A 57,671-nucleotide genomic window follows, 5' to 3' on the forward strand; every position below is an offset into this window, starting at 1 on the left:
GAAGGCGATCGTTTTTTTGTTGGCGCTCGGCCCAAACCCGAACATCCTAATAACTGACTCACACACTATGCGCATTACGCCATTAGGGAAGCATACTCCGGAGGTGCTCAATAACGTCTTTATTCGTGTTACGTTCATGACCGCGCTTGCCTTCCCTCGCCTCCTCTTGTTGTCCCCTAAACTATCTCAATGTATTTACTACTAATTTTCACATGTTGCAACATCTAAGGATTATTTTTAAAGATACGGTAAGAAGGGGATAAAAATGAATAACCAGAGGCAGAAATTATGATAACAAGAGACTAAGCCTCGTCAGGAGATCATCTTCCAGCGTTTCATCCCGCCTGTTGGTAATGGATTTCGTTAAAGAGAAATTTATCTAGGCGAAGAAGAAGAAAATCTGTAGCTCCAGATGCTGGACACGATAAACGTATTGCAGAAAACGATAAGTTCGATGAGGTGCTGGACGTCTATGTCTATGTTTCACGCATTGAGTATGAAAAACGCACAAAAAACAGGTCTTCCATCTAAAGCAGCCTAAGCATTTTTACCCCTTAAATAATAAAACCTGTCTAGAACTGTAGAATTAATTCTGATAAAATCTTAACCAGCATTCTTATAACATAACGCTAAGCATTGGAGGCTAAACTGTATATATATACCATTATTATATTAACAGCTATGTTATATGCTGTTTTTATAATATATAGAAAAAACAAACAGAAAAGAGAAAGAAACAGACTCGTTGAGCCTTTGGTGTTGTTTTTTGAAGAAAGGCACAGAGAACTTGAGACTGGGAAACTTAACTTAACGGAAAAGGTTCAATTCAGTGTGATTAAAAACGTCATCAAGTGTTTAGATCAGAATGAAAAAGAAGAGTTCCGTAAGCATTTAAAGTCATATAGGGAAATTAAAGAACGTTTAATCGATAAAAAATATCACGAAAACGAAAAGACGTTATTACTTAAACGAGCAAAAAATCATATTGAAGACATACTAAAAGCTATACATATTCAACCATAAATACGTATGGCAGATAATAATAACAAATTCATGCTTACCGCAGCATGGGCGTGGGTATTTATGTGAAAATTCATTGAACACTCCAGCAATCTATTTTTCCTGCGGGTCTAAATATCACTCAATTTATATATTATTTCTTTTATTTATTAATTCATCCCTATCCCACCCCGCAGCACACTGGTACGCTGGCTCGTTCCAATTGCCATCAATAATTTCACTTATAACAAAACGGCCATCTTTTTCAAAAGCCGGATACCAACCGACATCTACTATATAACCAGATTTAAATGTGAGTAATAATAAATCCTCATCTAAAACCATTAATTGTTCATCTATTGTTTTATAAAAATCAATAGATGATAACTCATCAAATATATTGGCGATATCAAGTTCAAAATCTATTCCTAAAATAGTATAGATTTTCTTCATTTCAACAGTTTCCTCGCAACATCGCCATCGATAGGATGAAAATGTACCATACCTTGCGATTCTTTCGTCACAATACACTTTGTTTCTATAAACCATTACTTTGCTGCTTTTATGACTTCTATTGTTTTTTCATCCGCGTCCCTTCGTGTCGTTCGCTGAAATCTCTCAATGGGTTTACTACCGATTCCAACACGTAGCAACGGCTAAAGATCAATTTTTGAAGATACGAAGATGAAGGGGGGAAAATAAGCAATCAGGGAAAAAAGATGAAAAAACAGAGGGGCCAGAAACAAAAAAAGCCCCTTTCTACGGAGCTTTTATGCTGCAGTTTATGCAGAATAAAACCAACGAACCACCTTCAATTCATTGATTTTATTGAATGAGTGGCGGAGGAGTAGAGATTCGAACTCTAGAACGCTTTCGCGTCGCCGGTTTTCAAGACCGGTGCCTTCAACCACTCGGCCACTCCTCCGCAATGACGCGCACTATAAACAGAGAGCCGGGGCTTGTAAAGCATCATTGTGCTCAATTGCCTGAAAAATAGTCTTTTATGGCTCGAATGGGCGCAAAATCGCCATAATGCTCATAAATATATCAACTTACAGCGTAAAGAAGGGTAAAACGCCTTTAATAACGTTTGGTAACTATTTACTCTTGGGTGTTGAATAATGGCCCCCTGAAAGAGAGAGTCGCTAATATGGATCGTAGTATTGTTTCATCAACCCGCGAAAGCTCGTTGCTTAGCACCCATAAGGTATTGCGCAATACCTATTTCCTGCTATCGCTGACATTAGGCTTTTCCGCCGTCACGGCAACGGCCAGCATGGCGCTTAATCTGCCTGCGCCCGGCTTGATATTAATGCTGGTCGGTTTTTATGGTCTGATGTTTTTGACTCACAAGCTGGCAAATAGCCCGGCAGGCATTCTGGCCGCCTTTGCGCTGACGGGGTTCATGGGATACACGCTGGGCCCGCTATTGAGCATGCTGATATCAGCCGGTTCCGGCGACATTATTATGCTTGCGTTGGGTGGTACGGCGCTGGTGTTCTTCTGTTGTTCAGCTTATGTACTGACAACCCGTAAGGATATGTCTTTCCTGTCCGGCATGTTGATGGCCGGCTTTGTGGTACTGGTGGTCGCCGTGATCGCCAACCTGTTCCTGCATATTCCGGCGCTGCATTTAGCCATCAGCGCGCTGTTTATTCTATTTTCCGCCGGCGCGATCCTCTGGGAAACCAGCAACATCATTCATGGCGGTGAAACCAACTATATTCGGGCGACAGTCAGCCTCTACGTCTCGATTTATAACGTTTTCGTCAGCCTGTTAAGCATTCTGGGCATTATGCGTAACGATTAATCATCACCAATGACGGATGAAAGCCCCGCTCTGCGGGGCTTTTGTTTATTCTTAGCAAAAGAATTTTTTGTTAAACTGACGCGGTGTCACATTACGCCTGAGGAAATATGTTGGAGTTTGAAGGCCGAACCATTGAAACGGATGCTCAGGGATACCTGATGAACAGCGCTGATTGGAACGAAGCTCTAGCTTCGGTATTAGCAGAGCAGGAAGGTATTTCGCTTACTGACGCACATTGGGAGGTCGTCCGGTTTGTCCGGGCATTTTATCTGGAGTTCAATACATCGCCGGCCATTCGCATGTTGGTTAAAGCGATGGCGCAAAAATATGGTGAAGAAAAAGGCAATAGCCGCTATCTATATCGATTATTCCCCAAAGGCCCGGCGAAACAGGCAACCAAAATTGCAGGCTTGCCCAAACCAGTCAAATGCATATAGGCGTTGACGTTAATAGCGAATGTTAAAACCTTTATAATCAGCTTTGCCATGTGGCTCAGTGAGGACCTTTTCCACCCTGGCGCTGCGTGGCCCCCCTTGTTTCAGCCATTCGACCAGTTGTTCAACAGCCTGATGCTCGCCGCAGGCGATAACCTCAACGCTGCCATCGTCACTGTTGCGTACATATCCGTTAAGGCCTAGCTGCATAGCCCGGTGCTGCGTACTATAGCGAAAACCGACCCCCTGAACCATGCCATAAACGTAGGCGGCTATGGATACTGTTGACATCTCCCCTCTCCTATTTTCTTTTAATCATTGTTGGGCTTCGTCTATGTGAAGCAACCACCTATGAACCCGGCGGTATCAGCCCAAAAATGACTCATACTAATATCATAGTATTCAACCAAAGAATTCTGTGCAAAAAATAAGCTTGCGAACTGTTCGCACTACTTGAAAAAGCTGAAAGCGCCCCCCATTTAGAGAGTGTTGTAGATTTCTCAGGAGATTATATGATCATCTGTAAATTTGGAATCGGGCAGCAGATTCGTCATAAACTACTGGGGTATCCGGGTGTCGTTATTGATATCGACCCCGAATATTCATTAGAAGCACCTAAGTGGGAAGAATTAAACGCTCACGATACGCTGCGAACGGCTCCCTGGTATCATGTCGTAATGGAAGATGATGAAGGGCAGCCTATTCATACTTATCTGGCGGAAGCCCAATTAATAAAAGAAGAACCATACCAGGACGAACATCCTTCATTAGAAGAACTGGCAAAAGTTATTCAACGCCGGGCACCGCAGTTACTCCATTGATGCATGCCTTATGACCGATCAGTCAACATTTACCGGTTATGGCGTTAAACCGGTAAATGCGATCGGCGCTTTATTTTTCTAACCCCAGACGTGGGATTTCAATTTTAGGACAGCGATCCATAACAACCCGCAATCCCGCAGCGCGAGCCAAACTCGCAGCCTGTTCATTGACCACGCCGAGTTGTAGCCACAATACCTTAGCGCCAATGTCGATTGCCTCTTGAGCGATCCCATACGCGGCTTCCGGTTGACGGAATACATCGACCATATCCACGCGTTGCGGAATTTCAGCCAGACTGGCATAGACCTTTTGTCCCTGTAAAACCTGCCCGGCCAACTTGGGGCTAACGGGTATAACTTCATAGCCCTGTTCAAGCAGATAAGCCATTACGCCATAGCTTGGCCGCGTCGTTTTTTCGCTAGCCCCCACAAGTGCAATGGTTTTTACCGTTTTAAGTACGAATTCAATATCACTGTCTTTTATCATGCTCAGTACCTTTTACGTTATGCTTTACAAAGTATCGTACATTTTTCAACAAAGGGATGGATATCATATTGATTTAAAAAATTTTTATACCGTGTAATCAAGCATTAAAGGGGAAACCTTCCATTACATTCATCATATGAAATAACGCCGATTTACAAATTGAAATTTTTGACACATTCCGATAATTGCTCAACAATACTCGGATCAATTGACTTTTGGGGATGTTAATGAAATCAGGCTTTGCCATTGTGTGCCTTTTCATTGCGGGTATGAGCATGCCGGCCATCGCAACCACGCTGAAGTTGGATCAGAACATCGAGCTTATCGTGGTGGACGGGCAGAAGGTATCAGGTTCGCTTCTGAAGGGCGCGGACAGCCTTGAGCTTGACAACGGGCAACATCAAATTCTTTTTAAAGTAGTGAAAACCGCCGGCGCGGCAGCCAACCCTAAGATAACCTACACCTCCCCTGCATTGATTGCGATATTCGATGCCCAAAAACTGGCGTCGGTTTCGTTTAAATTGCCGCCACTGGAAACAAAACAGGAACGTAAAAAGTTCGACCAGCAGCCCAATTACCAGTTGATAGACGGAAATCATCAAATCATTCCCACCCGTATCGATATATTGAACGTTACCGATGATGAACTGGCGCATCATATCGAAAAAAAGATATCCGAGTATAACTCGGCAAATCATAATGCGTCCGTTGCTCGCTTTGCTGCGGCCAAACCTTCCGTGAAAACCGACCGGCCGGAAGAGTGGCCGGTGACGGACGCGCTTGACGACCCGACCCCCTCCAGCACGTTATTTTCAATCATGCAGTATTGGTTTCAAATGGCAGATAAAGAAACCCAACAGCTATTTCTTCACTGGATGCATGGGAAAGATACCCACTAAGTCGCTAACGTGGTGATTTTAAGCGCAATAACATCAGATTTTTGGTGAATGCTCTCATTTTCTCTTTTTATTACTTTTCACTGAAACAGGGGTTCAGTACTCTGTTTTTTTACCACACCGATAGCTATACCATACCGATGAAGGACGTAACCATGGAGTACACCACCCGCACTATCGCCGCACATAAACATATCGCCCTGGTCGCGCACGATCACTGCAAGCAATCGCTTTTGAATTGGGTCGGAACCAATAAAGAGGTACTTGCCGAACATAAGCTTTATGCCACAGGGACAACGGGTAATTTGATCCAGTTGAATACCGGCCTTCCTGTCAAAAGCATGCTGAGCGGGCCGATGGGCGGCGATCAACAGGTTGGTGCTTTGATCTCCGAAGGAAAAATAGATTTGATGATCTTCTTTTGGGATCCGCTTAACGCCGTACCGCACGATCCGGATGTTAAAGCGTTGCTACGGCTGGCCACCGTCTGGAATATCCCGGTGGCGACAAACCGCTCGACGGCGGATTTCCTGATTAATTCAGAGCTGTTTAAACATCCCGTCGAAATCGCTATCCCTGATTATCAGCGTTATCTCAAGGATCGTCTGAAGTAACCGCACTCGCATATTCTGTCATAAACAGGCGGACGCCGCATCGTCAGCCTGTTTACCACTTTTCTTATCAAGGTTTACGCTGCGATGGCACACCCAGCTTACGTAACTGTTCGATAAAGACCGAAGGATTTTTACTATCCTGCAATAACCACACCCGATGCTTGGCTCTGGTCAATGCGACATACAGTAAGCGGCGCTCCTCCGCATCAGGAAAATCTTCAGGCTCAGGTAAAAGCACCTGTTCAAGAACGGATTCACGCGCGGGCGCCGGGAACCCATCTTTCCCGTCATGCATGCCGACAATAATCACATATTCTGCCTGTTGACCTTTGCTGGCATGAACCGTCATAAAGTCGATATGCAGATTCGGCCATTTTGTCGCGGCCTTTTGCAACACCGCCGGGCGCAGATGATGATAGCGGGACAGAACCAGAATGCGTTCGTCTGGCTTAACGAAACCGCTTAATTTATCCAACAAAGGCTCCAGTTGCTCCTGAGGAAGGATCGTTATTGCTTTTTTATCCCCTTTATTCAGACTATTAAGCGGTTTTTTTAGTTGATGGGGATTCTGTTGAATGAACTGATTGGCAACTTCGCCGATGCGTTCATTAAACCGATAAGTCGTATCCAGCGCACACTGTTCGCTCACGCCAAAATTTTGTTCAAAAGCCGTTGTCAGCGATAACTCAGCCCCGCTGAAGCGATAAATGGCCTGCCAGTCATCACCTACCGCGAATAAGCATGTCCTGCTGTTTTGCCTGCGCAAAGCGGACAACAGAGCCGCGCGCTGGGGCGAAATGTCCTGAAACTCATCCACCAGGATGTGCTTCCACGGGCTGATAAAACGCCCCTTATCCAACAGATTCACCGCCTGATGGATCAGGCCGGAAAAATCTACGGCATTCTCATCTTTCAATGCTTTCTTCCAGGCTTTCAATAGCGGCGCCATCAGCCGGATTCGCTGCTGAAATAACGGACGAATATCTTCCGGCGCTTGTTCCACCATTTCATTCTGGCTGCCTCCATGCATGCGCATCAGACCGATCCAACGCTCCAGGCGTCCCGCCAAACGATCGGCCAAAGCCTGATCGCGCCAGAAATCGCCTTCGGGAAGAGTCCACCCTAGTTCGTCCGTCAGCCATTGACGCCAACCTTTAGCCTGCGTTTTCTTCTCCGAGCATTGCTGTCGCCAATTTACTATCAGTAACTCTCGGCGCTTTTTCCCATCGCTTTCCAACTGGCTGATCTGCGGCGCTTTGCGACTGCATTGCTCAATAATGTGCAACGCCAGAGCATGAAAGGTTTTCGCCTGAATATCTTTCGTGTGCAACCGGACTTGAATACGTTCATTCATTTCTTCCGCCGCCTTACGCCCAAACGCCAACAGCAGAATTTGCTCCGGAACCGCGTCTCCACGATGCATTAACCAAGCGGCGCGAGCCACCAATACCGACGTTTTACCGCTGCCAGCCCCGGCCAGCACCAATACCGCATCCTCGCCATTGATTACCGCTTTACATTGCGCGACATTCAACGGCGACGTTTCTACCGACTGAAAGAAATCCTGCTGCGCCACCAGCGTGCGCTCCATCCATTTCTGATTGCATTCCGTACGCCGTATGGCGCCGCGATCGAGCCACTGCTGACAAAGCTGATAGTTATCCCGGCAAATCTCAAATGCATCGAGCCGGGCGATAGGCAGCGGAAGGGACGCCAGCGTATCGCAAATATTCTCCTGCAATTGCGCCAACGCCTTGCGGTCAAACCAGTCATCCTGCTGTTCCAGCATGTGGATTTCGTCCGCTTGTTTTTGCAGCACATCAGCGCTCACCAGGCTCATTTCCTCGCTCCATGATTGCCAGGACTTGAGTAAGTAACGGTAAAACGCTTGTGTTTCCTGCCACTCGGTGCCGTGTAGCCGCACAACTTTATCAGCCGGGAGTTCAAACTCCAGCTCTCCCCATACCAGCCCCCTTTTACAATGAATATTCAAAAGCTGGTTGAACGGGATAATGTATTCATGTTTATCGCCACTCACTTCGACGCCCGCGTTAAGCAGCCTCACCCGGTTATATGGGTGCTGCGCCAAATGCTTACCTAAAGATGTTGATTTAAGCTCCATTATATTTGCGCCATGAATATTGTGAGATTTCGATCGCCTATCCTCGTAGTTTACCTGTTATCCGCATTTACGCTCTAGCCTTAAAAACAGGTTAGGATATCTCGATAGTTAATGTAATAATTCTTTTATCATCATAGAGTTTGCTTGTTCTGGAAACACTGGAGAATTTATGCGCGTCGTATTGAATATCCTTAATTTCGTGCTGGGAGGTTTTTTCACCACGTTATCCTGGCTCCTTGCTACGGTGGTAAGCGTACTGCTGATATTCACACTGCCGCTGACCCGCTCATGTTGGGAAATCACCAAATTGTCTTTTCTGCCTTATGGCAACGAAGCCATTCATGTTGATGAGCTACGCCCGGGTGGCAAAAATGCCATATTAAACGCCGGCGGCGCCGTGCTGAACATATTCTGGTTTATTTTCTTCGGCTGGTGGCTGTGCCTGTCGCACATTATCACCGGCATTGCGCAATGCATCACTATCATTGGTATTCCCGTAGGCATCGCCAATTTTAAAATCGCGGCCATTGCGCTGTGGCCGGTCGGTCGCCGCGTGGTATCGGTTGAGATGGCGCAGGCCGCCAGAGAAGAAAACGCCCGCCGACGCTTCCGTTAACAGAGCCAGAGGATATATCGTTGTTCGCGTTCACCCCCAGGATCCGCCGCTATATTTATAACAGCAGTTGGCTGTATAACATCCGCATATTTATCGCGCTTGCCGGTGCGGCAGCCGTTCCCTGGTGGCTGGGGCAGCCGACAGCGACAATTCCGCTTACGCTGGGCGTGGTCGCCGCCGCATTAACCGATCTTGACGATCGGCTAGCCGGACGATTGCGTAACCTGTTTATCACGCTGTTCTGTTTTCTCATTGCATCGGTTTCGATAGAACTGCTATTCCCCTATCCCTGGTTGTTTGGCATCGGGCTGGCGCTATCTACCTGGGGCTTCATCTTGCTCGGCGCGTTGGGACAACGCTATGCCACTATCGCCTTTGGCGCGCTGCTGATTGCGGTATACACCATGCTGGGGATCTCGCTTTATGATACCTGGTATCAACAACCCGTCATGTTGCTGATCGGCGCATTATGGTACAACCTGCTCACGCTCTTCGGGCATCTGATCTTTCCAATCCGACCGCTACAGGACAACCTGGCGCAATGTTATCAGCAGCTTGCCCGCTATCTTGACGCCAAAGCCAATCTATTCGATCCGGATCTCGAAGAGGAATCGGATCAGCCGTTGATTGAGGTCACCATGGTCAACAGCCAGGTGGTGGCCACCCTGAATCAGGCTAAATCGTCATTGCTGACCCGTCTGCGAGGCGATCGAGGTCAAAGAAGCACGCGCCGTACGCTGCATTACTACTTTGTTGCGCAGGACATTCATGAGCGAGCCAGTTCCTCCCATGTGAATTATTCGCAGCTACGTGAAAAATTCCGCTACAGCGATGTGCTGTTTCGTTTTCAACGGCTGCTTTCAATGCAGGCTCGCTCCTGCCAACAGCTAGCGCAATCCATTTTATTTCATCAGAAATATCAGCATGATAGCCGTATCGAGCATGCTTTCGTTCATCTTGAGTCGGCAATAACGCGCATTGCCGAAAGCAACAGCGCCGATTCTTCGCAAATCAAAGCATTGCAATACTTACTGAATAATCTGCGGGCGATCGATGCGCAATTATCAACCATTGAATCAGAGCAGACCATCGAGCAGGAAAACAATCCGGAAAATACCTTAGCCGATGACAAAATTACCGGCTGGAGCGATATTCGTTTGCGGATTAGTCGTCATCTGACGCCTCAATCGGCGCTGTTCCGCCATGCCGTCCGGATGTCGGTATTACTTTGCTGCGGTTACGCCTTCATTCAGCTTACAGGCATGCGGCATGGATATTGGATACTGCTAACCAGCCTGTTCGTCTGCCAACCCAACTATAACGCAACCCGACGTCGTCTGGCCCTGCGGGTCATAGGCACACTGACGGGGATTTTGCTGGGACTGCCCATTTTATATTTTGTGCCTTCCATTGAAGGACAATTGACGCTCATAGTGATTAGCGGCGTGTTGTTTTTCGCTTTTCGCCACGTGCAATATGCGCACGCCACCATGTTCATCACGCTGCTGGTGCTGTTGTGTTTCAATCTGCTGGGCGAGGGTTTTGAGGTCGCCGCGCCGCGCGTAATCGATACCTTACTCGGATGCGCCATCGCCTGGATAGCGGTCAGTTTTATCTGGCCGGACTGGCGTTTCCGCGGTCTACCGGCCGTTATCAATAAAACATTAAACGCCAATTGCCGCTACCTGAATGCAATTATGGATCAATACCATCAGGGCAAAGATAATAGCCTGACTTACCGTATCGCCCGACGCGATGCCCACAATTGCGATGCGGAATTAGCGTCGGTGGTTTCCAATATGTCGTCGGAACCGCACGCCATTCGAGATAAAATGGATAGCGCCTTCCGCCTGATGTGTCTCAATCACACCTTGCTCAGCTACATTTCCACACTGGGCGCTCATCGCGAAAAGATTTCATCGCCTGATATCCTGCAATTACTGGATGACGCGGTCCACTACGTTGAAGATGCGCTGCATCGCAATGAGGAAAAAGAAGAACTGAAAGTAAGTCAGGGATTGAACGCGATAACCAGCCGCATCCACTCCCTGTCAGCAGAGCCGGATAGCAAAGAACTATTGGTTCTTCAGCAGATCGGCTTGCTCATTGAACTATTGCCCGAACTTACTCAATTAAAAAACGACATGATTAAACTATAAAAAATAACCGGTCGGCGGAGAGGATTCGCATCAATGCTTGTGTCTTTTGAAAGAAGACACAACGTTGCTCTCATACCATTCCAACAGCTCATTACGAATACCATGCGGCAACGCCGCCTGATGCATGCCGCATATGGCGCCGGCCAGAGCCAGTAATATATTAACGCTCAGATTCGCACTGATCGTCCGTAATTTCAGATAACAGCCTTTGGCGCCATGCTGCTGTAATTCGTCAATATTCTTTATGCCTACCTTCCATAGTAAACGCTCCAGATCGTGATTGAGATTCGGTAAATCCTTTAAACGCACACACATGTTCTTCGCCGTTTTATCCTGCTGCGCCCCTGACAAAGACATACTGGCAAGGCGCAATAGTTGCGTATGGTTTCCCCATAGAGACGCATCGACAAGATAATAATTCAACGGAACCGGTACGCCCCGCTTGGTATAAATAAGATTGGGCATGTTGCGGCTACGAAAGTGAGGTTCATCTTTTTTGCTGGCGCGCAGATAGAGTTCGCCGCCCGATACCAGACCAAAAATAATTTTATTTGCCGCGATGCTGTAACCACCAAATTGGGAACGGGATGTTATATCCCCTAAAGATGCAAAACAAAGCTTAGACTGCAAAATCCTTTTTTCGCATAAATGTTTCATTACTGTGATCCTTAGTATTGAAATAATCTATCCCTGCTACTTGGAATATTCATAACAGGAGCAAGTAATTAATCACAGGGTAAAAGCGTCTTCAAACATAAAATGAGCTTGCTGCGCATTGTATGCCGAATATGCGAAGCGCTTTGAAAAAATCAGGTTGATTTTCATCCGCGCCAAGTATACTGTATATACATACAGCAAACTATGGGGAACCTCATTATGCGCACTCAACCACGCCGTTCTTACAACGCTCAACCGTCGCCGTTTTCCGGTAACCAATTAGCTACAACGTCTTCAGCGTCCTGTGGTGGAGTTATCAGCGAAATCGTTTATAACGCCGATCAACCCATAGTTGCGCATTTACTGCTTCCGCTTTTACAACAGCTGGGAGCACAATCACGCTGGTTGCTTTGGCTGTCCCCTCAGCAGAAACTCAGCCGTCCATGGCTACAGCAGTCCGGACTGCCGCTCGATAAAAGCGTTCAGTTGAATCACATCAATCCCCTATTCACGGTTGACGCCATGGAAAAAGCATTGCTGACAGGAAATTATAGTGCGGTATTATGCTGGTTACCGGAAGATTTGACTGAAGAAGAAAAGGTAAGATTACGCCGTGCGGCCCAATCGGGAAACACCTATGGCTTTATTATGAGACCAGAAAATACGAATCATGGCGCACATAGACTGTTTTCTAGCCTAAAAATTCACACAACATTGTATCATTAAGTAAATTCAGAATTTTCTCACCCGATTTGCGGAATAGCCAGAATATTTCCCGGTAGTGCTAGCTTTATCAAGCTCTTCGGATGTGTTTTTTTACAGTAGAAAACCCGTGATATCTGTCAAAACCATCTACTATTTGTTAGTAAGTATGTATGAATCGTTAATTTATCAATGATACGAATCACATCATACTTGTAACTTTCTCATCACGTTGTAGACTTTGACTCGCTGGAGTTGCTCTTTTATAACGCCAATATATTTGGCAGTGAGTAATAAATAAGGGCAAAGTCTCCTGTTAAAGGATTTTAACCAAAGGTCTATTAACCTTCCGCGTTAATTGCCGATTTGGATGATAATGAGGCGTAAAATGAAAAAAACAGCTATCGCAGTTGCAGTGGCACTGGCTGGCTTCGCTACCGTAGCCCAAGCCGCACCTAAAGATGACACCTGGTATGTCGGTGGCAAACTGGGTGTTTCCCAATTTCATGACACTGGTTTCTACGGAAACGGTTATGAAGGTATCAACAACAACCCAATCAAAAGCAAATTAGGCGCTGGTGCATTCCTGGGCTACCAAGCTAACCCTTATTTGGGTTTTGAACTGGGTTACGACTGGTTGGGCCGTATCAAATACGCCGGCTCAGCAACGTCAAACACTGACAGCGCCAGCTTCAAGGCTCAAGGCGTTCAACTGGCGGCTAAACTTAGCTACCCGGTACTGCCTGACCTGGACGTTTACACCCGTTTAGGCGGCATGATCTGGCGTGCGGATAGCAATGCTGGCGGTACTCGCAACCTGGACAACGATGACACCGGCGTTTCCCCGCTGGCTGCGGTCGGTGTTGAATACGCGTTCAACAAAAACTGGGCTACTCGCGTAGACTACCAGTGGGTTAGCAATATCGGTGACGCATCTACCGTTGGCGCACGTCCTGATAACATGCTGATGAGCGTTGGCTTGTCTTACCGCTTCGGTCAGGACGATTACGTTGCTCCGGCTCCGGCTCCGGCGCCAGCTCCGGCTCCAGTAGTTGAAACCAAACGTTTCACTCTGAAGTCTGACGTACTGTTCAACTTCAACAAATCCACTCTGAAAGCAGAAGGCCAGCAATCACTGGATCAACTGTACTCTCAGCTGAGCTCTCTCGACCCGAAAGACGGTTCAGTCGTGGTTCTGGGCTTCACCGACCGTTTAGGTTCCGAACAGTACAACCAGGCGCTGTCTGAAAAACGTGCTCAGACTGTTGTTGATTACCTGGTTTCCAAGGGTATCCCTTCAGACAAGATCTCTGCTCGCGGTCAAGGTAAATCCAACCCTGTTACCGGTTCTACCTGTGACAACGTAAGACCTCGCGCTGCATTGATCGACTGCCTGGCTCCCGATCGTCGCGTAGAGATCGAAGTTAGAGGCATCAAAGACGTGGTAACTCAGCCTCAGGCTTAAGTTTTATCCACAAAAAAACCTCGTTTCGGCGAGGTTTTTCTTTTTCTACTCATCGTGTTAACTGCAAATTCAGCCGATACCTTAACTGCTTCCCTTGTTCAAAATCGCCTTAAGATCCTGCTTAAGCAATGACATCTGGCTGGCGTATTTTTCTTTATATTCCGCATCTTCAATCAACTGCACAATGGTGTCCGACAACGTACTGCCGCGCCGCTGCGCTAATGCGGCCAGACGCTGCCAGACCAGAAACTCCAGATCGATAGATTTTTTACGGGTATGCTGATGCTCCGCGTTAAAATGGCGTTTACGCCGAGCCCGAATGGTTTGTTTCATGCGATTTTCCAGCGCGGGGTTCATGTATTGGTCAATCCATTCCAAGACCTTTACCGGCTGGTTTTCCATTTGCAGTAGCGCATTCACCGCTTCTTCCGCCTCGCTTAGCTCTAAGAAACGAGTGATAGCCTCGCCTTCACGGTGTTTTTTCACCAGATATTTCCATTTCCATCCGCACTCAAGATTTTCTAACTGTTGATATTTCATACTAATTTCTTCAGTGACCGTGTAACGTTGATATTAGCATAACAGTTTTTCCCTGATTTTCACCGTTCGCTGGTTATTTTTAAGACTATTTTTACACAAAACAAGCTAATTAGGAGAAGACCTTTTTTTATCATATGACTCTCCTCATGTGCAGCCAGCATTATTCTTGTATAATCACGCTTTTCCTTTAGACGACTACATTTGATACTTTGACCAGTAACCGACTTGCATGGCAGCACCTACTGCCCGACTATACGCCTTATCAAACCTTATTCGCCCAGGCCGCACAACTTACCCCCGCTGAATTCGCTGATATTCAGCCGCGTTTGGCCGACAGTTTGACGTTGTTTTGCCATCCGCGTTCACCCTCGCGTTTTATGCTGCTGAAGGCGTTGGAGGATAGCGAATACATGGCGCTGATAGAACGTGCCGTGAATGCCATAAGGCCTAAAACCGACGGCGTGTTCGGCAGTAAATATATTGTTGAAGGTTCCGCTGTGCGGGTTCAGCCAGCAACACAATCCACCGACAATTTCGCATCGCAGAGCGCCTGTGGCTATCAGGAGTGGATTGAACCTGAACAATTATTTGGCTGCGTGCGTTATTTTCAGCAGCAAGTGACCCTCACGCCTGGATTAATCCATAAAGTGAATGGCGGTACCTTGATTCTTACCGCCAGAGCATTACTGGCTCAACCATTACTGTGGTTACGTCTAAAGCAAATTATTACCGAAGGAGTATATCGTTGGATCTCTCCCGATGAGCGAACCCCGCTCCCCGTCGATATCCCGCCAATGCCGCTGGATGTGCGCTTAATCATACTGGGAGACCGGGAAAGTTTAGGGGATATTCATGATATCGAGCCTGAATTAAGCGATCGTTCGGTTTATGGCGAATTCGAAGCGCAGTTACAGCTTATTGAAGTCAAAGACATGGAGCGTTGGTGCACATACATCAACTCACTGTGCCTGGGAAATCATTTACCAAAGCTGTCCGCCGATGCTTGGCCTGAGTTTTTCAATCAGGCGGTACGTTACAGCGGAGATCAGGGCTTCCTGCCATTATGTCCGCTATGGCTGGGCCAACAGCTTAAATATGCCGCGCTATATGCACAAAGACAGGAAATCACCGCCCAGACGCTTATCGACGCCGCCGCAGCTCGTCTCTGGAGGGATGGCTATCTGCGCGAACGCATGCAGGATGAAATTGAACAGGGCCAGATACTGATCGAAACCGATGGTTATGTTATTGGACAGGTCAATGGGCTCTCAGTGCTAGATTATCCTGGCTACCCTATGATGTTTGGGGAACCAACGCGCATCAGCTGCGTCGTTCACCCTGGCGATGGCGAATTCACCGACGTCGAACGCAAAGCGGAACTTGGCGGAAATCTGCATGCCAAAGGTATGATGATCATGCAGGCATTTCTGATATCGGAGCTGGAGCTTGATCAACAGCTTCCGTTTTCCGCTTCTATCGTTTTTGAACAATCTTACGGTGAAGTGGACGGCGACAGCGCCTCACTGGCCGAGCTGTGCGCCTTAATCAGCGCCCTCGCCTTGCAGCCGATCAATCAGCAAATTGCCGTAACGGGTTCTGTCGATCAATTCGGCCACGTTCAGCCCATCGGTGGGGTAAATGAGAAGATTGAGGGCTTCTTTGAGGTATGCCGGCGCCGCGGTCTAACCGGTCAACAAGGGGTGGTTCTGCCGGCGGCAAATCTTCGCCACTTGTGTCTGCATGAAGACGTTATTGCTGCTGTCCGTAAGGAGCGGTTCCATCTGTTCCCGGTGGAAACAGCGCCGGAAGCAATATCATTACTGACAAATTTGGCATACGACGATGCTCATCAGCCTAATTTGTTGACGGCAATCCGTGAACGTATCGGACAATTAAATCCGCAGGAGCGGCGACGCTTTCCCTGGTTTTTCCGTTAGACAAACTGGTTTAACCAGATGTAACAGACTTGCTCAGCGTACATCTGTACGCTAACCTGCGTGCTTCACTAAAACAAGGCTTACAGAGAACATGGTAGATAAACGCGAATCCTATACAAAAGAAGACCTTCTTGCCTCCAGCCGTGGTGAACTATTTGGCCCTCAGGGACCACAGTTGCCGGCGCCCAATATGCTTATGATGGACCGGGTCGTAAAAATGACTGAAGACGGCGGCAGTCATGGAAAAGGCTATGTGGAAGCGGAACTGGATATCAACCCTGAGCTGTGGTTCTTTGGTTGTCATTTTATCGGCGATCCAGTGATGCCCGGCTGCCTTGGTCTGGATGCCATGTGGCAATTGGTCGGCTTCTATCTGGGCTGGCTGGGCGGTGAAGGAAAAGGCCGCGCGCTGGGCGTAGGCGAAGTTAAGTTCACCGGACAAGTATTGCCTACTGCGAAGAAGGTCACCTATCGCATTCACTTCAAACGAGTCATTAATCGTCGTTTGGTTATGGGGATCGCAGACGGTGAAGTATTGGTGGACGGGCACTTAATCTATACTGCCGATGAGCTGAAGGTCGGCTTATTTAAAGATACAAGCTCCTTCTAAACTTCACCGGTGGGCGAAAACCAGATGGCTTTCGCCCACGGTAACCACGATTCATCCTCCCTCCGGCACAAAGAACCGCGCTCCGCTTACTTTTGGTTATTCATCTCATTTGCGATCGACTGACGAACATCCTGGGGGATTTTTAGTGATGTCGCCAACGCGTCCAGATAACTTTTCTCCATGAAATGGTCGACATCAATTACCGCGCAACTGAGAAAATAAACCTCCAGCGCTTCCTCTTCATTCTTAACATCTCTGGCTAACAGTTCTGGATCTAATGGCTGCTCAATGGCGTCCTGTACCCAATGCTGAGCTTCATGACCCAATTGCAACTGTTGGATATTTTCATCAATCCTCTGCTTTTCTGAGGCATCAATATGGCCATCGCTTTTAGCTGCAAATACCAATGCCTGGATTAGACGCCGGGCGCGAACATTATCGGAAGATGACTGCACGCCAAACTGCGGATCGTCCTGGTGCGTATCCCGTACGCGTTTCTTGTACTGATTCCACAAAACAACGCCGGCAGCGGCGCTGCCGCCGATAATCAACGCGTTCTTGCCCAATGACCCCATGATTTTTCTAGCGGATTTATTCGACAACAATACGCCGGCAAGGCCGCCTAGCGCGGCTGGCTTTAACATATCGCCCAGATTACCGTTGCTGCCGCCTTGATGATTACCCTGCCTGGGGCTGCCAGAATTCAATAAACCCTGAATCTGTTGTATCCAATTATTCATTTATCACCTCAAGGAAATAGCGTTATAGGTATTTACGATCCATCCTTATAGTAGAACCTGAGAGGCGTTTTTTTGTCAGGTTATGTATATCAATGAAAAGTCTGGAAGCGTTTTTCATCCCGTTCTATGGGCTATGCCGCATTCTTTGACGTGACGATTTGCGCTTTATTTTTGAAACGGTATACTGAAATCAGTAAATTGAAATGCAGTTTTAAAAAATGTATTTGCTCGTCACAAAAAAGGAACGGACATGAAAATTGCTCTGATTAACGAAAACAGCCAGGCGGCTAAAAACGAACTGATAGCTGCAACCCTGACCAAAGTTGTTGAGCCGATGGGCCACACCGTTTTTAACTACGGCCAATATTCCGCTGACGATAGCGCACCGCTGACTTATGTACAGAATGGTATTCTGGCGGCCATTCTGCTGAACTCCGGCGCGGCTGATTACGTCGTTACCGGCTGTGGCACGGGCTCCGGCGCGATGCTGGCCTGTAACTCTTTCCCCGGCGTGATCTGCGGTCTGGTGGTTGATCCTTCCGATGGCTATCTGTTCGCACAGATCAACGACGGTAATGCGATCTCCCTGCCGTTCGCCAAAGGCTTTGGCTGGGGAGCTGAGCTGAATCTGCAATATATATTCGAAAAACTGCTCGAATGCGAAGGCGGTCAGGGTTACCCGCGCGAACGCGTTGTTTCCGAACAGCGTAACAAGAAGATTCTGGATGCGGTTAAAACGGTTGCCTACAAAGATCTGATCACCATCCTGAAGGGTATCGATCAGGAACTGCTGAAAGGCGCCATCAGCGGCCCTAAATTCCAGGAGTACTTCTTCGCCAACAGCAAAGATGAAGCGTTGAGCAGTTATATTAAAGGTTTGCTGGCCTAAAAAATGATATTAAAACATGCCGCAGGTCGTTTTACGATCTGCGGCTTTTTTATGCTCATCGCATGGGTTTCACACGGCAGACGGCGTAATTATCCCTTATCGCAGACCATGTTACCCCATTAGCGTTTAATGCTTGACCAGATGCGCCGAAACCATCAAATACTGCTTGACCGTCGTAAGGCGACTGCCTATAGTAGCGCCCCGTTGTCACTTACGCGGCAACCCCCGGTGAGGTGTCCGAGAGGCTGAAGGAGCACGCCTGGAAAGTGTGTATACGTGAAAACGTATCGAGGGTTCGAATCCCTCCCTCACCGCCATATAAAAGAAAACGCCCTTGACGCAAGTCAGGGGCGTTTTCTTTTATGCGTGATGGACGGTTGAGAAGCCTCGCCAGGGTTCGACAAAACGGCAGGATAGCCGTTTTGGACCGCCAACGGCGGCCCGCAAATCAATAAATGTTACGACTTATCGCCGGTTAAACGGCGCTGCAACTGGTCACGTAAATTCGGCGGTGTGCCTTTTATGGTCAAGGTATCGGTGGACGGATCCCAAAAAATACGCTCGCCCAGCAACAGCGCATCGAAATTCAAACTGATCCCCCGCCGCTGCCGGCGAATTTGGTCAATTGCCGTAACGTACTGCGATCGGCAGGAAAACTCTCTTCCAGCTCATATCCTTGTTCCGCTGAGAACTGCTGGAATGTTTTCTCACCCAGCGGCGGCAACTCTTGAGACAGCGCGGCCAATTCGATTTCCTCGCCCGATTGCAATTGCTCGTTGCAATAGCTGTAAACCTGTTGACGGTAACTCTGACGCTCACTTTTATCCAACTGCGCATCATCACAATACTCATCAACGGCTTTCAGCAGACCGCGGTTTTGCGCTTTGGTATCCAGCCCTTCAGAAGCCGCCAGGAAATCCATAAAGAAATCAGAAACCTTACGCCCTACCCGCCCTTTCAGAAAGGTCAGGTAGCGGGTTGATTCAGGATTAGTTTCCCATTCGGTCAAATCAATACGAGCGACGATATCCGCATGATTGATGTCCAGATAATGCGTGCTGCTGATATCGAGTTGCTCATTAACCCGCATACTGCTACAGCTATTGAGAACCGCAACCAGCAAATACTCAACGGCCAGATAACGGTACTGGCAAAATAAAACTATGCCGCCTTCGGCAAAGGGATATTTGGCCAATTCATCACGCAAACGTCCGGTGGCCGCGCGCGTGAACTCCAGAAAGCCCTCATCGCCTTTACGGCAGGCTCTGAGCGCATCCGCCAGTTCACTTTGCTCATTAAACAGACCATAAGCTTTACTCTTGGCGCTATAGATACGATGCAATTCGGCCATCATTTCTTCCACTGTCGCATTGGTCGACAGCAAAGAATCACGCAACACCATTTCCAGCGTTTGCTCGTCGCGTTTAATTAACTGATGCAGGGCAATCTGGTCGATATCCAGACTCATGATAAACTCTCCTTTTGGCAAGGAACGTATTCAAACACCGAACCGATATACCTGCAACCCAAAAGCCGCGCTTCACTGCGTGTAAACACACAACCAGTCTAAAATGATAAAAGTGCGGAAAAGGCCGAGCCTATACGGTAAGATATGTGACTTTAACAGCTTGAGATACGCTATTTTATGCCACAATCATCCCGTTACAGTGACGAACACGTTGAACTACTGCTGTCCGATCTGGTCAACGTCCTGGAAAAGCATCATGCGCCAACCGATCTTGCTTTAATGGTTCTGGGCAATATGGTGACTAACCTGATTAATACCAGCGTCGCCCCTGCTCAACGTCAGGTTCTGGCGCATTCTTTTGCCGAAGCATTGCAGGCTTCAATTAAAAAAGCAGATAAAGCTCACTAATTTTTGACCAACTTATGGTAACCAACAGTCAGCGCTACCGTGAAAAAGTTTCCCAGATGATTAGCTGGGGACACTGGTTCGCATTGTTTAACATTTTGCTCAGTTTGGGGCTGGGTAGCCGCTATCTGTTTGTCGTCGACTGGCCTTCCTCGCTGTTCGGCAGAATTTATGCGTTGGTCAGTTGGCTCGGGCATTTCAGCTTTATCGGATTTGCCGTTTATCTACTGATCATTTTCCCGCTGACCTTTATTGTCATGTCTCAGCGATTGCTGCGTTTTCTTTCCGCAGCGCTGGCGACCGCCGGGCTAACGTTGCTGCTGGTCGATATTGAAGTTTTCACGCGTTTTCACCTTCACCTCAACACCACCGTCTGGGAGTTAGTCGTCAACCCGGATCAAAGTGAACTTGCCCGCGATTGGCAGCTTATGTTTATCGGCATCCCGCTTATCTTTATGGTGGAAATGCTGTTCGGCACCTGGTGTTGGCAGAAGCTGCGAAGCCTTAACCGCCGCAGTTTCGGCAAACCTTTAGCCGGCGTTTTCATTTCGGCTTTTTTCGCCTCGCATCTGATGTACATCTGGGCCGACGCGAACTTCTACCGACCGATTACCATGCAGCGGGCCAATCTTCCCTTGTCTTACCCCATGACCGCGCGCCGCTTTCTGGAAAAACATGGTCTACTTGACGCGCAAGAATATCAGCGCCGCCTGGCGCAGCAGGGAAATCCTGAAGCGATGACGGTGGAATACCCGCTGAACGACATTACATTCCGCGACAGCGGCAGCGGGTATAATCTGCTGGTCATCGTAATTGATGACGTCCCGTTCGATAGCATCCCAACCGGTATGCCGAACCTGACGCGTTTTGCCGATCAAAATATCCGCTTTAGCGATCACTATGATTCAGGCACGCAGCCCAATTCCGGGTTGTTTAATCTTTTCTATGGGATCTCAACAACGTACATGGATGGTATTTTGAGCGCCCGTAAACCTTCCGCGCTGATAACGGCGCTAAGCCAGCAAGGCTATCAATTCGGGCTGTTCTCCACCAATGGTTTTGATGCTCCGCTTTATCGACAGGCGTTATTGTCTGACATTTCGCTCCCGGCGCCTCAGGAACAGAGCGACGAAGCGATTACCTCGCAATGGCGACAATGGGTGGATAACGATAGCAACACCGCGCCCTGGTTCTCTTATATTGAGCTGAACAGCGCGTTATCAAATGAGAAAAGCGGAAAACTCTCCACCCAGCGCGACAATCCGGATCTCCAGAATATCGATCGCCAGGTGAGCCGGATTATCAATACGCTGCAAGAGAAAAATATACTGGATAAAACCGTGGTCGTTGTTACGACCATGCAAAAAAGCCTGCCCACCAGCGATCAGGCGGAGGTATTCCGCCGTTCGCTATGGCAAACGCCGCTTATTATTCACTGGCCGGATACGCCGGCGCAGACGATTAATAAGATGACGGATAATAAAGACGTCATGACCACGCTGATGCAGCGTTTACTGCACGTTAATAATACGGCGGACGATTATTCTCAGGGCGAGGATCTGTTTTCCGCCCAGCGGCGTAACAACTGGTTGGCAAATGGCAATGGCGGCGATTTGATGATTACCACGCCAGAGAACATCATTATTTTGGAAAATAATGGAAATTATCGTGCCTACGATCGGAACGGTCGTCGATTAAGCAGTGAAAAACCTCAGCTTGCCCTGCTTTTACAAGTGCTAACGAATGAAAGACGCTTTATTGCCAACTAACTGCCTAAATCTAAAGCAGTCGTTCAGTTTAGCTATTGCAATCAGGACAATAAAAGGTAGTATAAGCGCCCATAGCATCGGCACGTAGCGCAGCCTGGTAGCGCACCGTCATGGGGTGTCGGGGGTCGGAGGTTCAAATCCTCTCGTGCCGACCAAATTCCCCAAGAAAACCAACCTTTTACGGTTGGTTTTTTTTCGTCTGGATTTCACCGGGGGAATTATGGGGGAATAACCCCGTCATAAAATCAGGGATGGGAAAATGAAAATAATCAATTATCACGGAACGACGAAACGACGATCTGCGTACTCGACGATGACGACATGCTAACGGCATGCCCTGCAGGGCCGTATATCGGCACACCGACAATTCCCGTTTTGTTCAACGGTAAATCGGGTGCGGCTAAAGGTTATGCAACCAGCGGAACGGCGCAAAGCTGGCGCGAAAACGTAGCGACACTGGCACAAGGTAATCCCTCCATGATGTTAGGGATCGCCTGCACCTTTGCCGCGCCGCTCATCGGGCTGGTGAGCGTAGACGGATTCGGCGTTCATCTGTTTGGCGGTTCATCTGCGGGCAAAACCACCACCGGCAATATCGCCTCTTCCGTCTATGGCGATCCTAACGCGCTTAAACTGACGTGGTATTCCACCGCGCTGGGGCTGGTGAACGAAGCCGCCGCCCACAATGACGGTTTTATGCCGTTGGATGAAATCGGGCAAGGCAGCAATCGCAAAGCTGTGGCCGATGCAGCCTACGCGCTATTTAACGGTGTTGGCAAAATTCAGGGAGCCAGAGAAGGCGGCAACCGAGAGCTAAAACGCTGGCGGGCAATGGCGTTCAGTACCGGCGAGATCGATCTGGAAAGCTATATCCGCGCTGACGGTGGGCGAGTGAATGCAGGTCAATTGGTTCGCTTGCTGAATGTCCCGATCACCAAGGCAACGGTATTTCATGGCTATCAGGATGGAAAAGCCCATGCCGACGCGATCCGGGATGCCAGCAACGCCCATTATGGTGCGGTTGGTCGAGCGTGGATCGCCCACCTTGCCAGCAAGAAAGAAAACGCGCTGGCAACCTACCGCGAAACAGAGCGGCGCTGGTTGACACTGTTACCCGCTGACGCCAGCGAACAAGTACGGCGTGTAGCATCACGTTTTGCGGTACTGGAAGCCGCTTTATTACTTTCTGCCTCTTTTACCGGCTGGACGGCACAGGAATGCCACGATGCGTTACAACACAGCTTCTATGCCTGGGTAAATGAATTTGGCATGGGCAACCGTGAAGCCAAAGTCTGGGTAGAACAGGCCGACGCCTTTTTGCACCAGTTTGGCTACAGCCGTTATTTACCGCACCCCAACCCTGATCCACGCGATTTACCCATCAAGGATCTGGCAGGCTATCGGGTGAAAAAACCAGGAGCCGATACGCTGGTGTTTCACACCTTCCCCGCCGTATTCAATAACGAGATTGCCGCTGGTGCCAATGCCGCTGCGTTTGCGCAGGTGTTAGCCGATGCTGGAATGCTGGATAAACCCGCCAAAGGCATCACACGTAAATCATTACGCATTGACGGCAAACAGCCGCGTTTTGTGGTGCTCATGACGCTCGACGATGAAAAAGAGTAGGTCGCGCGTAAGGTAAAATAAGGTCGGTTCAGTCGGTTCATTATTTTAATACATTGATTTATGGGTATTTTTATTTGAATAGTGAATCGACCATGAACCGACTTTAGCCATTTTGAACCGACCTAGCCAAGCGTCCTTTTTCTGGCTGGCTTGGTGAACCGACTTTCACACCGCGTGAACCTACCCATAGGTCGGTTCAATTTTGAAAATAATTACCCTATCTATCAATCAGTTGACTCCGCGAACCGACTGAACCTACCGAACCGACTCACTTTTGCTTATCTAAAAGAATTTTGCACACACAAAAATCATAACCGGGTAACGCACTGCGCAGTGAGAAAGTGCGCAAAACGAAACTGAACGGCTACGGTAAAATTCGCAATTGGTATGGCACAATGGCAATCTCTGCGAACCACGCTGTAAGCCGCACCACGCCTGATTTTATTCAATTTGAAATCAATTTCATGACGGGCGCGCATGTATCGAAATGTTATGGTTTTTTGCGCAGTCGGCGCAGCGGGAGAAGGTATGGGGAGTTTGCTTGAAATGGTAAATTGGGAATAGTGTTGATCGGTGGTCGAGTAAAACAATACAGAGACTGGCTCAGCTCGACAGTCTGCTATGTGCTGTGAGTTCAACTGGTCGATGCAACGCTATCTTAATCAAGGGGGACGTTGCCATGAAACGAAGAACTCGGATTAACTACACGCCAGAACAGAAAGCGATTATCTGGGACAGATATAAGCAAGGTGATTCCTTGCATGATATCGCCAGAATGTTCGACAGATACCATTCTTCTATCATGCCCACTATCTACCAGACTGGTGGATACCGTCCTCCTGTCCGAAAGCGGCACCGGTTAGCCCTTTCGCTTGATGAACGAGAGGAGATATCCAGAGGGCTGGTAGCAAAACGTAGCATCAGGGACATCGCTGACAAATTATCAAGAGCCCCCTCAACGATTAGCTGCGAGATCAAGAGGCATGGAGGTGCAAAACAATACCGTGCAGCAAAAGCGGATACTGCTGCGTGGGAAAGTGCTCTGAGACCAAAACATTGCAAGCTAATTGAAAGCCCCACATTGTGTAAAATCATTGCAGAGAAGATGCATCAGGACTGGTCGCCGGAACAAATCGCCGGTTGGCTGAAACGCTGTTATCCGGATAATCAGGAAATGCATGTGTCACACGAAACGATTTATAAAACGCTTTTTATACAAACCCGGGGAGCATTAAAAAAAGAACTGCAGCAATGCCTCAGAAGCGGAAGATCAGTGCGTAGATCCAGAACGTCATCGCTTAAAGGGAAAGGATTAGGGTCAATCCCGGATGCGATACCTATCAGCGAAAGGCCACCTGAAGCCGCAGACAGAGCCATACCGGGTCACTGGGAAGGTGACCTGATCCAGGGCTCGAAAAACTCCTATATCGTCACCCTCGTAGAACGCCATTCCCGCTTTGTTATGCTGGCCAAAATCAGGGACAACAAGACCATAACTGTTATATCTGCACTCATCAAACAAGCCCGAGAATTACCTGTTGAGCTTTATAAAACATTAACATGGGATCGTGGGGCTGAAATGACCAGCCACACCCGATTTACTGTAGCGACAGACATTCAGATTTATTTCTGTGATCCTCAATCTCCTTGGCAACGTGGCTCAAATGAAAATACGAACAGATTGCTCAGACAATATTTTCCAAAAGGAACTGACTTATCGGTTCACGGCCAGCAAAGACTTAACAGTGTTGCCAGACAGCTCAACGAAAGGCCGAGAAAAACGCTAGACTATGAATCACCCGCAGAGCGGTTCAATAAGTGTGTTGCATCCATCGGTTGAACTCACAGCCAACAGCGGACGTTGCTAACATGGAGCCATACAAATTTACGGACAATAAATCATAGGAATGCAAGCATGTGACATAAAGTCATGGTAAAGAGTCAATAACTCAACTTCCATACTAAGGAGCGATATTGAAGCTTTTTGATTATCTAAGGATGGTGTTTCCGGATCTGACCCCGGAAACCACCAAAGTCCACCTTGCGCAAATGAATGACTACAAAGAGGATCCGCTCGTTAAATTTAGAGAAGGGACTTTTGACGATTGGCAGTGCTGGCAGAAACGGCTGGAATTTAGTCGCAGGTATGTCGTTTCACTGCTCAGGCTCCCGGGGACAGAAACTTGGCTATTTACGGGCGTATTTCAGCAAAAGGGGCACACGGGAAAGCAAATCTATCCTAACCGTGAGGAGCTATATTATCAGTACGACCTTCAGAAAATCCTTGAGACTGAAGAATACGCGGGGCGGATGTAGATCAACTTTAAAAATACGGCCCGCAACTTTATTCGCCGTGGTGAAAATATTCAGAACGAATTGATTGTTAGCGCTATCTCTCCGGTACGGCTGACGTTCGGCGAATTTCCAGGTTACCGCAACGTCGTGCTGGATAGAAACAGTATTGGGGCAATCCTCAGACTTAATCTACAATCCTGGCGCACAGCACTATCCGTGGTTAAAGGCATCTATGTATTAACCGATCGAGATGGAGGAAAACTCTACGTTGGGAAAGCTGATGGAAGTGAGGGGATTTGGGGACGATGGGAATATTATTTTGGTTCCGGGCATGGCGGCAATGTAGGACTAAAGGAAGCTTTCGGAACTGGCGATGAAAATCGGCTACAGAATATCTCTTTCGCGATCCTTGAAGTCATAGATCCGAATGCCGAAAACGATGAAATTGACCGCCGCGAAACACACTGGAAACAAATCCTACTGTCACGGGAGTTTGGTCATAACCGGAACTAAGGAGTCTGCGAAAGAGCTCATTTGGAACCTGTACACCATGCTATGCCTATGCCTTTTCTCAGAAGCGGCCGTCCAGACGGTCGCCGTTCTTTTAGCCGTCCGCTCATAGCTAAACTGTCTAAGATATCTCGGGGCAGCTACGTGCCAGGAGCGGAAGTTAACAGTTTTAGAAATCAAGCTAATTAGCATAAAATCTCTCAACTGATGGGATATGGAGCAGCAGAAATAAATGACGACAAGGCAGTATGCGCAAAAATCAATCTTCGATCTGGAAGTAATCTTCGAGCGGTCGCGCAACAACGCTAGTGAACTTGAACGGCTGTTGAACGAGCTGACCTTTCGCAACACTGCCAAGGCGCGGACGCTGACGACTAAAATCGAGCAAGCCCTAACCGCACTTAGCGGTCGCAGCGTGGTCTCCATGTCGGGTTCCAGTCCATCAGCGCGTCATCCTGGTTCGGCGTCCACGCAATCTTCCCAAGTTGTGCCCCGCGATGCGCCCGCAACGGTAGTGCAACTGCGACCGAAGGCTACTCTAGACCCTGTCATGCGACAGCAATTCGGCAACGACCAGATCGACCCAGGTCCGCTCCCGTCTTTCTCTCCGTCAGGTAAGGCGAATGATGCGCGCGCGATACTGGCAGCATGGACAGCCCTCGAAGCACTGTCGCCTCAAGGCTATAAGCGCCCAGAAGATATGGCAACCGGCGACCGCTCCAGGGTTGCCCTATTAGAGCGAGGCGTTCCATGGGGACCAAATGCCCGCAGTAAGCCCAACCATAGGCTTTATTTCGAAGTCGTCCTCGGCGCCATCGCTCTCGACAAGGCGACGGACGAACTGGTCAAGGTCTTTGGCGAGGACGAGGAGCGTTCACGCCCGGACGGCAAAAAAGCGGCCATCGGCTCGATCCTGATCGACAAGGAAGGCTATGTGCTTGAGGACAACGGCGTCGCCGTTTCCAGTTTTGCCTGGGCGCTCAAGCCGGCACTCGATCTGAAGCTCGGGAGCTTAGGGGCTTGGCCGAAAGTAGAGCTGCGCATTATCGAGCGTCTGGATCGGATGGTTCGCCGCCACAACGAGGATGGAGAACCCATACCGATCGATCTGGATGCCGTTCTTAACGCTCATAGATGGCTTGTGTCGCAGTTTGGTGTGCCCGAGCATTTGGTTGAACCACCCACATTCGTACTCAAGGTGTTTCATCATTTCAAGGCCAAGGCGCCTCCTGAGCCTTCGTTGCTGAATTCCTTCTATCTTGAAGATCTCGGCGAAGCAGCGGAATTGATCGAGGCGGGCAAAGCCGGAACCGGTTTGCGGCGCTACATGGGAATTGGCAGGCCTGACCAGAAAATCGACGTGCTGTCGCCCGTTTCCGCAGTCGAGCCGTTCGTCGCACCGTCGCTCATGCCGCAGGCTCGTTGGCCTTCGCAAGGCGGCCATCCATTGGTGTTGCTTCAACAGGCCGCCGTGAATGCAGCGCGTGCTGAGCTGATTGATGCTCCGGGTATCATCGGCGTCAATGGGCCGCCGGGAACCGGAAAGACCACTCTTCTCCGGGATATCGTCGTTGGTTGCATTCTTGATCGGGCCACTGCGATGTCCGGCTTCAACAAACCGCAGGATGCCTTTTCCACAACAGGCGAGAAGCTGGCATTCGGCTCCAATGCCTTCCTGCACTTCTACAGGTTACATGAATCCTTGAAGGGTCATGAGATCGTCGTAGCGTCCTCCAATAACAAAGCGGTCGAAAACGTCAGCAAAGAGCTTCCCCTCAAGGAAGCCAATGGTCGCCATGAACAGATCGCCTACTTCCGGTCCATCAGCGACCTGATCGCGAACCCCAAACGCGCCGGCTATTTCGAAGCCGAGGGCGACACCCTCTCCGATCCTATCGAAACCTGGGGATTGATCGCCGCCGCGCTCGGCAAGAGCAGCAACCGAGGCGCGTTCCAGCAGGGTTTCTGGTGGAATGAGGACGGCGGTTTTCTTACCTACCTGAAAGCAGCTCGCGGCATGAACGTCATGCGTGAGATCAAGGACGAACGAACTGGCGCAATCATTGATCGCGTGATGCCCAGCGTGGTCGTCAATGAGCGGCCCAGCACCAACGAAGCGGACGCTGCTGCGGCTTGGCGGAAAGCGCGAACCGCATTCCTTAAACTCAAGGAGACGGTGGACGCCGAAATCACCAGCATCGAAGGGATGCGCCGGAATATCCGGGCGCTTAAGGGGGCGACCACCGAACTTCAAAGGCTGAAACAGCTTCGTCCGAACCTGGATGAAGTCGTCGAACAGGCACGCCAGATTGATGAATCCTGCCATCGGGAGCAGGAGAAGGCAAAGTCACAGGTCGAGCGGGACAAGACCTTGCTCGATAGCCATCTTGCTGGCCGTCCGGGTTTCTTCTCCCGCTTGTTCGGGACTGCGGCCTGGAAATCGTGGAGATCGACACTGCAGAAGCTCTCGGCAACCTTGCAGCAATCAGCCCTACGGGCGCAGGTTGCGGACGGCGCCCTGGAGCTTGCAAGGACTGAGTGGAGCAATGCTCAGTCCCAGTTACAGCAACTCGACCATGAAATTTCCAGCAGATGGCAGGCAGTCTCGGAATTGAAGGCGACCGCGGCGCAGGCACGAAACCGCATGGGCGACAGAGTCGTTGACGAGCTATTCTTCGAGCGCGAGCACGAGGCTATCCACCTGACGGCGCCATGGCTTCCCGATGAGGTTCATCGCCTGCGTGAGGATCTGTTCGCCGCCGCCTTGGCGGTGCATAAAGCGTTCATCGATGCTTCGGCCAGCCGCTTGCAACACAATCTTGGGCTATTGATGTCGGGCATGGTGGCTGGCGCCTTCCAGTCTCCCGCTCACCGTGGACTTCTCCCCGATCTTTGGTCGAGCCTTTTCATGGTGGTGCCGACTGTGTCCACGACGTTCGCCTCTGTCCGGACGATGTTCGGGGATCTGCCACCAGAGAGTATTGGCTGGCTTCTGGTCGATGAAGCGGGCCAGGCCGTTCCTCAGGCGGCAGTTGGAGCGATCATGCGGGCAAAGCGCTCCATCGTGGTGGGTGACCCGTTGCAGATCCCACCTGTGGTTTCGCTTCCCGAGAAGCTGAACGCCGAAATCTGCAAGTTCTTCGACATTGACCAGATCGAATGGTCTGCCCCCGCTGCATCTACGCAGACCCTTGCGGATCAGGCATCGCGCTTCAAATCCACCTTCGTCACGGACGTAGGTGATCGAGAGGTCGGGCTGCCACTCCTCGTTCACAGGCGCTGCCAGAACCCAATGTTCGATGTCTCTAACTCCATCGCCTATGCCGGGCAGATGGTCCATGCTGTCGGGCCTAAAAGGCCTGGGCCTATCGGCTCGGCGTTGGGGCGATCTCGCTGGATCGACGTCAATGGCGATGCCGAGACGAAGTGGTGCCCCGACGAGGGCGACGCGGTTGTACGAATGCTCAAAGAGCTGGCTGTATCGGGCATTACAAATCCGGACGTCTTTATCATCACACCATTCAAGATCGTAGAGCAGAAAATGCGTCGGCGTCTCGACAGTGAGACAGATCTGCTGCGGGCGTTCGGCGTAAAGCTGGATGAATGGAGCCGTGATCGTGTAGGCACGATCCACACGTTCCAGGGCCGAGAGGCGGACACGGTCATCCTGCTGCTGGGGGCGCCGAAAGCGAGTCAGCAAAGGGCACGTCAGTGGGCGGCGAGCCCGCCAAACATTATCAATGTGGCCGTCTCACGCGCCAAGCAAAACCTCTATGTGGTCGGCTCGGCTGCTGCATGGGCGGGGGCGGGAACTAGTCTGCAGGTCCTGCAGCGGCAATTGGCGCAATCAGCCTGACAATCTCCGAGGCGGCACTCATTGTTGAGGGCACATCGCAACTAATCTTCAACTTACCTCAGTAACGGGCCGACCGCTATGTGCCAGGAGCGGGACATCACGGACATTAAACCGCGTTAGGCCTGAAATTTCAAAGCATATGGTTCATTTAGGGGATACTGACATCAGCATCGGAGAGGCGAGTTTATTCCCCCTGTGGTAATAATAAAGTGAAAAGCAAAGCTGAGTGTCAGCGGCTATACACTTTGAATATTAGTTATCGAATTTAAAGACTACACAATTATTGCGCTCTATTTGTCAATTTGAATTACCAGAAAAATTAAGGCATTAATAGCACATCTAAGCAGCCCAGAGGGAAAACTATGGAGATGGATGACTGGTGGTTTGGTTGGAAGGGGTTCACGCCCGAGCTGCCCTGCCCTGGCAAGGTTGTATTGATGGTTGGTGCGGGAATTTCGATAGAGCCCCCGACGCAACTACCTGGAGGAAACGCTCTAACTGAAGCACTGCTCGACCATTTACTAGACAACGACGCGGCTTCTGAAATAAAAACGGTGTTTAGCCAATGTGAACAGTGGATGGGACGACACCTGCCGCGCTTAGAACATGTGCTTGATAAAGCGTTTGAACCTTCAACCATTGAAGGCGTTGAGCGTAGCGGTTCCGCGCGGGAACTGTTGCGTATATTTTCAAACCGTCCTCCGAATGCGAATCACCATCTGATTGCCGATTACCTGCTTGAGCACCATGGCTGGTGTATTACCACTAATTTTGATGATTGTATCGAACAGGCTAGTCACTATCAGATACCTGTGCATGTAATCGATCCTGATACCAAAGCCTTTGACATCCTGCATCGAGAATACGGCGAAGACTGGGGTATTATCAAGGTACACGGCACCATAGAGCATGGCTGCTCTGGGCTAGGCGCAACGCTTGCAGACCTAGAACACGGACTGCCGGAGGTGATCAAAACGTTGCTCGAACAGGTAACCGTTCAGGCAGATTTAATGGTGGTAGCAGGCTACAGCGGTACCGACCATTTTGACATTAATCATTGGATCCGTGAGCGCTGGAATGGAGATCGTTCGACCCGTTTGGTATGGATTGGTCACAGCTTGAAAGTGGAGGAAGAGTTCTGGCAACCCGACGATCAGGAAAATCGCGAACCGAGAGTCTATTGGCAAGGAGCCTTTTGCGGTATGAAGATTCAATACGGGCCAACGGCAGAACTATTGACCACCTTACTTGGAATTCCTAGTAGAACTTTAGCCCACACGGGAGAGGGTAATGATTGGTGGCGAACTGCGCTAGCTGAATATTACATCCCGACGGAGAAAGAAAAGTACCTTACCGGTACACGCCTGGCCAGCTCTATGGGTCTTGGCCAACTAGCCGAGGAGCAACTCCGCTATTTGAAGCGCCGTTTGGAGAACGACAATTTGTTAGTGCCTTTTGAAGCTGAGATTTACTACTCCCGGGGTTTTATTGCCGGGGCGCTATTGGTACAAAACTATCTAAAATCCCCTCACGAAAAAGCCAGAAAAGTGAACCGTACAGGCCTAATTCGCGCTAAAGATAAACCGGCAAAAGCGCTTTTATTTTATCTTGCGCGGTGGTTAAGGAGCCCACTCCAACTCTCACTTGATGAGCAAATCGACGCGTTTGGCTGTCTACTCGATATCGCTGAACGGAGGCAAAAATGGCGACTCTGGCAAAGTAAACCTTTGCGACGTCTCAACGAAAAGATATGCATCGTTTTCCGTCGGTATTTCATGAAGCTTGAGAATACTAAGCTGCCTCTGTATCTGTATGGAAGGATACAAATGCAGTCCATTCGCATGGGCACTTTGTTTTACGACGAAGAGGTTTTCCCCTTTGGAGAAGTCTGGAATTTACTATACCGCGAGAGCAGTCCGCCGAGTTTTTATACCCCGTACGGTCCGGCAATCCCTGGTTTTTATCTTACTGAACGCAGCACTGCCCGTGAAGAAGATCGCATAGCAGACTTGGTGCTGGCCAATATTAATTACGTCAATATCCTGCTTTCCGCTCTGCGGCGTCGCTGGCCTAAAGGCAGCAAAAGTGTATTCAAGGAAAGGCAGTTGAGGGAGGGGTATTTGGATTCGGGAGACTATGTTGTTACATATATCGTGCGACTATTAGATGAAAGCTTCCAGATCGTCAGCGCCCTGAATGCACCGCATTTGCAGATCCATATAGCCAGAGCATGGATTAGGGCGGACAGCATTTTAGGCGGTATTGAATATTGGAAACAGCAGCGGCTTTATCTTGGTACTCCCCATCGCTGAAGAGCACTTAGGTGTAAGTGGACATTCTACCCGGTTTTCCCACTATGTCTTTTACTTTGCCATTATCATTGATTTTACGGCAAAGCAGGCTGATGTGACCTGCCGCCATTGCCCAAGCATTCGATGTAAGTATGCACTCTGAATTCCGCTCCTCGCTCTTAACAGACGCCAGCGGCTAATCCATACCTGCATAGAGAACAACATCCCAAATACCATTTAGTAGCCGCTTGCCTCTCTTGCTCGCGATAACTACAATGTATACAAAACACACAATGTAGTGAGGTGGCGTATGGGTGTCATGTCCGTTCGATTAAATGATGAAACAACCGCGCAGCTTGATGCGCTGGCTAAAGCCACAGGACGTACTCGCTCTTTTCTGGCCGGACAAGCCATTGAAGACTATCTTGCGCGAGAAGCTTGGCAGATTGCAGAGATCGAGCAAGCCATAAAAGAAGCCGATGCGGATGATTTTGTCTCATCAGATGAGATGAACAATCTGTTTAAAAAGTTAGGTACGGCAAGACATGGAAATTAAATGGCTGCGTAAAGCCGCAGCCAATTTGGAAGCCGAGTACCGCTATATCGCGCAAGATGATCCACAAGCTGCCAGCCAGTTCGTAAATGAAGTCCAACGGTTAACGGAATTACTACCGCAACAGCCAGCAATCGGAAAACCTGGCCGTGTGCTGGGAACGCGTGAACTGGTGTTAACTCACTATCCCTACATCATCCCCTACCGCGTGAAAGATAATATGATCCAGATTCTACGCGTCTTTCATACGCACAGACGTTTACCATCAAAATGGTGACTCATGAAAAAAATAAAATCAGCATGGCTCATTACGTGGGAATGGTTTGGTGAACATGCGAAAGTCGATAATGAAAAAAGAATTGTTTCCATTGTAAATTACAGAAAGTCACATAAATATATTTATGATTTAGTTGGTAATTTATACACCAGTCATACCGCCTCAGTATCAGAAAAACTTACATTTGCTGCGAATAGTAAGAAAACAATCTATCCCCCATATTACTTTGCTAAAAATGGCATCACCTATGCCGATATCATCCATTGCGGTGATAATCCTTTCTTATATGCTCGTCGAGATTAAAAATCTTATGATTGATGAAAAATCACCTGATAACGCCTTGATTTGGGAAGAGTTTCCCATCCCAGATTAATACTAATTGCTGCCACCTATGACAGCCTTCAATCAACACGCATGCTATTAGATGCTCTTTGATATTAACATTTCTGAATTATTACGATCGATTATAACTTAATGCTCAACGCCAATTGACACTCACGAATTCATGAAAGACGATAAAAAACATAGCCAACAATCAAGATCGTCCGGCTGGGGCGGGAAACGTGTCGGTGCTGGCGCGCCAGTCGGTAACACCAATGCGGTGAAACATGGAGAACACAGCCGAAGGGCATTCTTTCCTTTGGTGGGTGAATAATGGGCGATTCTCGCCACTGCAATTGCTACGAGTAAGAAATCTGCTCCCGGCTGAACGTGTCGGCGAGTTGATGCACAGATCTCTTTCTTTGGGTACAGACGAGTGGCGCAAGTTTATGTTGCTAGATGGGATTCTATGGCAACACACCCGAAAAATGATGGTGTTGGAGCGTCGTAAAGCAAAGTTAAATTCAGAGCACAGCCATCGCTAAAAATCAGCACATCAAACGATACTCGACTAATACGCACAGACTATGTTCGCTTTAGTTATATGAACAAAAATAAATTCATAACGAAAACAGCAAAAACATCAAGTTACGATATAAATTCAACTTCTCTCGTGCGTTAGTACCGGTTATTAACAGCCCCCACAGAAAACCGCATTCTCTCTGAGTTTGCGGTTTTTTTGTTGCTACTTGCCTGTTGGTATGAAATTTAGTCGACGACAAAAAGCCGGGCACCGATTTCGGTGTGGGAACGGTGCGCCTCTGCATTGTCCGCGACCTGATAACTCATACCCGGCGTAAGCGTGAACGTGCGGCCATCATCCAGTTCAGTATGCAACTCCCCCTCCAGGCAAAAGAGAATATGACCTTTAGAGCACCAATGATCCGCCATATACCCGGGAGTGTACTCAACAATTCTGGCCCGAATGTTATCGAAGTTCTGAGTGCGCCAATAAGCGACTCCCGTATCACCTTTATGTTCCTCGGGTGGAATTTTAGACCAGTCTGTCGTACCAAAAGGAATGTTTGCAATATTCATACGCTACTCTCCGCTTTTTTCAATATTAACAACCGTAACATACTGTTGTATCTATGAATACTTTATCGTACGAACACCGTTGGTTTGCCTAATGCTTCGCAGGATGCAATGAGAAAAACATGCGTGCGACCCGCGTTGACACAATTTTCATAAGGATAAAATAGCTCTATCGTCAGGATGAATATTTTCATCACTGGCGGTTAAATCTATGCTGGAGCATCAATCCGGCTGCTGCTACTCTGTTGAGCAAATCTTGAATTTTTCGAAAAATTAATGGCGTGCGCCCGGCAAAATCATCCGTATTGGGGCAGAAACGGATGGCAATGCAAATCATGGTTCGATCATCAGGTCATCGCACGCCGTACTGCGCTAAATTTAGGTCGCCCATTGGCAACCTGCTTTCTATATAGATTACCCATTGCATCAATGACGCCATTTTCCGGATGGCCGAGTCGTTACGTTGCCATTATGAAATATCAGCGGGGAAACTTTGGGATATAACCACGACCGTTTCATTAAAAAGTTAAAAGACACAGACTGGTATAAGAAACGATATTCAAACCGTGTTCTATTTTGGCGAGAGATTTCACCGCTTGCTTTTCCCATCTTTATTGAGGGTCTGTGCGTCGTCCTGATGGGGGTCTTCAGTACCTTTCTGGTGAGTTGGCTGGGCAAAGAAGCGATGGCGGCGGTTGGTCTGGCCGATAGTTTTAACATGCTGATTATCGCGTTTTTTACCGCCGTTGCGCTGGGTACCGCCGTCGTCGTGGCATTCAGCCTGGGCCAGCGCAATAGAAAACAGGCCAGGGCCGCTTCCCGCCAGTCGATATCCCTGCTGGTTTTGGTTTCGTTTCTGCTGGTGATATTGGTCGAATTCGCCGGTTCCGAAATTATTGATCTGATTGCCGGTCAGGCGGACGACAACGTCAAAAGCCTGGCGTTGACCTTCCTGAAGTGGACGGTATGGGGATATCCCGCGCTGGCGGTCGCCCTGGTCGGATGCGGCGCGCTACGCGGCGCCGGGAATAGCAGACTGCCGATGGTCATTAATATCGGGATGAATATTCTCAATATTGTCATCAGCAGCCTATTGATTTACGGATTTTCTTCTTGGGATGGCTTCGGCTTTATCGGCGCAGGCATCGGGATCACCGTTTCCCGCTATATCGGCGCGCTATTCGTGGTTCTGACGCTGATGCACGGCTTTAAGGGCGCGCTGCGAATCCCCTTTAAATCCTACTTCGCCCCATTCACCTCCGCTATTTTGTATGAGGTTCTCAGCATCGGTATTCCCGCCAGCGTTGAATCGGTCATGTTTAACGTCGGCAAGCTGATCACGCAACGTTTTGTCGCCGGGATGGGAACCGAAGTCATAGCCGGGAACTTCATCGCCTTTTCCATTGTGGCCTTGATTAACCTGCCCGGTAACTCTCTGGCCTCGGCCTCCACCATCATTGTCGGTACGCGGTTAGGCAAAGGGCAAATTATGCAGTCTATCCGGCAACTGAATTATATTTTCTGGCTGTCAAATATCGGCCTGTGCCTGCTGGCTATTCTTTCCATCCCAAGCGCAAAATTTATGGCGTCGTTTTATACCGATGAACCGGAAGTGATAGAGGTGGCTAAACACCTTATTTGGCTCAACGCCCTGTTTACCCCCTTCTGGGCCGCCTCATGGGTCTTGCCCGCCGGGTTAAAAGGAGCGAAAGACGCCAGCTATACGATGTGGATTGCGGTGGCCGGCATGTGGGGATGCCGGATTATCGCCGGGTATATTCTGGGCGTTATGCTCGGATTCGGCGTTATCGGCGTATGGATGGGGATGTTTCTGGACTGGATCGTCCGCGGTTTCTTTTACTATCGCCGCATGACGAGCGGGCGCTGGCTGTGGCGCTATGCCCCGCAGGAAACGCTGGTTAAATAAGCGGGATTCCGCGTCCTTGTTTGTCAGCTTTTATCACCGTTTTCGGTGGGCCGGATTCCAACCGTTGGACGCGCTACAGGTAAAGTTTGCGGACGGTTTGAGAGCAACGGCGCTAACCATCGCCGAAAACACGCGCCGGTTAAGGAATGAGAACAGGAACGGCGATACGGACGTTAATCCCCATCGCCGTCGCCGCATTTCCGGCGATAATTAATGTTGGCGCAGATCGCGGAGAAAGCGCCGCACCCTGGGATGCTCAGGCGCGGTGAAAAATTTCTCCGGCGGGGATTTTTCAAGAATAACGCCCTGATCCATAAACCAGATGGTATCCGCCACCTCTCGGGCGAAATTCATTTCATGGGTCACGCACATCATGGTCATCCCCTCCTGCGCCAGATTACGCATCACGCTGAGCACTTCGCCCACCATTTCCGGATCCAGCGCGCTGGTCGGTTCATCAAACAACATCACCGGCGGCTTCATGGCCAGCGCCCGGGCAATCGCCACCCTCTGCTGCTGCCCGCCGGATAGCTGCGCCGGATAAGCATTAGCCTTATGCGACAGGCCGACGCGCTCAAGCAATTCTCCCGCGTATTGTTTCGCTTCCGAGCGCTTGATGCCCAGCACTTTGATCGGCGATAACATGATGTTATCCAACACCGAAATATGCGGGAACAGATTGAAATTCTGAAACACGAAACCGATACGCGTGCGCAACTGGTTCAAGCGGGCGCTGCTGCCGTGGATATCCATGCCGTCAAACAGAATCTGTCCGTCATTGATGGGCTCCAGGCGGTTAACGGTACGGATCAGCGTCGATTTTCCCGAACCGGACGGGCCGCAGACCACCACCACCTCGCCGCTTTTGATCTCGGCATTCAGATCGGTCAGAGCCTGATAATCGCCATACCATTTGTTGACTTTGTTGAACAAAATTATCGGTCTCATCCTCGCACTCCTTCTTGTGACTGTGCTTCGGTTAACAGCACGGCGTTTTCTCTTTCCGGATCTACGCGTCCTTCATTGCGGCGTTTGCGCGCAATGCGTTCCTCCAGATAGTTCGCCAGCTTCGTCAAACTGAAACAGATGACGTAGTAACCCAATGCAACGATGGCAAACACTTCAAACGGTTTTGTCAGCAGTTGGTTATTGACCTGATTCGCCGCGAAAGTCAGTTCCGGCACGTTAATCACATAGCCAAGCGTACTATCCTTGATGATCGATACCAGTTGGCTAACCAGACTTGGCAGCGTGTTATACAGCGCCTGCGGTAAAATCACCGTGCAATAGGCCCGGATGTAGCCCATTCCCAACGCACGGGCGGCTTCATATTGCCCGCCGGGCAGCGCCTGAATACCGCCGCGCACGATCTCCGCGATGTAGGCGCTTTCGTAAATCACCAACGTGCACAACATGGTCGTGAAGCCGTTGATGTTATGGCCGATTAGCAACGGTACGCAGAAATAGGTCCAGAACACCACCATCAGTAAAGGAATGCCGCGCAGCAGGTAAACCCAGCAGGCCGCGGGCCAACTCAGCCAGCGAAATGGCGAAATCCTCGCCATCCCCAGCAATACGCCGACCGGGAATGCCAGCGCCACCGCCAACAGCGACAAGACCAGGGTGCAGATCACCCCGCCCAGCGGGCCGTTGGGAAACTGTCCGACCAGAAACAGCATCCAGTTATCATGCAAGATAGTCATGACATCAAACATAGGATTACCTCGCATACACCCGTTGGAAACGCTGCGCCAGCAACGCGCCCGCCCCCATCAGCAACAGAGAAAAAAGCAGATAGGCAACCGAAGCGATTAAGTAGGATTCGAAGGTGCGGAAGGTATAGTTTTCAATTTCGCGGGTAACATAGGTCAATTCCGCAACGCCGATCACCATTGCCAGACTGGTGTTTTTAAACAGCAGCACCGTATGGTTGATCAGCGAAGGCAGCGCATTGCGAACGCCCTGCGGCAGAATGACCGAGCGCATGGCGCGGATATAACTCATGCCCAGCGCGCGCGCGGCCTCATTTTGTCCGTCGGGGATCGCCCTCAGGCCGCTGCGGATATCCTCGGAAAAATAGGCGGACTGGCAAAAACCCAGCGCCATCATGGCAAACAGAAACTCGGCGTTATAATCGTTCAACCAGATCTGCAAAGATTCGGGAAGCAGCGTCGGAATAGCGAAATACCAGATCATCAATTGCACCAGCGTCGGCACGTTACGATGATAGGAGACAAACGCCGCCACCAGCAGTACCGCATAACGACGCTGGGTTAGTCGGATGGCGACCAGCGCCAGCGCCAGAATCATTGCCAGCATCCAGGAGCCGACGGCCAGTTTAAGGGTGAGCACCATGCCATCGACAATCATCTGCGCATAGCGTTCGGAAAAAACGGTGCCAAAATCGAGTGTCATCATTAACGTCTCCCCGTATTTCGTCCGGCGTGTTTACTATGCATGCCCGCCCGGCCGCATGGTGGACAGACCGCCCGGCACCTGTAGCGTCGGCGTAATTTCAATATGGCCGAAGTTCACCGCCACCGGCGCCGCCAGCACAAAAGCCACCGTGTCGGCGATATCTTTCGCCTGCGGCAGTTCAAAACCATCGATAAACTGCCGGCGTCCTTCCTCTTTATCCCCCATTACATTGCCGAAAATATCCGTCGCCACCCTGCCGGGGCAGATTTCGGTGATGCGCACCCGCTTGCCGTAACAATCCACCCGCAGTTGACGCGAAAGCGCATGTACGCCGGCTTTGGTGGCGTGGTAGATCGAGTTGCCGCCGAAGTTATAAATCGCCGCGATTGACGTAATGTTGATGACATGGCCGCAGTCACGCGCGACCATGCCGGGCACCAGCAGACGGCACAGGTGCAGCACCGCGCGCAAATTGACATCCACCTGAGTATCGATGGCTTCCTCATCGGCGTTAAGGATCGAGCCGGGGCGGGAAACGCCGGCGTTGTTCACCAGAATATCCACCTCGATTTCGGCGCACAGGCGGGTCAAGGCTTCCAGATCGCTGACGTCGATCGCATGCGGAATACACCCCGTGCGGGCGGCCAGTTCTGCCAATTGCTCTTGACGGCGCGCCACGGCATGAACGGTGATGCCTTCCTGACAAAGACGCTCGACGATCGCCTCCCCCATTCCGGCGGAAGCCCCGGTGACCAGTGCGGTTTTATAATCTGAAAATGGCATCTTGCCTCTCCTGTAACGGTTCCGGCGGTGATGATTCGCGCCGGAAATCATGTGTAATGTGACTGTATCCACTAAATCCCGGCAGGCATAAGACATAAACCATGTGAGGTGATAAGGGGGTCTTATAACGCTGGCCGGATGGCCATAATTTCGCTGTCGTATTCAACGCTATCGCCGTGTTCCACCGCCAAAGACGCCACCACGCCCGACGCCGGGCTGAGCAGCGGCAAATAAACCAGCCCCACTTTAATCAGCGCCAGCAGCGCGTCTTTCGCCACCGTTTCACCCACCGCGGTAAAGGGTTTTCCATTCGAGGGATGGTGCAGCAGCACATGCCCCGGCATCATCGAGCAGGCGCGCCGCAGGGCCGTCTCCGGTACGGCGCAGTCAGCAGGCGCGCCGACAGGCATAACCGGCTGAGCGACCGGCTGGCGCGGCGCATAGGCCAATCGGACCTTGTAATGACAATTACGGATTTCGATACCGGACAGGCCGGATTGATGCATTTTGCGCGCAATCTGACGCAACTCATTAATATTAAAAGAATTATATTTCATGATATTTCCGCTACCCTCTGACGATATGGCAATGCCGCCCGCGCACGATAACCACACTGTAACGCGCGGTTATCGCTATCGGGTAAGAGGGTTTCGCTGTACGTAGATAAGCGGCGCTTATCACCCCACCAGCGTCAACGGACGGTTATCCACGGTACGGTTCGCCATCAGCGACAGCAGAATGGTTTTCACCGCTTCGGCAGGCTGCGACAGCGGCAAATGGTCGGAAGTACAGAAGGAGAGCGGCGCCTGAATATCCGGGTTGACGATTTTCGCCATCCAGACATTGGCGGATTTCACCATGCTCCGCGCGGCTGATTCCGGCAGGACGGTGCATCCCATCCCCGCCGTCACCGCGCCGCTGAGCGTGGTGAGCGATTCGATTTCACACTTCACCCGATACGCCAGATTTTGCTGCACAAAGGCCTCATCCAGCAGCTTGCGCATAATGTTGTAGATACGCGGCAAGAACAGGTCATAACCTACCACCTCGGCCAGCGGGATCGTCTTGCGCGCCGCGCCCAGGCTCATCGGACAGATAAAATAGAGTTCTTCCTTCATCAACGGCAGGAAACGCAAACCGTGAACTTCACGGTTGCCGTAAATCACCGCCATATCCATACGGCCGCTCATAATCAGTTCGCTGAGCGTGGTGCCGAAGTTTTCATTGAAATAGATCAGGATCCCAGGATATTGACGATGAACCTCTTCCATCAGCGGGATCGCCAGTTGCTGTGCGGCCGTTCCCGGCGCCAGCCCCACCGACACCTCTCCCGACAGCGACTGACCGGAGCCGTTAATTGCGCTTTGCGCCTGATCGCACTGACGCAAAATCACCTGGGCATGGGTGTAAAGCGTCTTGCCGGCTTCAGTCGGCGTCACGCCTCGCTTGGTGCGTATCAGCAGTTGCTGATTGACCTCGCCTTCCAGCGTCGCCAGTTGCTGACTCAGCGCCGGTTGCGCGATATGGAGGATATCGGCGGCCTGCGTCAGGCTACCCACGTCAACAATTTTAATAAAATATTTAAGACGACGGAGATTCATACTTGCCTCCATAAAGTGATAAGCCTGACTTTAAGACAGGCAATATCTATGCCATCAGCATCCAGCCAAGATGTTCTTATGGAACCCAAAGATTAAAAATATTTAAAAATCAAAAAAGTAGATAAAGATATGCGCTTTTTTAATAACCCGTTCCGCCATGCCGGCCTGAACCACGCCGGCGGATATTGCACAATTGTGGCACAAAGGTGAAACGTTAAAGCACATCATACATCGGCGATCAGGTGGTTGCTCTCCGCCGACCAGGACAGGCAGACCGCGGAACCGATAGGATAGATTTGGTCGGCACTCTCCCCCTGCGCTTGCCGCCAGGCTATCATCTCTTCGCCGCCGCTCAGTTGCAGGGTGTAATGCAGCATATAACCGCGATACACCACCTGCGTGACCTTTGCCGCCACGCAATTATTCTCGGCGAGAGCCGCGCTCTCCGTCAGCGGCCGCAAGGTAATCGCTTCCGGGCGCACGGTCGCCACCGCCCGATCGCCGGAGACGTCGCACTGCGCCGCCTCAAGGCGCAAACCCGACGGCGTGCCCAGGAGTACGCTTCCATCCTGACGGCGTTGCTCAATGCGCGCGGGCAGAAAATTAGACGCGCCGATAAATCCCGCCACAAAGCGGTTAACCGGTTTACGATAGATCTCCGCGGCCGGCGCAATCTGCTCCAGCTTACCGCCCTGCATGACCGCAATCTGGTCGGCCATGGTCAACGCTTCGTCCTGATCGTGCGTCACCATAATCGTGGTCAGTCCCAACCGCTGCTGAAGATTGCGGATCTCCAACTGCATACTTTCCCGCAGACTTTTATCCAGCGCCCCCAACGGTTCGTCCAACAGCAGCATATCCGGTTCGATAACCAACGCCCGCGCCAGCGAAACCCGCTGCTGCTGGCCGCCGGAAAGCTGCGACGGCAGACGATCGCCGAAAGATTTCAATTGCACCATGTCCAGCGCCCTGGCGACCTTATCCGCAAACTCCGTTTTTAACTGTCCGCGCATTTTCAGGCCGAAAGCCACATTTTCCGCCACCGTCATATGCGGGAACAGCGCGTAGTTCTGAAACAACATGCCGACATTACGCCGGTGCACCGCCGTGCCGATAATCGAACGCCCGCCGACCAGAATATCGCCGCCGGTCGGCGCAACCAGACCGGCGATCATGCGTAAACAGGTGGTTTTTCCGCAGCCGCTGGGGCCGAGCAGCGCCAGCATCTCGCCGGCATCGACCACCAGCGAAACGTTATCCACCGCCGCCGTTTTGCCGTAATGCTTGCACAGCTTGTCCAGGCGGACTTCAAACGATCTCAACATAATGACCTCAACCGCTGAACGTCTGGTTGTATTTTTCCAGCAACTCCGCGCGACGCGGGATGATATAGCTCCAGTCCGGCGTAAACAGATTCAGCTCCTGCATCCGGCTTTCCGGATAAGCCAAATATTTCAACGTTGCGGCGTCAAATTCGATGCCGCGCACCGTCGGCGCGCTCAGCGTCGCCTCCGCCAGCATTTTCTGCACCGAAGGTTCCAATAGCCGATTGATCCACGCCAGTCCCAGTTCGCGCTGCGGCGCGCCTTTGACCAACGCCAAACCGTTGATGCCGGTAAACGCGCCCTCCTGCGGATAAGTCATATCCAACGGCACGCCTTTTTTGGTGTGCGGATAAATCGCCTTGGAATATTCAATGCCGCCAATCATCGCCTGCCCCTGCGCCACCATCATCACCTGCGCTTCGCTATCGTAAACCGTCATCACATTCGGCTTCAGCTGCGCCAGCTTTTCCCATCCCTGATCGATCAGATACTGCGCCTCATGCAGCGGCTTACCGGTCGCCAGCGCCGCCGCGACGATCAACATCAGGATGCTTTGGGTATTTTTCGGCGTATTCAGAATGATCTGGCGAGCATACTTCGGATCGAAAATTTCGGCATAGCTTTTAATCGGCTGCATCATGCCGGTGTTGATAAACAATCCGGCCATTGATACGGAAAACCCTACGCCGTGGCTGTCGTCAAGCACATAGCGATCGAACACATTTTTCAGGTTGGGGATCTCATCGGCCGATAACGGTTCGATCAGCCCTTCGGCTTTCGCCTGCGGAACGCCGATATCGTCCATCGACATCACGCTATACACCGGTTTGTTTTTGGTGGCCCGCAGCGCGGCGATATTCGCCAGCGTCGGCCCCTCGGTGGTTAACACCCGGCATTGATAGTCGCGTTCGAAAACCGGCGCCACCTCTTTTTTGATCAGGGCGCCCTGCGCCGAGTTATACACGCCGACCTGCAATATGCGATCCGCCGCATACGCTTTGGTATTCAGGTAAGGCAACACGGCCGTTGCCGCCATCGCTTGCAGAAACGTACGTCGTTTCATCGTCTTCTCCATGCCTCTTCCGGTGGAATTGAAAGACTATGCCGCCATGGCGCGGCGCAGCCCGACCAGGCGCTCCAGCGCGACGACAACCAGTGTTGCCAGTAAAATAATCAGGGTGGACATGGTCGCTACCGATGGATCAAACACCGTGCCGATCTGGCGATACAGCACCACCGGCACCGGGGTATTGGCCGAATCGGCCAACCACATGGAAACCGGGTAATTATCGAAAGACACCATGAAACAAAAGATCGCGCCGGACACCACGCCGGGGGCGATTTGCGGGAACACCACATGCCGAAAGGCGGCGAGCCGGCCGGCGCCCAGCGTGCGGGCGGCCTCTTCCAGACTGGGATTCACCAGTTCCAGACTGGTCAATACCGTTCTCACTACATACGGCGACGTCACTACGGTATGCGCCAGCAGCAGATTCAGTTTGACATTGCCCCAGCCGTAGCTGGAAAACAGCTGCAACAGCGCCAGGCCGGTAATCAGCACCGGGAAGATCAGCGGCGACAGCAACAGCCCTTTGCACAGCGAAGCGTACGGCAGCTTGCCGCGCACCAGCGCAAAGGCGGCGGGCACGCCGAGCAACAACGACAGCAGCGTCGTGCCTATCGCCAACAACGTGCTGAATAACAGGGCTTCCATGAATTCACTGTTGCCCAACACCTTGCCGTACCAATCGAGCGTAAAGCCCGTCGGCGGAAAGCTGACGAAATAGCCGTCCGAGAAGGAAATCACCACAATCAGCACGATCGGCGTCAGAATGAAAATCAACATGAAAGCGGTGATAACGTAAAGCAGAAAGCCGGAAAAACCGCGCAGACTGTTGCTCATTTGGACTCTCCATACAGGCGGCGCCCGCCAAGCAGTTTCATCGACAGGGTATTCACGGTAATCACGATAAAAACCAGAATGGTGGCGATAGCCGCGCCGAACGGCCAGTCATACACCGAAACGATCTGCTGCTCGGCGAGATTGCCCAGCATCTGAGCCTGAGGACCGCCAACCAGCGCGGGGATCACATAAGAACCGGCCGCCAGCGAGAAAACCAGCGTCATGCCGGCCACCAGCCCCGGCAGGCTGAGCGGCAACGTCACACGCAGAAATACGCTCCAGGGCGGCGCGCCCAGCGTGCTGGCGGCGGATTGCAAATTGGGATCGATCTTGCCCAGCGCCGATGCCAGCGGTAATACCATCATAGGGAAAAAGATATGCAACGAGCCGATAACCACCGCCCATTCGGTAAACATCAGCGCATTCGGGCGTTCGATAATTCCCAAATGCAACAGCACATAGTTAATTAAACCGCTGGGGCCGTTATTCAGGATCAACTGCCAGCCGTAGGCGCGCACCACCACGCTAACCGCCAGCGGCGCGATGATGATCAAGGTCAGAATGCGGGAAAACCACGCGCTGCCCCGCACCAGCACGATGGCGACCGGATAGGCCAGCACCGCCGCAATCAGAGAGGTCATCACGCTGATGCGCAACGTGGTCCACAATACTTTGCTGTATAACGCCACTTCAAAAAAATGCACATAATGGGACAACGTATAAGGCGCGCCGATTTCCCCATCAGGCGATTGGGTCATAAGGCTAAAAAACATTAGCCGGATAGCCGGGGTAAAAAAGAAAAAAAGCTGAAATACCAATAAAGGAATAATCAATAATGAAGGCGATTGCCAGCTTATTAATTTTTTGGAGCGATTAATCGCGGCAACAATATTGGTCATGGCTTTTCCTGTAAACAATTTTATTTCTATATAAAAACGAAACGCATAATCGCCATATCGGCGGATACGCAAGGAAACAGGAATGGGTACATGGGTAATACCCTTAATCTTTCAAGTTGCAGATGTGTCGGCTGCCTAAATACTCGCCCCTACCCTGGGACTCGCCCTGTTGGGGCCGCCGCAAGCGGCGTTCACATCCGCTTGCGGCAAATTTATCGCTTGCTTGCCGCGTTACAAGGCCCATCAATGAGCCGCGTCCGTAAAGGGCCAACGCCGCGCGTCGTTTAAAACGACGACCTTTTGACCTGCAACTCGAAATCTAGCGGGTATATGACGTCAATCGGTTAATACTGTATGACCAGCTATTTTTCTTTTCACCAGACAATAAAGTGACGAATGCCGCAAACAATAATACTTTTTCACTATGCAGGGATGCGGTCTTGTTATGACGGAATATTAATAACTTTTTCCTATAGATAATAAATGACGCGCTTCCGGCTAACTACGCCGCGCCGAAAACCAATCATGCGTATTAATGTCCGGTAAAACGCTTATCTATTGTTTTATGTTATGTAACCACAACAAAGCACTATTGGCTTAAGCGCGCCATTCCCCCGTACTCTTTTTTTGACCTCGCGTCACAACCTTTTATTTTATTCGGCCGCTCGGCCTTCCTTGCCGCGGCGGCTTATTCACTTTGACTTTTGGAATATCTGCGCCATGCCTGAAATAGCCGATCGCTTAAAAAATGTCACTGTATCCGCTTCCGTTGCAATGACCCAGAAGGCACGGGATCTTGCCGCTCAGGGCGTGCATGTTATCGGCCTGTCCACCGGCGAGCCCGACTTTCCCACGCCGGAACACGCCATTGAAGCGGCATATGCCGCCGCGCTAGCCGGCGATACGCGCTATCCGCCGACGGACGGCACCCCGGCGTTGCGGGCGGCGATCCAACGCAAATTCAAGCGCGATAACCATCTCGATTACCCGGTCGGCCAGATCCTGACCGCCTGCGGCGCCAAACAGATTATATTCAACGCCATCATGGCGACCTGCAACCCTGGCGACGAAGTGCTGATCCCATCCCCTTCCTGGATCAGCTATGCCGATATCGTAAAATTCTCCGGCGCCACGCCGGTGCCGGTTCGCTGCACGCAGAGCAACGGTTTTAAACCGCTGCCCGCCGATCTGGAAGCCGCCATCACCCCCAAGACCAAATGGCTGCTGCTCAACTACCCCAGCAATCCAACGGGCTCCGTTTGCAGCCGGGAAGAGTTGCAGGGCATCGCCGACGTGATGCTGCGTCATCCCGATATCTGGATCATGACCGATGATATTTACGAACACCTTATCTACGACGATGCCGTGTTCTATACGATCGCCGAAGTAGAACCGCGTCTGCTGGATCGCGTGCTAACGGTGAACGGCGTATCCAAAGCCTATTCGATGACCGGCTGGCGGCTGGGTTTCTGCGGCGGCCCCGGCGATCTGATCAACGCGATGAGCAACGTCAATACGCAAAACAGCGGCGGCATCTGCACCTTGGCGCAGGCCGCGGCGGTGGCGGTGCTTGACGGACCGCAGGCTTTGCTTAAAGAGCGCGCGGAAATCTACCGTCAACGCCGTGATTATGTACTGGAGCGGCTGCACTCCATCGACAATCTGAGCTGCCATAAGCCGCAAGGCGCGTTTTACCTGTTCGTCAATATCGCCGCCTATATCGGCAAAACCACTGAAGGCGGCCGCTACATCGGCAACGATGCGGATTTCGTCATGGCGCTGATCGAAGAGCAGCATGTCGTTACCGTACAGGGCGCCGCCTACGGCATGAGTCCGTATTTCCGCATTTCCTATGCCACCAGCATGGAAATTCTGGAGGAGGGTTGTCGCCGTCTGGCAGCTTTCTGCGCCAACATGAAATAAGGAGGATAAGATGCTGAATAGTCACCCGCGCGTGGTGATGGTGAGCGGGGCCTCGCGCGGCCTCGGCTTCCACATCGTACAGAGACTGCTGCAAGCCGGTTTTACCGTATCGGCGGGCGTACGCAATCCTTCTGCGCTTGCCGGCGCGCAGCGGCTGCACCTCTTTCATTACGATGCGGAACAGAACGGCTCCGGCGAGGCGTGGGCGGCGCAAACGGCGGCCGATTTGGGCCGCATTGACGCCCTGGTCAACTGCGCCGGCATCAACCCGCGCGTGCGCGTATTGGATGAAGGCGAGGAGGCGCTGGACAGCATGTGGCGCATCAACGTGAAAGGCCCGCTACGTCTGAGCCGCGCCGCGCTGCCCTTTTTAATCGCGGCGGGGAACGGCAGAGTGATTAACGTCGCCTCGCTCGCCGGACGCCGGGTAGGCAGTAACGTCGGCTATGCCATGACCAAGTTCGCCGTGGTGGCGTTAACGCACGGCATCAGACAGGAGTGCTGGGATAGCGGCGTGCGGGCGACGGCGCTCTGCCCCGGTTATATCGCCACCGACATGACGGCGGGCGAAACGGAAATCACGCGTGAAGAGATGACGCAACCGGCCGATCTCGCCGAGATGGTTGAGCTGCTGTTACGCTTGCCCAATACGCTGTCCATTGCCGAATTGCTGGTAAATTGCCGCAAAGAAGCCATGCTGTAGCCGTCATGCCGCTTGCTTAAGGCTCGATGCTACCCGGGGCGATCGGCACTATGCCGTCGCCGTTCTTACAGCGCCGACGTCAATTCCATAAGCAGATCGCGCACCGCGGTCGCCGGTTCGGACAGCGGCGAACGGTCTGAAACACACAGCGACAGCGTCTCCTCCATGGACTGCGAGGCAATGGATCGCACGATCACCGACGGCGATTCCGACTGAATACGCTCGGCGATCGCTTTTGGCATGATGGTTACGCCCAGTCCGGCCCCCACCGCTTTCGAAATGCTTTTCACCGCCTCCAGCTCGCCGATAATATTCAGACTAACCTGCTGCTGACTGAACGCCAGTTCCACGGCGCGGCGAACAAAATTGTATGATGGCGGCAACAGCATCGGCAGCGGGCTAAGTTGTTCGAGCGTTAACGGCGCGCCGTCATCGTCCATGTCGAAATCCTCATGCGCCACCAGAAAAAACTCCTCCACCAGCTGCGGTTCATAGTGCAATCCCTTGATGCCGCCGACGCCGTGAATCAGCGCCATTTCCAGACGGCCGTTCACAATCAGCTCGCTGTAAGGCTGCCCCACGCTTTCCACCAGATGCAGCAACACCCCCGGATGACGCTTACGCATCTCGGCAAACAGCGGCATAGCCAGCGTAGCGGCGACGCTGAACGGCGCCAGCCCCACCGATACCCGGCCGATGAGCCGTTGACCGGCCTCCTGCACCTCGATCTCCGCCTGCCGCAGCTGGCGCAGAATGGCGTTGGCATGGCTATACAACACTTTGCCCGCCTCCGTCGGCACCACGCCCTGCTGGCTGCGAATCAGCAATTTGCGCTTGAAGTGGGTTTCCAGCGCGACAATCTGCTGGCTCAACGCCGGCTGGGCGATATATAAGGCATCCGCCGCCCGCGTGATGCTGCCCATATCCACAATAGTGATAAATGATTTAAGCCGTCGGGTATTCATAACCGCCTCATGGATATCTATCGGATTATTGCGCCACAACCTCGGCGGCCGGCGCCACGATACCGCCATTGACTTCGATTTCACTTCTGACGATACGCGCCAGCTCCAGCGAGCCCGGCGTATCGCTGTGGATCAGGATCGACCTGGCCCGAACCGCGATAAGCTGGCCGTCGAAGGTAGTCACCGTTCCTTCCAGCAGGAACTGCCGCACGCGGGCGCGCACCGCCGCTTCATCGGTAATGACCGATCCGGCGATGCCGCGCGGCACCAGTTGCCCCTGGGCGTCATAGGCGCGATCGGCGAGAAACAGGGTCAGCGTTTGCAGGCCGCATTGCTGCGCGGCCCGTTCCACATGGGTATCAGGCTGCGAAAAGATAATGAGTTCGGGATCGATGCTTTTTATCGCTTCCATTACCTGTAGAGCCAGCGGCAGATCGCCATTGATCATGTTGCCCATCGCCGCATGAAAGCTGACGTGCGCCACTTTCGTCCCTTCCGCTTTGGCGATAGCGCAAAGCGCGCCCAGTTGATATAGCACCTGCTGACGGATCTCATCCGCGCTGAACGGCAGCGCTTTACGCCCGAATCCCTGGCGGTCCGGCAACCCCGGATGCGCGCCGATGCCTACGCTGTTGGCCTTCGCCAGCCGCACCATGCGCGTCATAATGTTCGGATCGCCGGCGTGAAAGCCGCAGGCGATATTGGCGGAAGAGACAACCTGCATCAGCGCGTCGTCATCGCACAGACGATAAACGCCAAAACCTTCCCCCATGTCAGAATTCACATCGATTTTCATGTTCTGTTCCTTTGTTCATCACACCGTCATAAACCGCAGGCGACCTGCGCCAATTGAGGCGCATCGCGACGCAGCGCCGCCAGATAAACCTCCACCGCCCGCTCCACCGCGATGGCCTCCTGTACATCGCTCTCGATCAGCCGGATCGGTTTGCCCGGCTGTATCTGCGCCAGCCGCCACAGGTCATGCTCAATAACGCCGGCGATTTTCGGATAGCCGCCGGCGGTATTGGCGTCGCTAAGCTGAATGATCGGTTCTCCGGCCGGCGGCACCTGCACAATTCCGGGGATCAGGCCGTAAGAGCGCATTTCCACCACTTTTGACGGCCGCAGCGGCTCGCCCGACAAACGATAGCCGGTGCGGTTGCTTTGCATCGACACCACCCAGTGCTGCGACCAGAAACGCCGGGCATCCGCCGCAAACAACTCATACTCGCCGGCGGGAATGGCGCGTAACAGCGGGACGCCCTCGTCCGTGCGCGGAAAAAACGCCGCCAGCGCCACCTCCGGGGGCTCCACGCCCATGCCGCCGGCAGGCAACGGCCGATGTTCGCTCCGGCCGATCGGCAACCGATCGCCGTTTTGCAGCGGCCGCCCCTGCCAACCGCCGAAACCGCCGCGCAGCGCCGTACTGCGCGATCCCATCACCAACGGCACGTCAATGCCGCCGGCAACGCACAGGTAACCCCTGGCCCCGTGCGGCGGATAACGGATCTCCAACTGCTGGCCGGCCCGGACCTGGTGCGCCCACCATGACGGCAGCGGGGTATCGTCCAGCAGCGCGCGGCAGTCCGCGCCGGTCAGCGCAATCGCGGTATCCGCCAGAAAGCGCGCCCGGAACGGGAAGAACTGAATCTCCACCCCGGCGGCATTTTCCTCATTTCCCAACAGTAAGTTGCCTACGCGCAGCGCCAGCGGATCCATCACCCCGCTGACCGATACCCCAAGATGGCGAAATCCGCTGCGCCCCAAATCCTGTACGGTATTCAACGGCCCGGTTTTCAATACTTCAATCACAGCTCAATCCTTTCCGGCAGAAAACGTATGCTATCGCCGGGCGCCATCAGCGCCGGCGTCCCGGCGGCAGGGTCAAATAACGTGATATCCGTATAGCCGATGGCATTCCATCCGTTAGGACCGGTAAGCACGGACACGCCGGCCTGCATCCCGCCGATCGTTACCGTGCCTTTCAGCATGTGCAGCGACGGCACCTTTTTGCGCGGCGTCGCCAGCGACGGATCCAGACCGTGCAGATAACCGAATCCGGGCGCGCTGCCCAAGGCAAACACCGTGTACCGTCCCTGATAGTGCCGGCGAATTACCTCAGGCGCGGATAGTCCGGTATGGCGGCAAACGCCGTCGAGATCGGTGGCATGTTCGCCCCCGTAGCAGACGGGAATTTCAATCAGCTTGCCGACATAGCTGACATCCTGCGCCTGCTCCCAGCTTGCCAGCAAACGGGCGCGGATCGCTTCGACATCCGCCGGCGTCCGTTTAAACAACACCAGCAGATTGGTTACGCCGGGAATCAAGGCTTCGACGTCGTCGCTGCGCTCCAGCTCCGCCGCCAGCGCCCAGATACGCCGCTGCGCCGGTAAATCAAACTCGCCGGGCGCTTCCACTAAATAAGCGCGGCCGCCAATGGTTGAGATCTTCACCTGCCCTCCCTGACCGCCGAAACTGACGGCGGCTTGCGCGCAGACTTCTCCAGACAGCATAGTCATCGGTTATTCCAGCGGTTCGAATTTCAGTTCGGATAACGGTTGTACCCGCTCTTCGCGCACCATTTTGTATTCGGTGTTCGGGCCGATCCACTTATCCCAAATCTTGTCGATAGTGCCGTCGTCATCCATCGCTTTCAGGCTGGCGTTAACTTTGGCCAACAGCGCCGGTTCGTCTTTTTTCATGCCGACGCCGATCGGCTCCAGCGCCATCGGTTCTTTAATCATCCCCAGTTCGATGCCGTCTTTTTGCGCCTGAGAAATCATTTTGATGCCGGTCATGGTATTGGTGACGAAACCAACGACCTTATTCTGCTCCAGCGCCAAAAAGGCCGACGCCGCATCCTGGAAGGTCACGGCCTTGCCGCCGGCCAGATGGATAGACTGTTCGGACGTGGTTCCTTTGTTGGCGCTGATGCGTTTGCCTTTGAAATCGTCGCGGGACTTATCAACATTGGCTTTTTTCACCAGCAGCATCTCTTTTGCGACATAGTAGGGATCGCTGAACTGAATCTGGTTACCGCGGGTTTTGGTATACGCCAGATTAGCGATCAGCACGTCAACCCGGCCGGTGACGATAACGGCGATCCGCGCCTCGACGGAAGTCGGCATCAGGTTGGCCTTCACCCCCATCTTTTCAGCCAGCGCCTGGCACAGATCCACATCCATCCCCACCAGCTCGCGCGTTTTCGGATCGGGCGACGAAAAAGGCGGCACATCAGAGTAAACGCCGCAATTCAACTGTCCGCGCGACTGAATATCGGCCAGAACATCCGCCTGGGCGGGCGACCACGCCATGAGCATCGGCAAAGCAAGTACGGCATAAGGCAGTAACTTCAGTTTCATCAGCATTTCTCCGATCTTTCTTTTGTTCCGCAAACAGTAAGGAAGTTATCTATTCGCAGCGACAAATATCCATTAACGACACCATCTCTCTACATAACGATCCGACTATATAAACAAGCCGTCCGGCTGTATAAGAGGGAAACTTTTTGTAGCGATAGTGAATTTGTATGACGGCGGCGGGCGATAAGAAAAAACTATTCGGACAGAACAAAATTATCTTAACCACCTCATATCCGGTGACTCTATGGTAGAAGCCTGTTTCCGCCGCCGGGAAGGCGGCAATTCGAAGATAAGCGGGAGTCAAAGCCGGTAATGAATTCAAGAATAGGCGTGTTACTGAAAATAATGGCCGCGCTTTGCGCCACCTTGATGCTCGCCTGTGTAAAAGGTCTTAATGGAGAAATTCCCACCGGCGAAGTGGTTTTTTTCCGCTCGTTTATTGCGCTTTTCCCCTTACTGCTTTGGTTGAGATATCAGGGCAATATGCTGCAATCCATTAAGACCAAAAATATTTTCGGCCATCTGATTCGCGGTTTTTCCGGCACCGGCGGAATGTATTTTAACTATATGGCGCTAATCTATATCTCGCTGGCCGACGCCACCGCGATCGGCTACGCCGCGCCGCTATTTACCGTCGTCATGGCGGTGATCCTGTTAAAAGAGCAGGTGCGTCTCTATCGTTGGCTGTCGGTTATTGTCGGCTTTTCCGGCATCCTCATCATGCTCTCGGCGCACCTGAGTATCGGCAAATCAACGGCCGACGCCGCCTCGGCGCTTGGCGTGATTTTCGCTTTGCTGGCCGCACTGTGTTCGGCGACCTCATCGGTACAGATCCGTTTTCTCACCGGCAAAGAGAATCCCGGCGCCATTGTGCTCTACTTTTCGCTGATGACGATGTGCATCGGACTGGCGTCCGCCATCTTCGGCTGGCGCATGCCGACGCCGCCGCAGTTGGCATTGCTGATCGGCTGCGGTTTCTTCGGCGGCATGGCGCAAATTCTGATGACGCTAAGCCTGCGCTACGCCGATGCTTCGCTGCTGGCGCCGTTCGAATACACCACGCTGGTGTGGTCGATGCTGATCGGCTACTGCTTTCTGGGCAGCATTCCCAGCCTTACTACTGTCATTGGGGCGGCGATCGTCGCCGGAGCCGGGATATTTACCGTCTGGTGCGAACGCCAACGGCGTAAAATACCGGGCCACCGCGTGACTTCCCGCGGATAGGATAGCGGTACGCCGGCAGATGCATATCAGCGGGATAAGCGCGTCAACGCATAAAAAAATCCGCCTTAAAAAGGCGGATTTTATCAATATCGCTAACGGCCTAACTTTAGGAATAACGCCTAAAGCTGGGGACGGATTAGAAGCGGTAGCCTACGCCAACGGCCCAGGTGCCGACGTCAACACTGCGGATACGGCTCTGTTCGTAGCCGACATCCAGCGCAACGTCCTCGATCGGATTGAACTGCAACCCGGCGCCATAGGTGAAGCCGTAGTCGTCATTGCTTTTGTTGTCAGTCCCGTTACTGGCGTTATGGGTGTATTTACCATGACCCAGACCAACAACACCGTAGATGCTCGCCCAATCATTCAAACGATAAGCGGGACCAGCGGTAATACCTACATATTGGCCTTTGTTATAGTAACCGGCATTGGTGCTGCTATCTTCCAGATACGTGAAAGAGCCAATCGCACCCAGCGGGTTGTTATCCCACTCGTAACGGTATTTCAGGTTAAAGCCTTTGGCTTTGTTGACAACGCCCTGGGCATCACCCTGAGCATAACCAGCGGAAACAGTACTTTGACCGGCAATTGCCGAACCGGCACTAATGCTTAATAAACAAGCCACTGCAGAAAGACACACAATTTTCTTCATTATAAAGCCTCGAATTCAACTTAATGAGAGGATAGCTAACGACATAAATATAACAAAGAACGGATAAACTTGCCGCCTGATAAAGATTTTTCAATTATGACTTTGATGTAACCAATATTGTCAGAAACTCACTATCATATTAATTACATTGAATTTTAGCTGTCATTATCAAGAATGAATTTTAATTCAAATGAAATATTTAAAACAGAAAATTCTTAAATCTTTGTGTGATTTTCACGCTGCCTTATTCAATAAAAACAAATCAATTAAATATACCGTAAATAAAAGTCAAAAAACGTAAGCACTGTCCGGGAAAATCATTTACAATTGGTCAATCTGGCGGCACTGTTTTTTGATGATTGCCTCTTTTTACCTTTTATTAAGGCCGAAGGGATGACCTTATCCTCTCCACGTTTATCCGTATTCTTTCCCGTTTTTCTCATTATCGTATCGATGGTGTCGATTCAGAGCGGCGCCGCTCTAGCCAAGACCCTGTTTCCGCTGATCGGCGCCACCGGGGTGACGGCGCTGCGCCTGAGCATCGGTACGTTGATCCTCTGCGCCATTTTCAAGCCATGGCGCGTGCGCTCCCGCGGAAACCGATTGCCCTTATTAATTTACGGCGCCATGCTGGGAGGAATGAATTTCTTATTTTACCTCTCGCTGAGAACGGTTCCGCTGGGCATAGCGGTGGCTCTGGAGTTTACCGGTCCGCTTGCCGTCGCGATGTTATCATCACGGCGAGTGATTGATTTTTTATGGGTTATTCTGGCTATTCTGGGTCTGTGGTTTTTATTGCCGCTGGGACATAATATCGGCAACGTCGATCTGCCCGGCGCATTATGCGCGCTTGGCTCAGGAACCTGCTGGGCGTTATATATTCTTTTCGGCCGGAAAGCCGGCGCCAATCATGGCCCTGAAACCGTCGCCATCGGTTCGTTTATTGCGGCCGTGATATTTTGTCCCGTCGGTTTAATTTATTCCGACACGGCATTATTTTCATCCTCAATATTACCAATCGGCATTGCCGTAGCTATTTTTTCCACCGCGTTGCCCTATTCTCTGGAAATGATCGCATTAACCCGCCTTCCCGCCAGGACGTTCAGTACATTAATGAGTCTGGAGCCGGCTATCGCCGCTATTTCCGGCATGCTATTTCTCAGCGAACATTTATCCCTTATCCAGTGGATAGCGCTCCTGCTTATTATTACGGCGTCCGTCGGCGCGACCATGACGATAAAAACTAACCGGGAGAATAATCACTCTGCGCCATAATGATCCATATTCTGTGGGAAGCGGCGCAAAAAATCGCGACTTTCCCGCCGGGAGCGCAGGCGTATAAAACGAATATTCTGGTAACGCGGGTCGGATAAATCAGCCAGATATCGTTTACGGTTCGAAGAATAGGTTTTTATTGTCCAAATAACGATCGAGTCCCGGCTAAAAAAGTTGCGGGAAAATAACTCCCGGTTGCCGGTTCCCGCCCATAGCTCCTCTTTGTTCCATGAACGCCGCCAGGCCCGCGAGACCGCCTGAAAAAGCGTACGGATGAAGCCATAATCCACCCAAACCACAACATCGATGTCGCGCCATTTAATGGAGCGGGTTCGGTTGTAATTACCGTCAAGCACCCAGTCCTTCTGCGCCAGCGCGGTTTCAAGGCGAGGGAAAAATTCGCTATCGGGGGTTTCCTGCCAGTTTTCTCGCCAAAATAGCGCATCCATCTCAATGTAAGGAATTCCCAATCTGTGCGCCAGCGCTCTGGCAATCGTCGATTTACCGCTGCCGCTGGTGCCCACCACGTTAATTTTCATGCTGCATCCCGTCACTGTTACAATAATGTTATTCTTTAATTACTGTCATGAAAAATACAAATAATCATCACCGTTGTTATATAAAATAATTATCATCTACATTGCCAATTGACATAAACGGATAGGCCGTGTAAATACAAATGATATTCAATCAATCACCAGTGCGTCAGACCGGCTGCCGTCGCCGCAGAATTGAATTAAGTTTATAAAAAGCAAATAATTAGAAAAGCGCTAAATTATAAGTAGTTACTTTTATATGCGCTATATCTATTCATTCGATAGGTGATTCTTTTCAATGTTTTTTTTGGTTGCTGCTATAATTAACCCCGTTGAACAGTAAAATTACGAACAATTAAATAGAGAGGACAATATTATGCGTACCGCTAAATTGGTAAAATCCGCATCTTCTGAGCTTATCTACACTCGTAACGATTTGGATGAAGAAGTAAAAACCTCTACCATCAAGCTGTTAAGCCAACTGGTAGTCGACTTCATTGATTTATCGCTGATCACCAAACAGGCTCACTGGAACATGCGCGGTGCCAATTTTATCGCTGTGCATGAAATGCTTGATGGCTTCCGTACCGCAATCACCGACCATCAGGACACCATGGCCGAACGTGTTGTTCAGTTAGGCGGCGTTGCTCTGGGGACCGTGCAGATTGTAAATGAAAAAACTTCGCTGAAAAGCTATCCGGTCGACATTCACAATGTTCAGGATCACCTGAAAGCATTGGCTGAACGTTATGCCATCGTAGCTAATGAAGTACGTAAAGGCATCGCCAAAGCGGAAGACGAAGACACTGCGGATATCCTGACCGCCGCATCGCGCGATCTTGATAAATTCCTGTGGTTCATCGAATCCAACATCGAATAAGGATATTGCGAGTGTCGTAAAGTCGTATAAGCGCTCCTGGCAAGCCGATTCAGGTTTGCCTTTTGGAGGTGGGAGCGCTTGACGGCGACAATATCCACGCTATCAGAGAGCTGCTTCGGCAGCTCTTTTTGTTTTCCCGCGCCAGACGCCCCGCCTCACCTAGGCCATCCCAATACACGAATCCGTTATCATATCGGGTTCAGCGCTCAAAAAATTAGCGATCGTGCTTAAGAATCACCCATAAAGAAAATCAATGGTTGTTTCCCCGGCATAAATTCGTTAATCATAGTTATCGTCTTGTACAATAACATTGGAAGAAAAACCATGTTCT

54 protein-coding genes, 3 tRNA genes and 2 pseudogenes are annotated in these 57,671 nt (G+C 51.1%); 32 read left to right on the top strand and 27 right to left on the bottom strand.

Annotation, left to right across the window (positions count from 1 at the left end; translation table 11 throughout):
- Nucleotides 1–636: 636 nt before the first annotated feature.
- The gene (locus HC231_RS13665; RefSeq protein ID WP_208227176.1) at nt 637–1,023 is read left to right on the top strand and encodes a hypothetical protein; all 387 of its coding nucleotides are present in this window, start codon (nt 637–639) and stop codon (nt 1,021–1,023) included.
- Between the two features lie 123 nt (nt 1,024–1,146).
- On the opposite strand, the gene HC231_RS13670 is transcribed toward HC231_RS13665, so the two are convergent.
- A complete protein-coding gene (locus HC231_RS13670; RefSeq protein WP_208227177.1) occupies nt 1,147–1,452 on the bottom strand; it encodes a hypothetical protein in 306 nt (101 codons plus the stop codon).
- Nucleotides 1,453–1,836: 384 nt separating this feature from the next.
- Nucleotides 1,837–1,924 (bottom strand) — tRNA-Ser (locus HC231_RS13675).
- 225 nt (nt 1,925–2,149) lie between these two features.
- Between HC231_RS13675 and yccA the strand changes: the two genes are divergently transcribed.
- Together yccA and tusE are read left to right on the top strand one after the other, a co-directional pair.
- A complete protein-coding gene (gene yccA, locus HC231_RS13680; protein WP_208227178.1) occupies nt 2,150–2,809 on the top strand; it encodes an FtsH protease modulator YccA in 660 nt (219 codons plus the stop codon).
- 107 nt (nt 2,810–2,916) lie between these two features.
- Nucleotides 2,917–3,246, top strand: coding sequence for a sulfurtransferase TusE (tusE, locus tag HC231_RS13685; protein WP_208227179.1), 330 nt, complete (start codon nt 2,917–2,919; stop codon nt 3,244–3,246).
- A 9-nt stretch (nt 3,247–3,255) separates the two neighbouring features.
- Here the strand turns inward: tusE and yccX are convergent, their stop codons facing one another.
- Nucleotides 3,256–3,534, bottom strand: coding sequence for an acylphosphatase (yccX, locus tag HC231_RS13690; RefSeq protein ID WP_208227180.1), 279 nt, complete (start codon nt 3,532–3,534; stop codon nt 3,256–3,258).
- 221 nt (nt 3,535–3,755) lie between these two features.
- On the opposite strand from yccX, the gene hspQ reads away from it, so the two are divergent.
- Nucleotides 3,756–4,064, top strand: a complete 309-nt coding sequence (hspQ, locus tag HC231_RS13695) for a heat shock protein HspQ (protein WP_208227181.1) — start codon at nt 3,756–3,758, stop codon at nt 4,062–4,064.
- Nucleotides 4,065–4,134: 70 nt separating this feature from the next.
- Here hspQ and HC231_RS13700 read toward each other — a convergent pair whose 3' ends face one another.
- Nucleotides 4,135–4,548: a CoA-binding protein gene (locus HC231_RS13700; RefSeq protein WP_208231335.1), complete on the bottom strand. Its 414-nt coding sequence runs from the start codon at nt 4,546–4,548 to the stop codon at nt 4,135–4,137.
- A gap of 230 nt (nt 4,549–4,778) precedes the next feature.
- Between HC231_RS13700 and HC231_RS13705 the strand changes: the two genes are divergently transcribed.
- Nucleotides 4,779–5,450 (top strand): DUF2057 family protein, encoded by a 672-nt coding sequence (locus tag HC231_RS13705; RefSeq protein WP_208227182.1) that lies wholly within the window; start codon nt 4,779–4,781, stop codon nt 5,448–5,450.
- 152 nt (nt 5,451–5,602) lie between these two features.
- A complete protein-coding gene (locus HC231_RS13710; protein ID WP_208231336.1) occupies nt 5,603–6,061 on the top strand; it encodes a methylglyoxal synthase in 459 nt (152 codons plus the stop codon).
- Between the two features lie 67 nt (nt 6,062–6,128).
- Here HC231_RS13710 and helD read toward each other — a convergent pair whose 3' ends face one another.
- Nucleotides 6,129–8,183, bottom strand: a complete 2,055-nt coding sequence (gene helD, locus HC231_RS13715) for a DNA helicase IV (protein WP_208227183.1) — start codon at nt 8,181–8,183, stop codon at nt 6,129–6,131.
- 169 nt (nt 8,184–8,352) lie between these two features.
- On the opposite strand from helD, the gene HC231_RS13720 reads away from it, so the two are divergent.
- On the top strand, nt 8,353–8,799 hold the full coding sequence (locus HC231_RS13720; RefSeq protein ID WP_208227184.1) for a YccF domain-containing protein: 447 nt from the start codon (nt 8,353–8,355) through the stop codon (nt 8,797–8,799).
- A 20-nt stretch (nt 8,800–8,819) separates the two neighbouring features.
- Nucleotides 8,820–10,958 (top strand): YccS family putative transporter, encoded by a 2,139-nt coding sequence (yccS, locus tag HC231_RS13725; RefSeq protein WP_208227185.1) that lies wholly within the window; start codon nt 8,820–8,822, stop codon nt 10,956–10,958.
- Nucleotides 10,959–10,988: 30 nt separating this feature from the next.
- Here yccS and HC231_RS13730 read toward each other — a convergent pair whose 3' ends face one another.
- Complete coding sequence (locus HC231_RS13730) at nt 10,989–11,615, bottom strand: TfoX/Sxy family DNA transformation protein (RefSeq protein WP_208227186.1); 627 nt, start codon at nt 11,613–11,615, stop codon at nt 10,989–10,991.
- Between the two features lie 219 nt (nt 11,616–11,834).
- Here HC231_RS13730 and sulA point away from each other — a divergent pair, with 219 nt between their 5' ends.
- Nucleotides 11,835–12,341 (top strand): SOS-induced cell division inhibitor SulA, encoded by a 507-nt coding sequence (gene sulA, locus HC231_RS13735; RefSeq protein ID WP_208227187.1) that lies wholly within the window; start codon nt 11,835–11,837, stop codon nt 12,339–12,341.
- A gap of 364 nt (nt 12,342–12,705) precedes the next feature.
- Nucleotides 12,706–13,782, top strand: a complete 1,077-nt coding sequence (ompA, locus tag HC231_RS13740) for a porin OmpA (RefSeq protein ID WP_208227188.1) — start codon at nt 12,706–12,708, stop codon at nt 13,780–13,782.
- Nucleotides 13,783–13,863: 81 nt separating this feature from the next.
- Here the strand turns inward: ompA and matP are convergent, their stop codons facing one another.
- Complete coding sequence (matP, locus tag HC231_RS13745) at nt 13,864–14,322, bottom strand: macrodomain Ter protein MatP (RefSeq protein ID WP_208227189.1); 459 nt, start codon at nt 14,320–14,322, stop codon at nt 13,864–13,866.
- Between the two features lie 209 nt (nt 14,323–14,531).
- On the opposite strand from matP, the gene HC231_RS13750 reads away from it, so the two are divergent.
- Both HC231_RS13750 and fabA read left to right on the top strand, forming a co-directional pair.
- Nucleotides 14,532–16,259, top strand: coding sequence for an AAA family ATPase (locus HC231_RS13750; protein ID WP_208227190.1), 1,728 nt, complete (start codon nt 14,532–14,534; stop codon nt 16,257–16,259).
- A 91-nt stretch (nt 16,260–16,350) separates the two neighbouring features.
- Complete coding sequence (fabA, locus tag HC231_RS13755; RefSeq protein WP_208227191.1) at nt 16,351–16,869, top strand: bifunctional 3-hydroxydecanoyl-ACP dehydratase/trans-2-decenoyl-ACP isomerase; 519 nt, start codon at nt 16,351–16,353, stop codon at nt 16,867–16,869.
- An 86-nt stretch (nt 16,870–16,955) separates the two neighbouring features.
- On the opposite strand, the gene HC231_RS13760 is transcribed toward fabA, so the two are convergent.
- Entirely contained in the window at nt 16,956–17,609 is a 654-nt protein-coding gene (locus tag HC231_RS13760; protein ID WP_208227192.1) for a tellurite resistance TerB family protein, read from the bottom strand.
- Between the two features lie 250 nt (nt 17,610–17,859).
- On the opposite strand from HC231_RS13760, the gene HC231_RS13765 reads away from it, so the two are divergent.
- A complete protein-coding gene (locus HC231_RS13765) occupies nt 17,860–18,498 on the top strand; it encodes an RpiB/LacA/LacB family sugar-phosphate isomerase (RefSeq protein ID WP_208227193.1) in 639 nt (212 codons plus the stop codon).
- Nucleotides 18,499–18,725: 227 nt separating this feature from the next.
- Nucleotides 18,726–18,815, top strand: a tRNA-Ser gene (locus HC231_RS13770).
- 141 nt (nt 18,816–18,956) lie between these two features.
- Here the strand turns inward: HC231_RS13770 and yejK are convergent.
- A pseudogene (yejK, locus tag HC231_RS13775) lies at nt 18,957–19,966 on the bottom strand (nucleoid-associated protein YejK).
- 177 nt (nt 19,967–20,143) lie between these two features.
- On the opposite strand from yejK, the gene HC231_RS13780 reads away from it, so the two are divergent.
- The 12 genes and pseudogenes from HC231_RS13780 to HC231_RS13830 all read left to right on the top strand — a co-directional run bounded on the left by HC231_RS13780 (nt 20,144) and on the right by HC231_RS13830 (nt 33,851).
- Nucleotides 20,144–20,374, top strand: a complete 231-nt coding sequence (locus HC231_RS13780; RefSeq protein ID WP_208227194.1) for a YejL family protein — start codon at nt 20,144–20,146, stop codon at nt 20,372–20,374.
- Nucleotides 20,375–20,388: 14 nt separating this feature from the next.
- The gene (yejM, locus tag HC231_RS13785) at nt 20,389–22,140 is read left to right on the top strand and encodes an LPS biosynthesis-modulating metalloenzyme YejM (protein WP_208227195.1); all 1,752 of its coding nucleotides are present in this window, start codon (nt 20,389–20,391) and stop codon (nt 22,138–22,140) included.
- Nucleotides 22,141–22,218: 78 nt separating this feature from the next.
- Nucleotides 22,219–22,295, top strand: a tRNA-Pro gene (locus HC231_RS13790).
- Nucleotides 22,296–22,476: 181 nt separating this feature from the next.
- Nucleotides 22,477–23,766, top strand: a pseudogene (locus HC231_RS13795) (DUF927 domain-containing protein); the annotation flags it as partial.
- Between the two features lie 679 nt (nt 23,767–24,445).
- Nucleotides 24,446–25,606, top strand: coding sequence for an IS30 family transposase (locus HC231_RS13800; RefSeq protein WP_208227196.1), 1,161 nt, complete (start codon nt 24,446–24,448; stop codon nt 25,604–25,606).
- A 134-nt stretch (nt 25,607–25,740) separates the two neighbouring features.
- Complete coding sequence (locus tag HC231_RS23995; protein WP_246494495.1) at nt 25,741–26,082, top strand: hypothetical protein; 342 nt, start codon at nt 25,741–25,743, stop codon at nt 26,080–26,082.
- A 126-nt stretch (nt 26,083–26,208) separates the two neighbouring features.
- Nucleotides 26,209–26,574 carry a GIY-YIG nuclease family protein gene (locus tag HC231_RS24000; RefSeq protein ID WP_246494497.1) on the top strand — a complete coding sequence of 122 codons (366 nt, stop codon included), beginning with the start codon at nt 26,209–26,211 and terminating at the stop codon, nt 26,572–26,574.
- A 229-nt stretch (nt 26,575–26,803) separates the two neighbouring features.
- Nucleotides 26,804–30,427 (top strand): DEAD/DEAH box helicase, encoded by a 3,624-nt coding sequence (locus HC231_RS13810; protein WP_208227197.1) that lies wholly within the window; start codon nt 26,804–26,806, stop codon nt 30,425–30,427.
- A 362-nt stretch (nt 30,428–30,789) separates the two neighbouring features.
- Nucleotides 30,790–32,739 (top strand): SIR2 family protein, encoded by a 1,950-nt coding sequence (locus HC231_RS13815; RefSeq protein ID WP_208227198.1) that lies wholly within the window; start codon nt 30,790–30,792, stop codon nt 32,737–32,739.
- Nucleotides 32,740–33,028: 289 nt separating this feature from the next.
- On the top strand, nt 33,029–33,274 hold the full coding sequence (gene relB, locus HC231_RS13820; RefSeq protein ID WP_208227199.1) for a type II toxin-antitoxin system RelB family antitoxin: 246 nt from the start codon (nt 33,029–33,031) through the stop codon (nt 33,272–33,274).
- On the top strand, nt 33,264–33,548 hold the full coding sequence (locus HC231_RS13825; RefSeq protein ID WP_208227200.1) for a type II toxin-antitoxin system RelE/ParE family toxin: 285 nt from the start codon (nt 33,264–33,266) through the stop codon (nt 33,546–33,548). Before relB ends, HC231_RS13825 begins: the two co-directional genes overlap by 11 nt.
- Nucleotides 33,549–33,551: 3 nt before the next feature.
- Nucleotides 33,552–33,851, top strand: a complete 300-nt coding sequence (locus HC231_RS13830) for a hypothetical protein (RefSeq protein ID WP_208227201.1) — start codon at nt 33,552–33,554, stop codon at nt 33,849–33,851.
- Between the two features lie 786 nt (nt 33,852–34,637).
- Here the strand turns inward: HC231_RS13830 and HC231_RS13835 are convergent.
- Nucleotides 34,638–34,967, bottom strand: coding sequence for a DHCW motif cupin fold protein (locus tag HC231_RS13835; RefSeq protein ID WP_208227202.1), 330 nt, complete (start codon nt 34,965–34,967; stop codon nt 34,638–34,640).
- 514 nt (nt 34,968–35,481) lie between these two features.
- Between HC231_RS13835 and HC231_RS13840 the strand changes: the two genes are divergently transcribed.
- Nucleotides 35,482–36,891 (top strand): EmmdR/YeeO family multidrug/toxin efflux MATE transporter, encoded by a 1,410-nt coding sequence (locus HC231_RS13840; protein ID WP_208231337.1) that lies wholly within the window; start codon nt 35,482–35,484, stop codon nt 36,889–36,891.
- Between the two features lie 210 nt (nt 36,892–37,101).
- Here the strand turns inward: HC231_RS13840 and HC231_RS13845 are convergent, their stop codons facing one another.
- The 10 genes from HC231_RS13845 to HC231_RS13890 all read right to left on the bottom strand — a co-directional run bounded on the left by HC231_RS13845 (nt 37,102) and on the right by HC231_RS13890 (nt 45,820).
- A complete protein-coding gene (locus HC231_RS13845) occupies nt 37,102–37,839 on the bottom strand; it encodes an amino acid ABC transporter ATP-binding protein (RefSeq protein WP_208227203.1) in 738 nt (245 codons plus the stop codon).
- On the bottom strand, nt 37,836–38,606 hold the full coding sequence (locus tag HC231_RS13850; RefSeq protein ID WP_208227204.1) for an amino acid ABC transporter permease: 771 nt from the start codon (nt 38,604–38,606) through the stop codon (nt 37,836–37,838). The genes HC231_RS13845 and HC231_RS13850 overlap by 4 nt, the downstream gene beginning before the upstream one ends.
- A gap of 4 nt (nt 38,607–38,610) precedes the next feature.
- Nucleotides 38,611–39,306 (bottom strand): amino acid ABC transporter permease, encoded by a 696-nt coding sequence (locus tag HC231_RS13855; protein WP_208231338.1) that lies wholly within the window; start codon nt 39,304–39,306, stop codon nt 38,611–38,613.
- 36 nt (nt 39,307–39,342) lie between these two features.
- Nucleotides 39,343–40,092 (bottom strand): SDR family oxidoreductase, encoded by a 750-nt coding sequence (locus HC231_RS13860; RefSeq protein WP_208227205.1) that lies wholly within the window; start codon nt 40,090–40,092, stop codon nt 39,343–39,345.
- A 122-nt stretch (nt 40,093–40,214) separates the two neighbouring features.
- Complete coding sequence (locus HC231_RS13865) at nt 40,215–40,649, bottom strand: acetyl-CoA carboxylase biotin carboxyl carrier protein (RefSeq protein WP_208227206.1); 435 nt, start codon at nt 40,647–40,649, stop codon at nt 40,215–40,217.
- 120 nt (nt 40,650–40,769) lie between these two features.
- Nucleotides 40,770–41,693, bottom strand: a complete 924-nt coding sequence (gene nac, locus HC231_RS13870; protein ID WP_208227207.1) for a nitrogen assimilation transcriptional regulator NAC — start codon at nt 41,691–41,693, stop codon at nt 40,770–40,772.
- 224 nt (nt 41,694–41,917) lie between these two features.
- Nucleotides 41,918–43,018, bottom strand: a complete 1,101-nt coding sequence (locus HC231_RS13875; protein ID WP_208227208.1) for an ABC transporter ATP-binding protein — start codon at nt 43,016–43,018, stop codon at nt 41,918–41,920.
- Nucleotides 43,019–43,025: 7 nt separating this feature from the next.
- Nucleotides 43,026–44,081 (bottom strand): extracellular solute-binding protein, encoded by a 1,056-nt coding sequence (locus tag HC231_RS13880; protein ID WP_208227209.1) that lies wholly within the window; start codon nt 44,079–44,081, stop codon nt 43,026–43,028.
- 36 nt (nt 44,082–44,117) lie between these two features.
- Nucleotides 44,118–44,921, bottom strand: a complete 804-nt coding sequence (locus tag HC231_RS13885; RefSeq protein ID WP_208227210.1) for an ABC transporter permease — start codon at nt 44,919–44,921, stop codon at nt 44,118–44,120.
- Nucleotides 44,918–45,820, bottom strand: a complete 903-nt coding sequence (locus tag HC231_RS13890; RefSeq protein WP_208227211.1) for an ABC transporter permease — start codon at nt 45,818–45,820, stop codon at nt 44,918–44,920. The genes HC231_RS13885 and HC231_RS13890 overlap by 4 nt, the downstream gene beginning before the upstream one ends.
- A 720-nt stretch (nt 45,821–46,540) precedes the next feature.
- Here HC231_RS13890 and HC231_RS13895 point away from each other — a divergent pair.
- A complete protein-coding gene (locus HC231_RS13895; protein ID WP_208227212.1) occupies nt 46,541–47,743 on the top strand; it encodes a pyridoxal phosphate-dependent aminotransferase in 1,203 nt (400 codons plus the stop codon).
- A gap of 10 nt (nt 47,744–47,753) precedes the next feature.
- On the top strand, nt 47,754–48,446 hold the full coding sequence (locus tag HC231_RS13900) for an SDR family NAD(P)-dependent oxidoreductase (protein WP_208227213.1): 693 nt from the start codon (nt 47,754–47,756) through the stop codon (nt 48,444–48,446).
- Nucleotides 48,447–48,511: 65 nt separating this feature from the next.
- Here the strand turns inward: HC231_RS13900 and nac (HC231_RS13905) are convergent, their stop codons facing one another.
- The 5 genes from nac (HC231_RS13905) to HC231_RS13925 are packed head-to-tail and all read right to left on the bottom strand — an operon-like array spanning nt 48,512 to nt 52,773.
- Nucleotides 48,512–49,411: a nitrogen assimilation transcriptional regulator NAC gene (gene nac, locus HC231_RS13905; RefSeq protein ID WP_208227214.1), complete on the bottom strand. Its 900-nt coding sequence runs from the start codon at nt 49,409–49,411 to the stop codon at nt 48,512–48,514.
- A 25-nt stretch (nt 49,412–49,436) separates the two neighbouring features.
- Complete coding sequence (locus HC231_RS13910) at nt 49,437–50,207, bottom strand: 5-oxoprolinase subunit PxpA (RefSeq protein WP_208227215.1); 771 nt, start codon at nt 50,205–50,207, stop codon at nt 49,437–49,439.
- A gap of 26 nt (nt 50,208–50,233) precedes the next feature.
- Nucleotides 50,234–51,223 (bottom strand): 5-oxoprolinase subunit C family protein, encoded by a 990-nt coding sequence (locus tag HC231_RS13915; protein ID WP_208227216.1) that lies wholly within the window; start codon nt 51,221–51,223, stop codon nt 50,234–50,236.
- Nucleotides 51,220–51,924, bottom strand: a complete 705-nt coding sequence (pxpB, locus tag HC231_RS13920; protein WP_246494840.1) for a 5-oxoprolinase subunit PxpB — start codon at nt 51,922–51,924, stop codon at nt 51,220–51,222. The genes HC231_RS13915 and pxpB overlap by 4 nt, the downstream gene beginning before the upstream one ends.
- A gap of 9 nt (nt 51,925–51,933) precedes the next feature.
- Complete coding sequence (locus tag HC231_RS13925) at nt 51,934–52,773, bottom strand: ABC transporter substrate-binding protein (protein ID WP_208227218.1); 840 nt, start codon at nt 52,771–52,773, stop codon at nt 51,934–51,936.
- A gap of 312 nt (nt 52,774–53,085) precedes the next feature.
- On the opposite strand from HC231_RS13925, the gene HC231_RS13930 reads away from it, so the two are divergent.
- Entirely contained in the window at nt 53,086–53,997 is a 912-nt protein-coding gene (locus HC231_RS13930) for a DMT family transporter (protein WP_208227219.1), read from the top strand.
- Between the two features lie 136 nt (nt 53,998–54,133).
- On the opposite strand, the gene ompX is transcribed toward HC231_RS13930, so the two are convergent.
- A complete protein-coding gene (ompX, locus tag HC231_RS13935; RefSeq protein WP_208227220.1) occupies nt 54,134–54,649 on the bottom strand; it encodes an outer membrane protein OmpX in 516 nt (171 codons plus the stop codon).
- A gap of 393 nt (nt 54,650–55,042) precedes the next feature.
- Here ompX and rhtA point away from each other — a divergent pair, with 393 nt between their 5' ends.
- Complete coding sequence (rhtA, locus tag HC231_RS13940; protein WP_208227221.1) at nt 55,043–55,924, top strand: threonine/homoserine exporter RhtA; 882 nt, start codon at nt 55,043–55,045, stop codon at nt 55,922–55,924.
- Here rhtA and HC231_RS13945 read toward each other — a convergent pair.
- Nucleotides 55,909–56,463, bottom strand: coding sequence for a shikimate kinase (locus HC231_RS13945; RefSeq protein WP_208227222.1), 555 nt, complete (start codon nt 56,461–56,463; stop codon nt 55,909–55,911). The two genes, rhtA and HC231_RS13945, sit on opposite strands and share 16 nt — an antisense overlap.
- Nucleotides 56,464–56,836: 373 nt before the next feature.
- Between HC231_RS13945 and dps the strand changes: the two genes are divergently transcribed.
- Nucleotides 56,837–57,340, top strand: a complete 504-nt coding sequence (gene dps, locus HC231_RS13950) for a DNA starvation/stationary phase protection protein Dps (RefSeq protein WP_208227223.1) — start codon at nt 56,837–56,839, stop codon at nt 57,338–57,340.
- The last annotated feature ends 331 nt before the right edge of the window (nt 57,341–57,671 follow it).

It is taken from the genome of Brenneria izadpanahii, assembly GCF_017569925.1.
In the GTDB taxonomy this organism is placed as follows: Bacteria; Pseudomonadota; Gammaproteobacteria; order Enterobacterales; family Enterobacteriaceae; genus Brenneria; species Brenneria izadpanahii.

Excerpts from the sequence above, each read along its gene's own strand:
- HC231_RS13670 (WP_208227177.1), bottom strand. The coding sequence starts at position 1,452 with ATGAAGAAAATCTATACTATTTTAGGAATAGATTTTGAACTTGATATC.
- yccA (WP_208227178.1), top strand. The coding sequence starts at position 2,150 with ATGGATCGTAGTATTGTTTCATCAACCCGCGAAAGCTCGTTGCTTAGC.
- tusE (WP_208227179.1), top strand. The coding sequence starts at position 2,917 with ATGTTGGAGTTTGAAGGCCGAACCATTGAAACGGATGCTCAGGGATAC.
- yccX (WP_208227180.1), bottom strand. The coding sequence starts at position 3,534 with ATGTCAACAGTATCCATAGCCGCCTACGTTTATGGCATGGTTCAGGGG.
- hspQ (WP_208227181.1), top strand. The coding sequence starts at position 3,756 with ATGATCATCTGTAAATTTGGAATCGGGCAGCAGATTCGTCATAAACTA.
- HC231_RS13705 (WP_208227182.1), top strand. The coding sequence starts at position 4,779 with ATGAAATCAGGCTTTGCCATTGTGTGCCTTTTCATTGCGGGTATGAGC.
- HC231_RS13710 (WP_208231336.1), top strand. The coding sequence starts at position 5,603 with ATGGAGTACACCACCCGCACTATCGCCGCACATAAACATATCGCCCTG.
- helD (WP_208227183.1), bottom strand. The coding sequence starts at position 8,183 with ATGGAGCTTAAATCAACATCTTTAGGTAAGCATTTGGCGCAGCACCCA.
- HC231_RS13720 (WP_208227184.1), top strand. The coding sequence starts at position 8,353 with ATGCGCGTCGTATTGAATATCCTTAATTTCGTGCTGGGAGGTTTTTTC.
- HC231_RS13730 (WP_208227186.1), bottom strand. The coding sequence starts at position 11,615 with ATGAAACATTTATGCGAAAAAAGGATTTTGCAGTCTAAGCTTTGTTTT.
- sulA (WP_208227187.1), top strand. The coding sequence starts at position 11,835 with ATGCGCACTCAACCACGCCGTTCTTACAACGCTCAACCGTCGCCGTTT.
- ompA (WP_208227188.1), top strand. The coding sequence starts at position 12,706 with ATGAAAAAAACAGCTATCGCAGTTGCAGTGGCACTGGCTGGCTTCGCT.
- matP (WP_208227189.1), bottom strand. The coding sequence starts at position 14,322 with ATGAAATATCAACAGTTAGAAAATCTTGAGTGCGGATGGAAATGGAAA.
- fabA (WP_208227191.1), top strand. The coding sequence starts at position 16,351 with ATGGTAGATAAACGCGAATCCTATACAAAAGAAGACCTTCTTGCCTCC.
- HC231_RS13760 (WP_208227192.1), bottom strand. The coding sequence starts at position 17,609 with ATGAATAATTGGATACAACAGATTCAGGGTTTATTGAATTCTGGCAGC.
- HC231_RS13765 (WP_208227193.1), top strand. The coding sequence starts at position 17,860 with ATGAAAATTGCTCTGATTAACGAAAACAGCCAGGCGGCTAAAAACGAA.
- HC231_RS13780 (WP_208227194.1), top strand. The coding sequence starts at position 20,144 with ATGCCACAATCATCCCGTTACAGTGACGAACACGTTGAACTACTGCTG.
- yejM (WP_208227195.1), top strand. The coding sequence starts at position 20,389 with ATGGTAACCAACAGTCAGCGCTACCGTGAAAAAGTTTCCCAGATGATT.
- HC231_RS13800 (WP_208227196.1), top strand. The coding sequence starts at position 24,446 with ATGAAACGAAGAACTCGGATTAACTACACGCCAGAACAGAAAGCGATT.
- HC231_RS13810 (WP_208227197.1), top strand. The coding sequence starts at position 26,804 with ATGACGACAAGGCAGTATGCGCAAAAATCAATCTTCGATCTGGAAGTA.
- HC231_RS13815 (WP_208227198.1), top strand. The coding sequence starts at position 30,790 with ATGGAGATGGATGACTGGTGGTTTGGTTGGAAGGGGTTCACGCCCGAG.
- relB (WP_208227199.1), top strand. The coding sequence starts at position 33,029 with ATGGGTGTCATGTCCGTTCGATTAAATGATGAAACAACCGCGCAGCTT.
- HC231_RS13825 (WP_208227200.1), top strand. The coding sequence starts at position 33,264 with ATGGAAATTAAATGGCTGCGTAAAGCCGCAGCCAATTTGGAAGCCGAG.
- HC231_RS13830 (WP_208227201.1), top strand. The coding sequence starts at position 33,552 with ATGAAAAAAATAAAATCAGCATGGCTCATTACGTGGGAATGGTTTGGT.
- HC231_RS13835 (WP_208227202.1), bottom strand. The coding sequence starts at position 34,967 with ATGAATATTGCAAACATTCCTTTTGGTACGACAGACTGGTCTAAAATT.
- HC231_RS13845 (WP_208227203.1), bottom strand. The coding sequence starts at position 37,839 with ATGAGACCGATAATTTTGTTCAACAAAGTCAACAAATGGTATGGCGAT.
- HC231_RS13850 (WP_208227204.1), bottom strand. The coding sequence starts at position 38,606 with ATGTTTGATGTCATGACTATCTTGCATGATAACTGGATGCTGTTTCTG.
- HC231_RS13855 (WP_208231338.1), bottom strand. The coding sequence starts at position 39,306 with ATGACACTCGATTTTGGCACCGTTTTTTCCGAACGCTATGCGCAGATG.
- HC231_RS13860 (WP_208227205.1), bottom strand. The coding sequence starts at position 40,092 with ATGCCATTTTCAGATTATAAAACCGCACTGGTCACCGGGGCTTCCGCC.
- HC231_RS13865 (WP_208227206.1), bottom strand. The coding sequence starts at position 40,649 with ATGAAATATAATTCTTTTAATATTAATGAGTTGCGTCAGATTGCGCGC.
- nac (WP_208227207.1), bottom strand. The coding sequence starts at position 41,693 with ATGAATCTCCGTCGTCTTAAATATTTTATTAAAATTGTTGACGTGGGT.
- HC231_RS13875 (WP_208227208.1), bottom strand. The coding sequence starts at position 43,018 with ATGTTGAGATCGTTTGAAGTCCGCCTGGACAAGCTGTGCAAGCATTAC.
- HC231_RS13880 (WP_208227209.1), bottom strand. The coding sequence starts at position 44,081 with ATGAAACGACGTACGTTTCTGCAAGCGATGGCGGCAACGGCCGTGTTG.
- HC231_RS13885 (WP_208227210.1), bottom strand. The coding sequence starts at position 44,921 with ATGAGCAACAGTCTGCGCGGTTTTTCCGGCTTTCTGCTTTACGTTATC.
- HC231_RS13890 (WP_208227211.1), bottom strand. The coding sequence starts at position 45,820 with ATGACCAATATTGTTGCCGCGATTAATCGCTCCAAAAAATTAATAAGC.
- HC231_RS13895 (WP_208227212.1), top strand. The coding sequence starts at position 46,541 with ATGCCTGAAATAGCCGATCGCTTAAAAAATGTCACTGTATCCGCTTCC.
- HC231_RS13900 (WP_208227213.1), top strand. The coding sequence starts at position 47,754 with ATGCTGAATAGTCACCCGCGCGTGGTGATGGTGAGCGGGGCCTCGCGC.
- nac (WP_208227214.1), bottom strand. The coding sequence starts at position 49,411 with ATGAATACCCGACGGCTTAAATCATTTATCACTATTGTGGATATGGGC.
- HC231_RS13910 (WP_208227215.1), bottom strand. The coding sequence starts at position 50,207 with ATGAAAATCGATGTGAATTCTGACATGGGGGAAGGTTTTGGCGTTTAT.
- pxpB (WP_246494840.1), bottom strand. The coding sequence starts at position 51,924 with ATGCTGTCTGGAGAAGTCTGCGCGCAAGCCGCCGTCAGTTTCGGCGGT.
- HC231_RS13925 (WP_208227218.1), bottom strand. The coding sequence starts at position 52,773 with ATGAAACTGAAGTTACTGCCTTATGCCGTACTTGCTTTGCCGATGCTC.
- HC231_RS13930 (WP_208227219.1), top strand. The coding sequence starts at position 53,086 with ATGAATTCAAGAATAGGCGTGTTACTGAAAATAATGGCCGCGCTTTGC.
- ompX (WP_208227220.1), bottom strand. The coding sequence starts at position 54,649 with ATGAAGAAAATTGTGTGTCTTTCTGCAGTGGCTTGTTTATTAAGCATT.
- rhtA (WP_208227221.1), top strand. The coding sequence starts at position 55,043 with ATGACCTTATCCTCTCCACGTTTATCCGTATTCTTTCCCGTTTTTCTC.
- HC231_RS13945 (WP_208227222.1), bottom strand. The coding sequence starts at position 56,463 with ATGAAAATTAACGTGGTGGGCACCAGCGGCAGCGGTAAATCGACGATT.
- dps (WP_208227223.1), top strand. The coding sequence starts at position 56,837 with ATGCGTACCGCTAAATTGGTAAAATCCGCATCTTCTGAGCTTATCTAC.